Source organism: Streptomyces sp. P9-2B-2, assembly GCF_030406865.1.
Classification (GTDB): domain Bacteria; phylum Actinomycetota; class Actinomycetes; order Streptomycetales; family Streptomycetaceae; genus Streptomyces; species Streptomyces platensis.
Genome location: NZ_CP129126.1, coordinates 8,235,192 through 8,292,100, shown reverse-complemented (window position 1 = coordinate 8,292,100; position 56,909 = coordinate 8,235,192). Strand labels below are relative to the sequence as shown.

The 56,909-nt window shown below is 70.8% G+C and carries 53 protein-coding genes and 4 pseudogenes (1 of these 57 only partly in view); 27 read left to right on the top strand and 30 right to left on the bottom strand.

Going from position 1 to position 56,909, the window contains the following annotated elements; genetic code table 11:
• The first annotated feature begins 86 nt into the window (after positions 1–86).
• From QT196_RS36430 to QT196_RS36395, 8 genes are all read left to right on the top strand, one after another.
• Entirely contained in the window at positions 87–1,016 is a 930-nt protein-coding gene (locus QT196_RS36430; RefSeq protein WP_290356459.1) for an SDR family oxidoreductase, read from the top strand.
• Between the two features lie 4 nt (positions 1,017–1,020).
• Positions 1,021–1,914, top strand: a complete 894-nt coding sequence (locus QT196_RS36425) for an amidohydrolase family protein (RefSeq protein WP_290356458.1) — start codon at positions 1,021–1,023, stop codon at positions 1,912–1,914.
• Between the two features lie 13 nt (positions 1,915–1,927).
• Positions 1,928–3,430, top strand: a complete 1,503-nt coding sequence (locus QT196_RS36420; RefSeq protein WP_290356457.1) for a long-chain fatty acid--CoA ligase — start codon at positions 1,928–1,930, stop codon at positions 3,428–3,430.
• A gap of 53 nt (positions 3,431–3,483) precedes the next feature.
• Positions 3,484–3,939, top strand: a complete 456-nt coding sequence (locus QT196_RS36415; RefSeq protein ID WP_168482955.1) for a MaoC family dehydratase — start codon at positions 3,484–3,486, stop codon at positions 3,937–3,939.
• Positions 3,940–4,019: 80 nt separating this feature from the next.
• On the top strand, positions 4,020–4,445 hold the full coding sequence (locus QT196_RS36410) for a GNAT family N-acetyltransferase (RefSeq protein WP_168482954.1): 426 nt from the start codon (positions 4,020–4,022) through the stop codon (positions 4,443–4,445).
• 206 nt (positions 4,446–4,651) lie between these two features.
• Positions 4,652–5,995, top strand: coding sequence for a hemolysin family protein (locus QT196_RS36405; RefSeq protein WP_168482953.1), 1,344 nt, complete (start codon positions 4,652–4,654; stop codon positions 5,993–5,995).
• Complete coding sequence (locus QT196_RS36400; RefSeq protein WP_168482952.1) at positions 5,992–7,011, top strand: hemolysin family protein; 1,020 nt, start codon at positions 5,992–5,994, stop codon at positions 7,009–7,011. Before QT196_RS36405 ends, QT196_RS36400 begins: the two co-directional genes overlap by 4 nt.
• A gap of 116 nt (positions 7,012–7,127) precedes the next feature.
• Positions 7,128–8,375: an FAD-dependent oxidoreductase gene (locus QT196_RS36395; RefSeq protein WP_290356456.1), complete on the top strand. Its 1,248-nt coding sequence runs from the start codon at positions 7,128–7,130 to the stop codon at positions 8,373–8,375.
• On the opposite strand, the gene QT196_RS36390 is transcribed toward QT196_RS36395, so the two are convergent.
• Positions 8,344–8,967: a TetR/AcrR family transcriptional regulator gene (locus QT196_RS36390; protein WP_168482950.1), complete on the bottom strand. Its 624-nt coding sequence runs from the start codon at positions 8,965–8,967 to the stop codon at positions 8,344–8,346. The genes QT196_RS36395 and QT196_RS36390 overlap by 32 nt on opposite strands.
• 123 nt (positions 8,968–9,090) lie before the next feature.
• Between QT196_RS36390 and QT196_RS36385 the strand changes: the two genes are divergently transcribed.
• Complete coding sequence (locus QT196_RS36385; RefSeq protein WP_266736695.1) at positions 9,091–9,957, top strand: SGNH/GDSL hydrolase family protein; 867 nt, start codon at positions 9,091–9,093, stop codon at positions 9,955–9,957.
• A gap of 82 nt (positions 9,958–10,039) precedes the next feature.
• Here QT196_RS36385 and QT196_RS36380 read toward each other — a convergent pair whose 3' ends face one another.
• Both QT196_RS36380 and QT196_RS36375 read right to left on the bottom strand, forming a co-directional pair.
• Entirely contained in the window at positions 10,040–10,309 is a 270-nt protein-coding gene (locus tag QT196_RS36380; RefSeq protein ID WP_168482948.1) for a hypothetical protein, read from the bottom strand.
• 199 nt (positions 10,310–10,508) lie between these two features.
• Positions 10,509–10,604: pseudogene (locus QT196_RS36375) on the bottom strand (restriction endonuclease); the annotation flags it as partial.
• A gap of 480 nt (positions 10,605–11,084) precedes the next feature.
• Here QT196_RS36375 and QT196_RS36370 point away from each other — a divergent pair.
• The gene (locus tag QT196_RS36370; RefSeq protein ID WP_266736693.1) at positions 11,085–12,728 is read left to right on the top strand and encodes a pyridoxal-dependent decarboxylase; all 1,644 of its coding nucleotides are present in this window, start codon (positions 11,085–11,087) and stop codon (positions 12,726–12,728) included.
• 333 nt (positions 12,729–13,061) lie between these two features.
• On the opposite strand, the gene QT196_RS39500 is transcribed toward QT196_RS36370, so the two are convergent.
• The 3 genes from QT196_RS39500 to QT196_RS36360 form a co-directional block, all read right to left on the bottom strand.
• Positions 13,062–13,247 (bottom strand): transposase, encoded by a 186-nt coding sequence (locus QT196_RS39500; RefSeq protein WP_356948493.1) that lies wholly within the window; start codon positions 13,245–13,247, stop codon positions 13,062–13,064.
• A gap of 66 nt (positions 13,248–13,313) precedes the next feature.
• Positions 13,314–14,756 (bottom strand): FG-GAP-like repeat-containing protein, encoded by a 1,443-nt coding sequence (locus QT196_RS36365; RefSeq protein ID WP_290356454.1) that lies wholly within the window; start codon positions 14,754–14,756, stop codon positions 13,314–13,316.
• Positions 14,757–15,718: 962 nt separating this feature from the next.
• On the bottom strand, positions 15,719–16,090 hold the full coding sequence (locus tag QT196_RS36360) for a VOC family protein (RefSeq protein ID WP_168482944.1): 372 nt from the start codon (positions 16,088–16,090) through the stop codon (positions 15,719–15,721).
• 311 nt (positions 16,091–16,401) lie between these two features.
• On the opposite strand from QT196_RS36360, the gene QT196_RS36355 reads away from it, so the two are divergent.
• A complete protein-coding gene (locus tag QT196_RS36355) occupies positions 16,402–17,133 on the top strand; it encodes a hypothetical protein (RefSeq protein ID WP_168482943.1) in 732 nt (243 codons plus the stop codon).
• 529 nt (positions 17,134–17,662) lie between these two features.
• On the opposite strand, the gene QT196_RS36350 is transcribed toward QT196_RS36355, so the two are convergent.
• From QT196_RS36350 to QT196_RS39495, 4 genes and pseudogenes are all read right to left on the bottom strand, one after another.
• Positions 17,663–19,288 carry an AMP-binding protein gene (locus QT196_RS36350; protein ID WP_248001504.1) on the bottom strand — a complete coding sequence of 542 codons (1,626 nt, stop codon included), beginning with the start codon at positions 19,286–19,288 and terminating at the stop codon, positions 17,663–17,665.
• 370 nt (positions 19,289–19,658) lie between these two features.
• Positions 19,659–19,780 (bottom strand): annotated as a pseudogene (locus tag QT196_RS36345) (HNH endonuclease); the annotation flags it as partial.
• A gap of 343 nt (positions 19,781–20,123) precedes the next feature.
• Positions 20,124–20,417 (bottom strand): hypothetical protein, encoded by a 294-nt coding sequence (locus tag QT196_RS36340; protein WP_248001503.1) that lies wholly within the window; start codon positions 20,415–20,417, stop codon positions 20,124–20,126.
• A 365-nt stretch (positions 20,418–20,782) separates the two neighbouring features.
• Positions 20,783–20,971: pseudogene (locus QT196_RS39495) on the bottom strand (recombinase family protein); the annotation flags it as partial.
• A 289-nt stretch (positions 20,972–21,260) separates the two neighbouring features.
• Between QT196_RS39495 and purB the strand changes: the two are divergent.
• The 5 genes from purB to QT196_RS36315 all read left to right on the top strand — a co-directional run bounded on the left by purB (position 21,261) and on the right by QT196_RS36315 (position 26,682).
• Positions 21,261–22,700, top strand: a complete 1,440-nt coding sequence (purB, locus tag QT196_RS36335; RefSeq protein ID WP_168482856.1) for an adenylosuccinate lyase — start codon at positions 21,261–21,263, stop codon at positions 22,698–22,700.
• Between the two features lie 11 nt (positions 22,701–22,711).
• The gene (gene mug / locus QT196_RS36330) at positions 22,712–23,269 is read left to right on the top strand and encodes a G/U mismatch-specific DNA glycosylase (RefSeq protein WP_168482855.1); all 558 of its coding nucleotides are present in this window, start codon (positions 22,712–22,714) and stop codon (positions 23,267–23,269) included.
• A 141-nt stretch (positions 23,270–23,410) separates the two neighbouring features.
• The gene (locus QT196_RS36325; RefSeq protein WP_168484232.1) at positions 23,411–24,310 is read left to right on the top strand and encodes an alkaline phosphatase family protein; all 900 of its coding nucleotides are present in this window, start codon (positions 23,411–23,413) and stop codon (positions 24,308–24,310) included.
• A 3-nt stretch (positions 24,311–24,313) separates the two neighbouring features.
• Complete coding sequence (locus QT196_RS36320; protein WP_290356452.1) at positions 24,314–25,654, top strand: MFS transporter; 1,341 nt, start codon at positions 24,314–24,316, stop codon at positions 25,652–25,654.
• Between the two features lie 11 nt (positions 25,655–25,665).
• Positions 25,666–26,682 carry a PD40 domain-containing protein gene (locus QT196_RS36315; RefSeq protein ID WP_168484231.1) on the top strand — a complete coding sequence of 339 codons (1,017 nt, stop codon included), beginning with the start codon at positions 25,666–25,668 and terminating at the stop codon, positions 26,680–26,682.
• On the opposite strand, the gene QT196_RS36310 is transcribed toward QT196_RS36315, so the two are convergent.
• Positions 26,679–27,140, bottom strand: a complete 462-nt coding sequence (locus QT196_RS36310) for a hypothetical protein (RefSeq protein ID WP_290356451.1) — start codon at positions 27,138–27,140, stop codon at positions 26,679–26,681. The two genes, QT196_RS36315 and QT196_RS36310, sit on opposite strands and share 4 nt — an antisense overlap.
• A gap of 182 nt (positions 27,141–27,322) precedes the next feature.
• Here QT196_RS36310 and QT196_RS36305 point away from each other — a divergent pair, with 182 nt between their 5' ends.
• Positions 27,323–28,495 carry an ROK family transcriptional regulator gene (locus QT196_RS36305; protein ID WP_290356450.1) on the top strand — a complete coding sequence of 391 codons (1,173 nt, stop codon included), beginning with the start codon at positions 27,323–27,325 and terminating at the stop codon, positions 28,493–28,495.
• A gap of 99 nt (positions 28,496–28,594) precedes the next feature.
• On the opposite strand, the gene QT196_RS36300 is transcribed toward QT196_RS36305, so the two are convergent.
• Entirely contained in the window at positions 28,595–29,341 is a 747-nt protein-coding gene (locus QT196_RS36300) for a GntR family transcriptional regulator (RefSeq protein WP_168482851.1), read from the bottom strand.
• Positions 29,342–29,592: 251 nt separating this feature from the next.
• On the opposite strand from QT196_RS36300, the gene QT196_RS36295 reads away from it, so the two are divergent.
• Entirely contained in the window at positions 29,593–30,258 is a 666-nt protein-coding gene (locus tag QT196_RS36295) for an aspartate/glutamate racemase family protein (RefSeq protein ID WP_290356449.1), read from the top strand.
• Here the strand turns inward: QT196_RS36295 and QT196_RS36290 are convergent.
• On the bottom strand, positions 30,210–31,103 hold the full coding sequence (locus tag QT196_RS36290) for an RNA polymerase sigma-70 factor (RefSeq protein ID WP_168482849.1): 894 nt from the start codon (positions 31,101–31,103) through the stop codon (positions 30,210–30,212). The two genes, QT196_RS36295 and QT196_RS36290, sit on opposite strands and share 49 nt — an antisense overlap.
• A gap of 188 nt (positions 31,104–31,291) precedes the next feature.
• On the opposite strand from QT196_RS36290, the gene QT196_RS36285 reads away from it, so the two are divergent.
• The 4 genes from QT196_RS36285 (at position 31,292) to QT196_RS36270 (ending at position 37,234) form a co-directional block, all read left to right on the top strand.
• Positions 31,292–32,122, top strand: a complete 831-nt coding sequence (locus tag QT196_RS36285; RefSeq protein WP_168482848.1) for an alpha/beta fold hydrolase — start codon at positions 31,292–31,294, stop codon at positions 32,120–32,122.
• Positions 32,123–32,386: 264 nt separating this feature from the next.
• The gene (locus QT196_RS36280) at positions 32,387–33,997 is read left to right on the top strand and encodes an alkaline phosphatase D family protein (RefSeq protein WP_290356448.1); all 1,611 of its coding nucleotides are present in this window, start codon (positions 32,387–32,389) and stop codon (positions 33,995–33,997) included.
• Positions 33,998–34,081: 84 nt separating this feature from the next.
• On the top strand, positions 34,082–35,392 hold the full coding sequence (locus tag QT196_RS36275; RefSeq protein ID WP_290356447.1) for a GNAT family N-acetyltransferase: 1,311 nt from the start codon (positions 34,082–34,084) through the stop codon (positions 35,390–35,392).
• A gap of 147 nt (positions 35,393–35,539) precedes the next feature.
• Complete coding sequence (locus tag QT196_RS36270; RefSeq protein ID WP_168482845.1) at positions 35,540–37,234, top strand: DUF885 domain-containing protein; 1,695 nt, start codon at positions 35,540–35,542, stop codon at positions 37,232–37,234.
• Positions 37,235–37,360: 126 nt separating this feature from the next.
• Here QT196_RS36270 and QT196_RS36265 read toward each other — a convergent pair.
• Positions 37,361–37,639: pseudogene (locus QT196_RS36265) on the bottom strand (SDR family oxidoreductase); the annotation flags it as partial.
• Between the two features lie 306 nt (positions 37,640–37,945).
• Here QT196_RS36265 and QT196_RS36260 point away from each other — a divergent pair.
• Entirely contained in the window at positions 37,946–38,392 is a 447-nt protein-coding gene (locus tag QT196_RS36260; protein WP_085922177.1) for an Lrp/AsnC family transcriptional regulator, read from the top strand.
• Positions 38,393–38,490: 98 nt separating this feature from the next.
• On the opposite strand, the gene QT196_RS36255 is transcribed toward QT196_RS36260, so the two are convergent.
• From QT196_RS36255 to QT196_RS36240, 4 genes are all read right to left on the bottom strand, one after another.
• On the bottom strand, positions 38,491–41,817 hold the full coding sequence (locus tag QT196_RS36255; RefSeq protein WP_290356446.1) for an SMC family ATPase: 3,327 nt from the start codon (positions 41,815–41,817) through the stop codon (positions 38,491–38,493).
• Positions 41,814–42,980, bottom strand: a complete 1,167-nt coding sequence (locus QT196_RS36250; RefSeq protein ID WP_266736674.1) for an exonuclease SbcCD subunit D — start codon at positions 42,978–42,980, stop codon at positions 41,814–41,816. The genes QT196_RS36255 and QT196_RS36250 overlap by 4 nt, the downstream gene beginning before the upstream one ends.
• Before the next feature lie 246 nt (positions 42,981–43,226).
• Positions 43,227–43,412, bottom strand: coding sequence for a LuxR C-terminal-related transcriptional regulator (locus QT196_RS36245; protein ID WP_248001487.1), 186 nt, complete (start codon positions 43,410–43,412; stop codon positions 43,227–43,229).
• Positions 43,413–43,497: 85 nt separating this feature from the next.
• Positions 43,498–44,124 (bottom strand): YigZ family protein, encoded by a 627-nt coding sequence (locus QT196_RS36240; protein WP_168482843.1) that lies wholly within the window; start codon positions 44,122–44,124, stop codon positions 43,498–43,500.
• A 263-nt stretch (positions 44,125–44,387) separates the two neighbouring features.
• Here QT196_RS36240 and QT196_RS36235 point away from each other — a divergent pair, with 263 nt between their 5' ends.
• Together QT196_RS36235 and QT196_RS36230 are read left to right on the top strand one after the other, a co-directional pair.
• The gene (locus tag QT196_RS36235) at positions 44,388–45,170 is read left to right on the top strand and encodes a type VII secretion system-associated protein (protein ID WP_266736672.1); all 783 of its coding nucleotides are present in this window, start codon (positions 44,388–44,390) and stop codon (positions 45,168–45,170) included.
• A gap of 174 nt (positions 45,171–45,344) precedes the next feature.
• A complete protein-coding gene (locus tag QT196_RS36230; RefSeq protein WP_266736670.1) occupies positions 45,345–45,752 on the top strand; it encodes a CoA-binding protein in 408 nt (135 codons plus the stop codon).
• Between the two features lie 108 nt (positions 45,753–45,860).
• Here QT196_RS36230 and QT196_RS36225 read toward each other — a convergent pair whose 3' ends face one another.
• The gene (locus QT196_RS36225; RefSeq protein ID WP_168482840.1) at positions 45,861–46,418 is read right to left on the bottom strand and encodes a YbaK/EbsC family protein; all 558 of its coding nucleotides are present in this window, start codon (positions 46,416–46,418) and stop codon (positions 45,861–45,863) included.
• 43 nt (positions 46,419–46,461) lie between these two features.
• Positions 46,462–47,034: a helix-turn-helix domain-containing protein gene (locus tag QT196_RS36220; RefSeq protein WP_168482839.1), complete on the bottom strand. Its 573-nt coding sequence runs from the start codon at positions 47,032–47,034 to the stop codon at positions 46,462–46,464.
• A gap of 105 nt (positions 47,035–47,139) precedes the next feature.
• Here QT196_RS36220 and QT196_RS36215 point away from each other — a divergent pair, with 105 nt between their 5' ends.
• Positions 47,140–48,009 (top strand): EamA family transporter, encoded by an 870-nt coding sequence (locus QT196_RS36215; protein ID WP_266736666.1) that lies wholly within the window; start codon positions 47,140–47,142, stop codon positions 48,007–48,009.
• A gap of 41 nt (positions 48,010–48,050) precedes the next feature.
• On the opposite strand, the gene QT196_RS36210 is transcribed toward QT196_RS36215, so the two are convergent.
• Positions 48,051–48,815 (bottom strand): acyltransferase, encoded by a 765-nt coding sequence (locus QT196_RS36210; protein ID WP_290356445.1) that lies wholly within the window; start codon positions 48,813–48,815, stop codon positions 48,051–48,053.
• Positions 48,816–48,956: 141 nt separating this feature from the next.
• Here QT196_RS36210 and QT196_RS36205 point away from each other — a divergent pair, with 141 nt between their 5' ends.
• Complete coding sequence (locus QT196_RS36205) at positions 48,957–49,496, top strand: gamma carbonic anhydrase family protein (protein WP_168482837.1); 540 nt, start codon at positions 48,957–48,959, stop codon at positions 49,494–49,496.
• A gap of 78 nt (positions 49,497–49,574) precedes the next feature.
• On the opposite strand, the gene QT196_RS36200 is transcribed toward QT196_RS36205, so the two are convergent.
• From QT196_RS36200 to QT196_RS36160, 9 genes are all read right to left on the bottom strand, one after another.
• Positions 49,575–50,336, bottom strand: a complete 762-nt coding sequence (locus tag QT196_RS36200; protein WP_168482836.1) for an enoyl-CoA hydratase/isomerase family protein — start codon at positions 50,334–50,336, stop codon at positions 49,575–49,577.
• A gap of 52 nt (positions 50,337–50,388) precedes the next feature.
• Positions 50,389–51,522: a cytochrome P450 gene (locus QT196_RS36195; protein WP_290356444.1), complete on the bottom strand. Its 1,134-nt coding sequence runs from the start codon at positions 51,520–51,522 to the stop codon at positions 50,389–50,391.
• A gap of 223 nt (positions 51,523–51,745) precedes the next feature.
• A complete protein-coding gene (locus tag QT196_RS36190) occupies positions 51,746–53,104 on the bottom strand; it encodes a cytochrome P450 (protein ID WP_168482834.1) in 1,359 nt (452 codons plus the stop codon).
• Between the two features lie 10 nt (positions 53,105–53,114).
• Positions 53,115–53,705, bottom strand: a complete 591-nt coding sequence (locus QT196_RS36185; protein WP_168482833.1) for an ATP/GTP-binding protein — start codon at positions 53,703–53,705, stop codon at positions 53,115–53,117.
• The gene (locus tag QT196_RS36180) at positions 53,680–54,060 is read right to left on the bottom strand and encodes a DUF742 domain-containing protein (RefSeq protein ID WP_168482832.1); all 381 of its coding nucleotides are present in this window, start codon (positions 54,058–54,060) and stop codon (positions 53,680–53,682) included. The genes QT196_RS36185 and QT196_RS36180 overlap by 26 nt, the downstream gene beginning before the upstream one ends.
• Entirely contained in the window at positions 54,057–54,470 is a 414-nt protein-coding gene (locus QT196_RS36175) for a roadblock/LC7 domain-containing protein (RefSeq protein WP_168482831.1), read from the bottom strand. Before QT196_RS36175 ends, QT196_RS36180 begins: the two co-directional genes overlap by 4 nt.
• Entirely contained in the window at positions 54,467–55,702 is a 1,236-nt protein-coding gene (locus QT196_RS36170) for an ATP-binding protein (RefSeq protein WP_168482830.1), read from the bottom strand. Before QT196_RS36170 ends, QT196_RS36175 begins: the two co-directional genes overlap by 4 nt.
• A 438-nt stretch (positions 55,703–56,140) precedes the next feature.
• Entirely contained in the window at positions 56,141–56,497 is a 357-nt protein-coding gene (locus QT196_RS36165) for a DUF4333 domain-containing protein (protein WP_168482829.1), read from the bottom strand.
• A gap of 129 nt (positions 56,498–56,626) precedes the next feature.
• A protein-coding gene (locus QT196_RS36160) for an alpha/beta hydrolase-fold protein (RefSeq protein ID WP_168482828.1) crosses the window boundary here: on the bottom strand, positions 56,627–56,909 show its 3' portion. The gene runs 710 nt beyond the window's last position; the window shows 283 of its 993 coding nt (coding positions 711–993); its start codon lies off the right edge, out of view; the stop codon is at positions 56,627–56,629.

The window sequence follows — 56,909 nt, the reverse complement described above, 5'->3', positions numbered from 1 at the left end:
TTAGCTTCCTTCGTGAGAGTCGGACCGCGCCGAGCCGCAGCCCAGGGCTCCCGCACCCTCCCTCCCAAGCGAAGGAGCACATCGCCGTGTCAGACCCCACTCCCCCTCCCTCCACCGACCTCAGCGGCAAGGTGGCCGTGGTGACCGGCTCCGGCCGGGGCCTCGGCCTCGCCTACGCCACCGCGCTGGCCCGGGCCGGTGCCGCCGTCGTCGTCAATGACGTGGACGCCGGGATCGCCGAACAGGCCGTCCGGTCCCTCACCGAAGCGGGCGGCCGGGCGGTGGCCGAGGTGGTGGCCGTCGGCACCACCGAGGCCGCGGACCGTCTGGTCGCCCGCGCCGTCCAGGAGTTCGGGCGGCTCGACATCATGGTCACCAACGCCGGGATCCTGCGGGACCGCGTCCTGTGGAAGATGACGGACGACGACTTCGACAGCGTCGTCACCACGCATCTGCGGGGCACCTTCACCTGCGCCCGCGCCGCCGCGGTCCACCTGCAGGAACAGGGCGAGGGCGGCAGCCTGATCCTGATCGGCTCACCGGCCGGCCAGCGCGGCAACTTCGGCCAGACCAACTACGCCGCGGCCAAGGCCGGTATCGGCGCCATGGTGCGCACCTGGTCGATGGAGCTGGGCCGGGCGGGCATCACCGTCAATGCCGTCGTCCCGGTGGCGGCCACCGCCATGACCGAGACGATCCCGGCCTTCGCCCCGTACGTCGAGGCCCTGCACCGCGGGGAGCCGCTGCCGGAGTTCCTGCGCAAGGGCGAGGGGTTCGGCACCCCCGAGGACTGTGCCGCGCTCCTGCCGTTCCTCGCCTCCGACGCGGCGCGTGACGTCACCGGGCAGTGCATCGGCATCGGGGGTGACAAGCTCGCACTGTGGTCGCATCCGCAGGAGGTCTCGATCGCCTACGCCGACGGTGGCTGGACGCCGGAGAGCATCGCCGCCACCTGGCATCACTCGGTGGGCAGCGCTCCGCAGACGGTCGGCATCCCCGCTCCGAAGGGCCGGTGACCCGATGAACACCGACGAACTCGTCGCGATCGACGTCCACACCCATGCCGAGGTGTCCGCCAAGGGCGCCCATGCCCTGGACGACGGCCTGTACGACGCCTCCAGCGCCTATTTCAAGGTCGAGGGCACGCGCAAGCCCACTCTGGAGGAGATGGCCGCGTACTACCGGGAACGGCGGATGGCCGCCGTCGTCTTCACCATCGACGCCGAATCCGCCACCGGCACGCCGCCGGTGCCCAACGAGGAGGTCACGGAGGCCGCGGCCGCCCACCCCGACGTGCTGATCCCTTTCGCCTCGCTCGACCCCTTCCGGGGCAGGGCCGCCGTCAAACAGGCCCGGAGACTGGTGGAGGAGTACGGCGTCCGGGGTTTCAAGTTCCACCCCAGCATCCAGGGCTTCTTCCCCAACGACCGCGATCTCGCCTACGCGCTGTACGAGGTGATCGAGGAGACCGGGTCCATCGCGCTCTTCCACACCGGCCAGACCGGTATCGGCGCCGGTGTGCCCGGCGGGGGCGGCATCCGGCTGAAGTACTCCAATCCGCTGTATGTCGATGACGTCGCCGCCGACTTCCCGCAGATGAAGATCATCCTGGCGCATCCGTCGTTCCCCTGGCAGGACGAGGCGCTCGCCGTCGCGACCCACAAACCGGGCGTGCATATCGACCTGTCCGGATGGTCGCCCAAGTACTTTCCGAAACAGCTCGTCCACTACGCCAATTCGCTGCTCCAGGACAAGGTGCTCTTCGGCTCCGACTACCCCGTCCTCACGCCCGACCGCTGGCTCGCCGACTTCGCCAAGCTCCCGCTCAAGGACGAGGTCAGGCCGAAGATCCTCAAGGACAACGCCGCCCGGCTCCTCGGGCTCGCCGATCAGGACACCGAGTCCCGCTCCTGACAAGGAGATTGTGATGCGCAACGAGGGACTGGGGTCGTGGCCCGCCCGCCGGGCCCGTAAGACCCCCGGTCGCACCGCCCTTCTCCATGAGGGCGTGCCGACCTCCTATGCCGCACTCCACGAGCGCACCACCCGGCTGGGCCACGCGCTGCGCGCAGCGGGGGTCCGGCGCGGCGACCGGGTCGCCTACCTCGGCCCCAACCACCCGTCCTTCCTGGAAACGTTCTTCGCGGCCGGTCTGCTCGGCGCGGTGTTCGTACCGCTCAACACCCGCCTCGCCGCACCCGAGATCGCCTACCAGCTGACGGACTCCGGGACGAGTGTGCTGGTGCACTCCCCGGCGCAGGCAGCCGTCGTCGACGCACTGCGGGACGCCGTGGACCTGCGGAGAACCGTCACCGTGGGCCCGGAGTACGAGGGACTCCTCGCGGCCTCCTCCAACGACCCGGTCGACGAACCCGTCGGCAGCGACGAGGTGGGCCTCATCATGTACACCTCGGGCACGACGGGCCGCCCCAAGGGCGCGATGCTCACCCACGCCAACCTCACCTGGAACGCGGTCAATGTCCTGGTGGACAGCGACCTGACGGCCGACGAGGTGGCACTGGTGTCGGCGCCGCTGTTCCACACCGCCGCGCTGAACATGCTCACCCTGCCGGTGCTGCTGAAGGGCGGCGCCTGCGTCCTGACCGGGTCCTTCGACCCCGACGCGGCTCTCGATCTGATCGAGGAGCACCGTGTGACGTTCATGTTCGGGGTACCGGCCATGTACAGCCGGCTCGCCGGCCGGCCCCGCTGGCAGCAGGCGGACCTCTCCTCGCTGCGCACCCTCACCTGCGGCGGCGCACCGGTCCCCGGCTCGCTCATCGAGACCTACCAGCACCGCGGTCTGTCGTTCCTCCAGGGGTACGGGATGACGGAGACGGCCCCCGGCGCCCTCTCCCTCGACGCCGAACACGCCGTCAGCAAGGCCGGTTCCGCGGGCGTCCCGCACTTCTTCAGCGAGGTACGCGTCGCCCGGCCCGACCTGACGCCGGTGGACGTGGGAGAGACCGGCGAGGTGGTCGTCCGCGGGCCACATGTCATGCCCGGGTACTGGGGGCTGCCCGAGGAGAGCGCGGCGGCGTTCACCGACGGCTGGTTCCGGACCGGGGACGCCGCGCGGATCGACTCCGACGGCTATGTCACCATCGTCGACCGCCTCAAGGACATGATCATCTCGGGCGGGGAGAACATCTACCCCGCCGAGGTCGAGAACGCCCTCCTCGCCCACCCCGATATCGCCGAATGCGCGGTCATCGGCGTACCCGACGACGTGTGGGGCGAGGTCGGCCGCGCGGTCGTCGTCCCCCGCGAAGGGGCCGTGCTCGATCCGGCCGGGATCCTCACCTCGCTGGCCGGCCGGCTCGCCAAGTACAAGATCCCGAAGACCCTGGTCGTGGCCGGTGAACTCCCGCGCACCGCCTCGGGAAAGCTCGCCAAACAGCAGGTCCGGGCCCGGTACGGCGCACGCTGACCACCGCCCCCTTCCGTTCCGCCCCCCTTTCCGCCCTCCCCGAGGAGAATCACGTGACTGTTTCCGTCCATGGCATCGACGAGCTCAAGAAACTGTCCGGCAGCGTGCTCGGCACCAGCGACTGGATCGACATCACCCAGGACCGCGTCAACGGATTCGCCGACGCCACCGGCGACCACCAGTGGATCCATGTCGACGTCGAACGCGCGCGGCAGGGGCCGTTCGGCGCCCCCATCGCGCACGGCTATCTGACGCTGGCCCTGTTCATCCCGCTGTTCACCGACCTGCTCGACGTCGAAGGCGTCACCACCAAGGTCAACTACGGCCTCAACAAGGTCCGTTTCCCCGCCCCCGTCCCGGTCGGCAGCCGCCTCCGGCTGACCGCCGTCCTCGCCTCCGTCGACGACATCAGCGGCGGCGTGCAGATGACGGTGGACGGCACGATAGAAATCGAGGGCGGCAGCAAACCCGCCGCCGTGCTCCAGAGCGTCACGCGCTTCTACGTCTGAGCCCCGGCGGCCCCGGGACCTGGCCTCTTTCGTACGGAAAGGGGTCGCCGATCGGGTCGGCGCTCTGCTTGGCTCACCCCATGAGCGATCTCCACATCCGCAGCGCCGCCCCGTCGGACATCGACACCGTGCTGACGTTCTGGCGCACGGCCGCGGAAGGCACCAGCATCAGCGACGACCACGACGGAATGGTCCGGCTCGTCACCCGGGACCCGGAGGCTCTGCTCCTCGCCGAGCGCGACGGAGTGCTCACCGGCACCGTGATAGCCGGCTTCGACGGCTGGCGCTGTCATCTCTACCGGCTGGCCGTCCACCCCGGGCACCGCAGGCAGGGCATCGGCGCCGCACTGCTGGCGGCCGCCGAGGAGCGGTTCCGCGCGCTGGGCGGCCGGCGCGGCGATGCGATGGTGCTGGACCGCAATGAGCCGGCGCAGCATGCGTGGCGCGCCGCGGGTTACGCACCCGAGCCCCAGTGGAGCCGCTGGGTCAAACACCTCGACAGCTGAGCCCGGCAACCCCGGAGCCCGTCCCGACCCCGGGGCGGGCTCTTTGCTCACCAGCGACTTTTGCTGACCCTTTACCATGGGGTTCCCCTACTTCAGTGAAAGGTGTGTGAGCGTCCAGCCATGGGCGAGCCTCCCAGTTGCCGGGCACCCTCCCGACAGAGCGCGAACCTCCCGATCCTGTTCGATCATGGGACGGAGGTGACTCGATGACCGACCTGCTCTTTCTGGGCGTGGCGCTCCTCCTGACCCTGGCCTGTGGTGTCTTCGTCGCGGCCGAGTTCTCGCTGACGACCGTCGAGCGAAGCGACCTCGAGCGCGCCGCCGAGCGCGGCGAGCGGGGCGCGGACAGCGCCCTGAAAGCGGTCCGCGGTCTCACCTTCCAGCTCTCCGGAGCCCAGCTCGGCATCACCGTCACCGGCCTGGTCATCGGCATGCTCTCCAAACCGGCCATCGCCACACTGCTGGCGGGCCCGCTGGACGCGATGGGCCTGCCGCGCCCGGTGGCGGATTCGCTGGCCGTGGTCCTCGGTACGGCGATCTCCACGGTCGTCCTGATGGTCGTCGGCGAGTTGGTCCCGAAGAACTGGGCGATCTCCCACCCGCTGGTCATCTCGAAGAAGGTCGCCACCGCCCAGCGCGGTTTCAGTGCCGCCTTCCGGCCGCTGATCCGGCATCTCAACAACACCGCCAACCGCACGGTCCGCCGGATGGGGCTGGAGCCGGCCGAGGAGCTGGCCTCGGCCCGTGGCCCGCAGGAGCTGGTGGCGCTGGCCCGGCACTCCGCCAAGGAGGGCGCGCTGGCGCCCGACACCGCCGAGCTCTTCGTCCGCACCCTCACTCTCGCCGATCTGACCGCGGAGAACGTCATGACACCGCGGGTGCAGGTGATCGCGCTGGAGGTGCAGTCCACCGCGGAGGACGTGGCCAACGCGACCCGGGCGACCGGACTGTCCCGCTTCCCCGTCTACCGCGGCAGCCTGGACAGCGTCGTCGGCGTGGCGCACATCAAGGACGTGCTGGCCATACCGGCCGAGCGCCGCCCCCGCCACCCGGTCTCCGAGCTGGTCCGTGAGCCGCTGCTGGTCCCCACGACGCTGACCGTGGACCGGCTGCTCGACCGGCTCTCCGGCAAGCGCACGATGGCGGTGGTCATCGACGAATACGGCGGTACTGCCGGAGTGGTGACCCTGGAGGACATCGTCGAGGAAGTCGTCGGCGAGGTCCGCGACGAACACGACCCGCTGGAGACCCCCGACCTGGCGCCCGCCGGAACCGACGCGGCGGGCCGCACGGCTTACCAGGCCGACGGCGCCGCACGCACCGACCAGCTGGAGCGGATCGGCCTGCGGCTCCCGGAGGGCCCGTACGAGACCCTCGCCGGTCTGATCGCCACCGAACTCGGCCGGATACCGCAAGCCGGCGACGCCCTGGAGGTGGCGGGCTGGTCGATGGATGTCCTGGACGCCACCGGCCACCGCGCGGCGCGGGTGCTGCTGCACGCGCCGCTGCCGGGCAGCACCGATGAGCAGGAGAAGGAGGTCCGCCGATGACCGCGGTCCAGCTGTTCGTGGGGCTACTGACGCTGGTCGTCAACGCCTTCTTCGTGGGCGCCGAGTTCGCCCTGATCTCGGTACGCCGCAGCCAGATCGAGCCGTACGCGGAGCGCGGTGACCGCCGGGCGACCAGCGTGCTGTGGGGGCTCCAGCATGTGTCGGCCCTGCTGGCGGCGGCTCAGTTGGGCATCACCCTGTGCACCCTGGTGCTGGGCGCGGTCGCCGAGCCCGCCATCGCCCATCTCCTGGAACCGGCGTTCCACGCGATGGGTGTCCCGACCGCGCTGATCCATCTGATCTCGTTCGTGATCGCGCTGTCGCTGGCGACGTATCTGCACATGCTCTTCGGCGAGATGGTGCCGAAGAACGTCGCCCTGGCCGAGCCGGTGCGCAGCGCCCTGATGCTCGGGCCGCCCCTGGTCGCCCTGACCCGGGCGCTGCGCCCGGCGATCTTCGCGATCAACGCGCTCGCCAACGGGCTGCTCAAGCTCATGCGGGTGGAGACCAAGGACGAGGTGGCCGCGACGTTCTCGGACGACCAGCTCGCGAAGATGGTGGAGGATTCGCGGGCGGCCGGGCTGCTCGACGAGCGGGCGCAGGAGCGGCTGCGGGACGCACTGGAGCTGGGCCGCCGGCCGGTCCGGGATGTGGTGCTGCCGGTCGAGAAGGTGGTCTCCGCGGAGATGGGGATCACCCCCGAGGGGCTGGAGCGGCTGGCCGCCGAGTCCGGCTTCTCCCGCTTCCCCGTGGTCGACGACACCGGGCGCATCCTCGGCTATCTGCACGTCAAGGACGCCCTGGACGCCAGCCCCCGCACGCAGCCCTTCCCGGTCTCCGCGCTGCGCCCGATCGCCCGGGTGAAGGCCTCGACGCTGCTGGACGACGTGCTGACGGCGATGCGCGGATCCAGTACGCATCTGGCCGCGGTGATCGGCGAGGAAGGGCGGCTGGCCGGGCTGGTGTCGATGGAGGACGTGCTCCGGGAGCTGGTGCTGCAACGTCCCGCGGCCTGATGAGGGGGCGGTGAACCCGCACGCCTGACCGATCGGTTAGATTGCTGACCGATCGGTCAGGGCAGGCTGTCCTCGCCGGTCGCCATCGCAGGCGTACGCGAGGAGGGGGCAAGCGCATGAACCGCACCACGTGCTGCATCGCGGGCGGCGGACCCGCGGGAATGATGCTCGGACTGCTGCTGGCCCGGGCCGGTATCGACGTCACCGTCCTGGAGAAGCACGGCGACTTCCTGCGGGACTTCCGCGGCGACACGGTCCATCCGTCGACCCTGCGGCTGCTGGACGAACTCGGCCTCGGCGAGGCCTTCGCGCGGCTGCCGTTCGCCAAGCTGGAGGAGATGCGGGCGCGGATCGGGGACACCACGGTCGTGCTGACCGATATGCGGCGCATCCCCGGCCGGCACAAGTACTTCGCCATGGTCCCGCAGTGGGATTTCCTCGATCTGCTCGCGGGCGCGGCCGCGGCGGAGCCGAACTTCACCCTGCGGATGAACACCAGGGTCACGGGGCTGCGGACGAACGGCGACCAGGTCACGGGGGTGCGGTTCCTCGACGAAAACGGCACCCCGGGCGAACTCTCCGCCGCCCTGACGGTCGCCTGCGACGGCCGGGACTCCGTGGTGCGGCAGGCAGCCGGGCTCCGGCAGCGGCAGTTCGAGGTGCCGATGGACGTCTGGCAGGTACGGGTGGACGCCCCGGCCGACAGCCTCAAGGGCGGGCGGGTCTTCGCACACTTCGGCGGCGGCCAGGTCGCGGTCACCATGGACCGCGGCACGTACTTCCAGACCTCGTATCTGATCGAGAAGGGCCGGGACGCGGAGCTGCGCGCCCACGGCATCCAGTGGCTGCGGGACCGGCTCGGGGCGCTGTTCGACTGGGACGACGAGGTGACCGGCGCGATCACCTCGTGGGACGACGTCAAGCTGCTGGAGGTCACCTTCGGCCGGCTGCGGCGCTGGTACCGGGACGGACTGCTGTGCATCGGGGACGCGGCGCACACCATGTCGCCGGTCGGCGGGGTGGGCGTCAACCTCGCGCTCCAGGACGCGGTCGCCGCGGCCCGCATCCTGGCGGAGCCGCTGCGCCGCGGCACGCCCGCGGTGGCCGATCTGGCGCGGGTGCAGAAGCGCCGGCAGCTGCCGATGACCGTGATCCAGCGGTCCCAGCGGGCCGAGCACACGATGATCAGCTCCGCGCTGGCCGGCACCCTCGACGGCGACCGGCTGCCGGTGCCGGTGCGGCTGCTGCGGCGGGTGCCGCCGCTGCGGACGGTGACCGGCTATCTGGGCGGGATCGGCATCCGCCCCGAGCGCGCCCCGGCCTTCGCCCGGGTCAGCTCCGGCGCTCGATCGCGTGGAGGGTGAACTCCTCCAGCTCCGCGGCCGCCGCGTCCAGATCGAGCTCCGGGTGGGCCAGCCAGTGCGCGATCACTCCGTCGATGGCGCCACCGATGGCCAGGGCGACGGTCTGCGGGTTGAACTCCCGCAGGACGCCCGCCTTCTGACCTTCCGTCAGTAGCTCGGCCAGGCGTTGCCAACGGCGGTGGGTGTCATGGGAGCCCGGGGTCTTGAGCCGGGTGCCCCCACCGTCGTCGAGCAGCATCTCGGTGATCACGCGGACCTGGCGGCGGTTGGCCTGCTGGTAGCCGATCATCGCCCGTACATAGACGACGATCGCCTCCCGCGGGCCGGCCGCCCGCGCCAGCCGCTCGGTGACATAGGCGCTGAACTGCTCGATCACCTGCTCCAGTGCCGCCCGGGTCAGATTGTCCTTGGACGAGAAGTGGTAGAGCACCGCGGCCTTGGACAGTCCGGCCCGCTCGGCGATCGCCGAGAGCGAGGTCGACGGGTAACCCCGGGTGGAGATCAGGTCGATGGTGGCGTCGATGAGCTGCTGGCGGCGGGCCCGTTCGGTGAACGTCGGCTCGTCGGGGCCGTCGCCCCGGCGGGGAGTCATCGCGCGGCCACCTGTCTCTTTCCTCGCCGTCCGGACGCACCAGACCGTACACCGCGGGGCTCCGCCCCGCCCCGGGGTACCGGGCATACCGCGCGGTACGGCGGGCGGTAGGATCACCGCGCCATGGAGATGAATGCCCGTTACACCAGTTTCGTCGCGGTCGGCGACAGCTTCACCGAGGGAATGTCGGACGCCCTGCCCGACGGCTCGTACCGCGGCTGGGCCGATCTGCTCGCCGCCCGGCTGGCGGCCGCGGCCCGGGGCCCGGCCGGGGAACCCGCCGCCGCACCGGCCTTCCGCTACGCCAATCTCGCGGTGCGCGGCAAGCTCATCGGGCAGATCGCCGACGAGCAGTGCGGGCCGGCGGCCGCGATGGGCGCCGATCTGGTGACGCTGGTCGGCGGGCTCAATGACGTCCTGCGGCCCCGGTGCGACGTGGACCAGGTGTGCGCCCGGTTCGAGGACGCCGCCGGGCGGCTGGCCGGGGGCGGTGGGCAGTTGGTGCTGATGCGCAGCCCGGGGCGGCAGGGTCCCGTGCTGGAGCGCTTCCGGCCGCGCATGGAGCAGCTGTTCGCGTGGATCGACGAGGTGGCCGCGCGGCACGGCGCCGTGGTGGTGGATCTCTATGCGTCCAAGGCGCTGTCCGACCCGCGGCTGTGGGCCGACGACCGGCTGCATCTGAACGCCGAGGGGCACCGCCGGGTGGCGGAGGCGGTCTGGCAGGCGCTCGGGCTGACCGCCGAGTCGGACTGGGACGCGCCGCTGCCGGCCGCCGCCCCGCCGGGCTGGGGTGCGCGGCGCGCCGCGGATCTGCGGTTCGCGCGCGAACATCTGGGGCCGTGGATAGGCCGGCGGCTCACCGGCCGGTCCTCCGGGGACGGCCGGACAGGCGCCCAGTTCAGCGCTGAGCTGGGCAAAGCCTTCTGGGTCACCCCTGCGGACCACACAAACCCTGACCCTGTGACGGACTGGCGACGGGTGCGGCCTTGACTCGATGCCCTGCCCGGCTGCCATGCACCGCCGATTAAACGCGGGCCTCACCCGCAGGACACCTGCAGCCGACGGACCGGCGTCACGCCGCGAGTCGTACGGCATCCTGGGCGAGGACCTGCGTCCTGCCGACCTCAACGACCGGCCGCCTGTAGCTCACGGCGAGCCCGGAGCGTGTGATGAACTCCACCAGTTCACATCGCAGCACGCCCAGGGCCGGAACAGCCGCCAGATCCAGGGCAGCAGCCAAAGCGGGTAGCTCGGCAGCGAGTTCCCACGAGGTCGACACGAAAGAGAACACACCCAGCTCGGGAAGATCCGCCAGTCGGAAGCCGATTCGGGCCTCCGGCATCGGCCCACGACCTGCCTGGGCTGCCGCCTTGCGGTCTGCCAGGCTCGTCGGACAACCACACAGCGCTCCATCCAGCAGGACAGGAGCGCGATCAGGTCTTCCATGTGAGAGGCCGCCCCGGCCTGGGTGACCGTTACGCGGGCCATCACTCCGAGCCGGTGACGGGCGCTGGGCCGCTTGGACGTCCGCGCATCTGGTCGGCGCGGCGTCGTACGTCGGCGGCGACCGCGCGGGTGTGACCGGTCAGGTGGAGGGCGATCTGCTCGCCGTCGCGTTCGGCGAGCGTGTCCGGGCCGGCCCCAGGCGAGGACGGCAGGAGCGCGGGCCGGGTTGTAGGCCGTAGCTGACGACGCCCGGGACTGGTCCCGGCCGGAAAAGAACACGACTGCAGCACACTCCTGCGGCACAAAGCTGCCTTTCCGAGAGTTGCCGAAACGTCACTCCTGAAGGCCCCCCTGGATAACTGACCTCAAACGCTTTCCACTTGAAATAACTAGATGGAGATAAATATAGAAGGATGAGCAATCGGGGCGGCGCGTCACGCATATCTTGTGTACCGCGAGTTCCTGGACAGGACACCCGCGCTCCGCGGCAACCGCCGCTTCGACAGTTCAACGACAGGCGACCGACCAATTCAGCAACCGCCCGTTGACGGTCGTATAGGCGGCTGACTCGCGCAACCACCTGGCCCCCTTAGATCCGAGCGATTCCCGAGACCCTTGGCGCCTATCGGCGATCCCCACTTGCAGCAGTTTCGCTCAGAATCGGACATCGAATGATTACCGAACACTTCGATACACATCTCACGGCACGGCCGGCCAACGACGACTACCGGCTGGGTACCGAGGCCTACACCGATGAGCAGCGGACCGCGGTCCTTGCCAAGTTGGAGGGGTACTTGGGCGGGCAGCGGGAGCGTCTTCTGGGTTACCAGGTGAACCTGTCGCTCGACGGCCACGCCGCGCTGGGTCGTTTCCTGGGCTACCACATCAACAACATCGGGGACCCGTTCGTCGACAGCAACTACAGCCTGCACTCGCGGTGGCTGGAGCGGGCGGTCCTGGAGCACTACGCCGCCCTGTGGCACGCCCCGCTGCCCGAGGACCCGGCCAGTCCTGGGGCTGAGGACGGGTGGGGATACGTGCTGTCCATGGGCAGCACCGAGGGCAACCTGTACGCCATGTGGAACGCCCGTGACTACCTGGACGGCAACGCCCTGGTGCGTGACGAGGTCTCCGGCGATGCCAGCTGCCGCACCAGCTACCTGCGGGCCAAACACCCCGACGACAACCCCAACGCCTACATGCCGGTAGCGTTCTTCTCGCAGGAGACCCACTACTCGCACATCAAGGCGATGCGGGTGCTGGACATCCCGACCTTCTACGACCTGGGCGGCAGCCTCTACCCGGGCGAGTGCCCCATCGACGTGGCCGGCACCGGCATGCAGACGTACAACGGGTGGCCGCTCGGCGGAGTCCCGACCACCGGCGGCGACGAGGGTCCGGGCACGGTCGATGTCGACGCCTTGGTGGCCCTCGTGGACTTCTTCGCCGCCAAGGGCCACCCCGTTCTGGTCAACTTCAACATCGGCAGCGTCTTCAAGGGCGCCTACGACGACGTTCAGGGCGCCTGCGAGCGCCTGCGACCCGTCTTCGAGCGGCACGGCCTCGTCGACCGCACCGTGCGCTTCGACCCCGACGACCCCACCCGGGTCAGCATCCGCAACGGGTACTGGATCCACGTCGACGGAGCCCTCGGCGGCGCCTACGCCCCCTACCTGGAGAAGGCCCGCGACAGCGGACTCCTCGAGACCGCGCCGCCGGTCTTCGACTTCCGGATCCCCGAGGTGTCCTCGATCGTCACCAGCGGACACAAGTACCCCGGCGCGCCCGTCCCCACCGGGATCTACATGTCCCGCGCGGGATCCAAGCTGCGCCCGCCGTCCGACCCGGCGGTCGTCTCCTCTCCCGACAGCACCTTCGCCGGCTCCCGCAGCGGCTTCGCCTCCCTGGCCATGTGGAACCACCTCGCCCAATTCAGCGAGGAGCAGCAGGTGCGACAGGCCGCCGAGGTCCTGCGGATCGCCGAGTACACGGCCGAACGCCTGCGCCGGCTGAGCGAGCAGTTGCGGGAACGCGGTGAGCCCTGGGCCGAGGACGGTATCGAGGTCGGTCACGGCGATCACGCGCTCAGCGTCTGGTTCCAGCAGCCGCGGGCTGAGATCACGCAGAAGTACTCGCTGGCCTGCGTGCCACTCAATCTCGGTGGACTCCGCCACGACTACAGCCACGTCTACGTCATGCCGCACGTCACCCAGGAGTTGATTGACGAACTCCTCGAGGACCTCGCCCGGCCCGGAGCATTCGACCGTTCCGCGGACAAGGACGCGCAGCGGCCCCCACTTCCCCACCAGCGCTGACCCGCAGGCGGGCAGCCGGACCGCAATCGCCCGCCCGCCTCCTGGCGATGTTGCCCCGTATATCCCCGCGTGCGGGGCAACTGGCCGAGGGCGCAACCCTGGGCCCGTCACCGCCCCTGGCCAGCAGCAAGGCATACACGCCATTTTCGGCGAAGAAGTCGAGCGTGCGCTGAAGAGGCCATTCGTCGGGAAACACGCCAGCCGGCATGTCACCCCAAATACCGTCGTAGGCTGGAGTGGTGGCGGCCGGGTCTTGCAGCAGGGTCCGCGTGAGACCCTCAGCGAGCCCGTCAAGGGCACGGGCTGAGCCGATGCCAGGACTTGTCCGGGCAATCAAGTCATGGACTTTCTTCCACGGGCCGAACTGTTCTGGCACGTCCTGCAACCGGTTCGCACCCGGTGGAGAACCCCGTCGATCACCTGCCGGTGTTCCCGCCACCATCCACAACGCCGGTTACTGACCGGCAGGAACGGCCGCAGCCGTTCCCACTCGGCATCTGTCAGATCACCCCGCCCCATGTCGGCGACGACGAGCCCACCGGCCGACAGGCACGTGATCTACCGAACAGGCCCCGGCGTGCGGGCCTACTTCGCCGGGTTCGTCAGCTCCGTGCCGAAGCGGCCCTTCGTCACCGGGGATCCCAGGTCACTCGGGTCGATGAGTGACGAGTCCTTGGCGCTCAGTCCGTCGGTGCCCGCGTACAGCAGGGCCGCCGCGCCGACGCCCTCGGTGCGGTTCGGGATGCCGACGGCCAGGTCCGCCTTGCCGTCGCCGTTGTAGTCGGCCGGCGAGACGGACGTACCGAACTTGTCGTTGCCCTCCATGGAGCCAGGGACGCCCTCGGTGTCGAGCGAGAAGGTCTGTGCCCCCTCGTCGGTCAGCCAGTTCTCGGTGCCCTTGAGCACGTTGATGGCACCGGCGTTGTTATAGCCCCCGGGCGCCTCGGCGCCGGTGTTGCTGACCACCAGGTCGTCGTGGCCGTCGCCGTCGAAGTCGGCGAGCCGGATGGCCTCACCCTCCTGCGCCTTGCCCTTCCAGTCCACCGGCTTGTCGGAGTCGAGCCCGCCGGCGGTACCGGGGTAGGTGCGCAGCTTCTGCTCCTGCGGACCGTCCGAGAAGCCGGTGTCCGTGACGACGTCCGCCTTCCCGTCGCCGTTGATGTCGCCGACCACGGGGCGGTACTGCGCGAACGGCAGCGGGATGTCCTTGCCCAGCGGCGTCTTCTTCAGGCCCCCGGATGAGCCGGGCAGCACGCCGAGCGTGCCCTCATCGGAGGGCGAGTCCTCGGAAGCGACGGTGACGAGATCGGTGTAGCCGTCCCCGTTGATGTCGCCGGAAGCCAGGTGTTCGACGCTGACGCCGCCGCCGGGCGGGGTGACACTGGTCATCTTCGGGGTCGCGGTCTTCCGCAGGTTCTTCGCGCCCTTGACGAGCTGCACCTTCGTGCCGTCGGAGATGGCGAGGTCGCTGAGGCCGTCCTTGTTGTGGTCGCCCACGGCTATCTGGTCGCCGAAGTGCGCGTTGGCAGCGACCCTCGGCGCGTGGAAGGCGATGGCGTCGCCGGACAGGCCGCTCTTGGAGCCGAAGACGATCGTGACGGAACCGGCCTGCGTGGTGCTGCCGATGGCCTCGTTGTTCGCGGCGACGATCAGGTCGGCGTAACCGTCCCCGTCCACGTCGCCGCGCACCACGGTCGAGCCGAAGCCGTCCTTGGCCTCCGGGGTGCCGGGCACGCCCGGGCTGGCCTGCGTCAGCGTGCTGTGCCGCTTGGTGTCGATGCCACCCTTGGCGCCGTAGGTCACGCCCACGTAGCCCGCCTTGGACTTCCCGGAGACGGTGCCCTCGGGCGCTCCCACGCCGAGGTCGGCGTGGCCGTCGCCGTCGAGGTCGCCCTGGGTGATCTTGCCCCGCTTGGCAGCACTCGTGGAAGGCTGGTCCTGGCCCCGCCCGTTGCCGTCCGTCGGTGCTGCCATGGCGCCGCCGGCCGCGGCCGCGACCACGGCGGCGCCCAGAGCGCCTGCCACCATGCTCCTGGTTCGGTTTCGCACAAATCCTCCAATGGGTAACACATCGATCGCCCCTCGGACCGTCCCCCTGAGCTGTGGGGCCGGTGGGACGGAAGAGGTGCTACAGAGACAGACAGAAACAAAAGCGAGACGGTTGCAGAATGAACGGAAAATAACTCGGTCCAACACCTTCGCGCAGCGCACGCCAACTCTGTTCCGGGGCGCCGCACTTGGCGCCTGGCACCCGCCCCTCGATTCACTCCTTCATGCCGCACAGCGAGTGGCCGACCAGCGTTCCGGTGACGCTCAATCGCCTGCCGCGGCGACCGGTCTTCGGTAGGTGCGGTACGAGGGCTGCCATTTCCAGGCGTCGAGCTCCCCGACGACACGCAGTTCAGCGTCGCCGGCCTCCGTGCCACCATTCCCACAACACCCGATGACGGGCCCCCGCTCGCTGGCACGGCGGGGGTGCGCGCGAACTCCCGTCATTTCAGTCAGCTGCCCGACGTACGACGAGCGGACCGCCCCAAATGTGGCTCCTATCCGGTGACTTCCGGTCCGCTCCCCGTACCCGCGGGGGTGAGCGTGCCGGAGCCACCGATCGGGAGGACGGTGTGGGGGTTCGGGTTCAGAACAGGCCGGTGGTGTGCTGCTGGTAGGTGAGGATGTCCGTGGAGGAAGGTGTCGAACCGCTACCAGTTCCAGGCCAGTTCCCGGTGCGTAGTGGAAGAGGCCGGGAACCACGGTCTCGTCGGGACCGCTGTCGACGAAGAGTGCGTACGAGAAGCGGTCGCTTTGGTCCGGACTGGCCCTACGCTGTTCGACCACGCGGTTGGCCAGGGCTGCAGCCGGGGTGGCCGTTAAGTGACTCGCCGCGACGGTCGGTTAGTCTTCACACACCGATGATCAACGGTGGCCGCACCTGCCTTTCCCGCCGGAAGACGGACATCGCTGGGCGAAAGCGAAGGTCCGGCCTCTCTCTGTCAGCCTCTGAGGAGACAGAAGGGGTGGCCCGCCGGATCTGCGAAGATCCTCCAACCGCGGGTGTCGACGTGCAGCAGCGTGGCGCCGAAGCCGAGGACCTGTTCCTGGGCCTGGTCAAGGTCCGGGACATCGAGGTCCAGATGAAACTGCTGCGGGTACGTGCTGTCCGGCCACCGCGGCGCCCGGTGATCCTTCACGCGCTGGAACGCCAAAACCAGGCCAGAGCCCGTGTGAAGGGTCGAAAAGTCGTCACTGACCGCCCACCTGGAATCGGGCTGGTTGACCACGCCGCCGAGGAGCGATTGGTAGAACTGGGCGAGTTCAAGGACATCCGGACAGTCCAGAACCACGCACTGCAGCTTGCCGATCACGGGTGTTCCCCCAACATCACGGGCCCCTGGCTCCGGTGAGCCACGGCCCGACGCGTGGCGCAACGTAGGACCGCCGAGCGCGTAGACCTTAGCCGCATCTTCCGCCACTCGTCCGTCACATCACGATCTACGGCTGGAGTAGCACGGCCGATCATGTAACTGTAGGCCAGGGCCCCGCTGCCCACGGCGCCGCAGCTGTCCGAACGGACGGGCGGGGCGGCGTCGGCATACAGCAGGAGGGTCGGCAAGTGAGCTCAGGGAGCCAGGCGAGCCGTGCGAGCGCCCAGCCTCCAATGAGACGAGGAGGGCGTGTGACCAACGAACCACAGCGTCAGGTCCGGCTACGCCTCGTGCGACGGCGGCCGGCCCCGGGCCGCGTCCGTGCGCGAATGCGCGACGAGACGCCCGGGCCGGAACCTGATTCGCAACCGGAGCCGGAGGCACCGCGGGCTTCGAGGGTCTGGCAGCGCCTGAGAAGCGCCCGGTGGTCGCACATCATCACGGTGGTTGGTACGGCGATCGCAGCAATCGCGGCGATCGGAGGTCTCTGGGCCCAGGCCGTAACCACGTACTGGAGTCAGCAGACTGCGAAGGGCCAGCTCGAACAGTCCAAGGAAGAGGCCGCTCAGGCAAGGAGCAGCCAGGCCAGCCGGGTTACGTTTTGGCTCGCGCCGACCAAGGACGGCCTCCGACCACACATCGCTAACAGGTCTCCGGACGTCGTGACTTCGGTGTACCTCGTGCGCACCTACAACACGGGCAGGGTCGCCATCTATCTGGGGAGCCTGGCGCCGTGCAATGAAACCGTCTTCATGCCCAAGAAGGGTGGCTTCGTCCGGGCCACCAGCGATACCACAGTGTGGACCCGCGGCGGCAAGCCTGCCGCGCTGTTCTTCGTTGATCGTGTCGGAATCAGTTGGCGGAGAGACCCGACCGACCTCAACCAGCTGCCGACGCCAGGACCCCCGCCACCCTACGAGCTCGTTGTTGGGCCAGACTCCTGGACCGCGACGAAGACTGCAACCTTGTGCAGCGACGCGTAGCCCTGGCTCACCGTCTGATCCGAAGGTCAATCAGGCGCCATCGTTCTCACCCCGCTCCCACAGGCTCGCAGCTGGGCCGGCAGCCTGGCGGTCGTCGGAGTGGCGCAGCGTGGGTGCACGGGCGCCCCGCATCGGCCGAGACGAGCTGCGTTGTTCCAGCGGGCAAAGCTGCCACCGGCCGCAGCGAGTACCTCCACGCCACCGCCGTCGGCCCGCTCCCCATGTATGTGGGGTCCATGTCCTCGACACCCGGGCCTCTCAGGAGAGGCAACCAGCGTGAGGACTCAGCTGCCCGACTGAAGCGGTGGGCTGCCTTGAGCGGTACCCCCGTGCCCTCCCTCACGCAGGAACTGCAGGCTCCAGCACGAACACAGCCTCTGCGACCTCCCGGCAGGACACCCAGAGGACAGCGGCGCCGCACTTCCGCTCATTCACAGGGGGTCACAACCGGTTGATGCGCGCCACAACAACCCTGCGTTCGCAGCGCACTTGACCCCGAACCGGCTGGGTGCCTTCCTAACAACAGAGCCTATGGCGTGGCCCAGGCGCCGCTCGTCCACGCGGCGCGCAGCGCCTTCTTGTCCACCTTGCCGACCTTGGTCGTCGGCAGCTGGTCAAGCAGCACCGTCTTCCGGGGCGTGTACAACTCCCCCAACTCGGCGGTCACTGCCGCGCCGACCGCATCCGGGTCGACCTCGACACCCTCGGCCGTGGCAAGGAAGATCTGTACGGCCTCCCCGTACTCCTCGTCCGGCACACCCAGCGCCGCCGCATTGCGCACACCGGGCAGCGTGAGCAGGAAGTCCTCCAGGACTCTGGAGTAGACGTTGTCGCTGGTGCTGCCGGTGACGATGATGTCCTTGGCCCGGTCGACGAGATAGAGGTAGCCCTCGGCGTCGAGATACCCCATGTCGCCAGTCCGCAGCCAGCCGTCCTGCAGCGCCGCCGCGGTGCGCTCCGGGTCCTCGTAGTAGCCGAGCATCACCGCGTTGCCCCGGACACACACCTCGCCGATCTGCCGGACGGGCAGCGCCGCCGCGCTGTCCTCACCGCGGATCTCGATCTCGGTGTCGGATATCGCGCGACCGCAGCTGCGCCAGAGCTCGGGGCGCAGGGCACCCTCCGAGGCGAGCTCCTCCGCGCCGAACGCGGCGATGCCGAGCGCCTCCGACTGCCCGTAGCCCTGGCCGAGCACCGGCCCGAAGACCTCGACCGCCTGCTGCAGCCGGCTGGGCGAGGTGGCCGCGCCGCCCACGACGATCCGCCGCAGCGCGGGCAGGACGCCCGGCTTGCAGTCCGGGTGGTCGAGCACCGCGTACATCATGGGCGGCACGAACATGGTGGCGGTGATCCGCTCCTCGCGCAGTACCGTCAGCGTCGCGCCCGCTTCGAACTCGGGCAGCACGACCAGGACGGACCCCGTCACCAGGGCCTGGATCGAGGTGAGATGACCGCTGCCGTGCGTGAGCAGCGTGGCGGCGAGCACCCTGTCCGTGCTCGGGTCCATGGTCGGGAAGAACGCGGGGCCGGAGTCCTCCGCGGCGTCCGTCACCAGGTCGACCAGCGTGTCGTAGAGCCGGTGGGTGTGCGCGGCAAGCTTGGGACGGCCCAGGGTTCCGCCGGTGTAGAGGACGGTGACGGCCTCGTCCGCTCCCGGGGCGGGCACACCGTCGGGGCGCGCGTCCGGGCACTCGGCCGCCAGGGCCAGCAGGTCCGCGCACCGCTGCTCACAAGGGCCGAGGCTGAGCAGTGCGGGGGCGTGGACGCTGCGGCCGGCCGCATCGGCGGCCCGTTGCGCGAAGAGCGGGTCGGTGACCACGGCGCGCGCCCGGGACTGCTCGACGAGCGCGGCGAGCTCGCCGGGCCCCGGCTCGGGCGGCAAGAAGACGACGCGGCAGCCGATGAGATGGACGGCCAGCTGAACGAGGACCGAGTCGACACGGTTGGCCAGAAAAAGCCCCACCCCGTCGCCGGGCGCGAGCCCCTGCCCCCGCAGCGCATGCCCCAGCCTGAACAGCTGCCGCCGGGCTTCCCCTCTGGTCAGCCGCTGCGTCCCCTGGACGAGCGCCTCGGCGTCCTCGTCCTTGTTCCAGTGCTCCAGAATGCGGTCCACGTACGTCCGCGGCTCGGATATTTCCTGTGCGTTAATGATCACCAAGACATGCAAACATGCCGCTCAGCGGCCTTGACCTCACGGGGGCCACCTTCGGCCATTGCCCGGCGGAGTATCATCCCCGCGATGCAAATTCGGTATTCGCAGGTCAGTTGAGCGTCTGAGAGAGCGCACCGGACGCCCGTCATCATGGCGGGGTATCGCTCCCCGTAGTGTGGTCCCAGCACGCCCTTGCACGGAAAGCCCCGGACCGACAGCAAGGTTGGCCCGACGCACCGCGTGAACCACAGGCCGCTGCCCTGCGGGGGTGTGAAGCTCGCCCATGAATAGCATCTCCACACAGCCGGGATGAATCCCAGCCGGACCGGACGCGTGGGCTACACCCGCTCGAACTCCACGTCGGTGCTCTCGCAGCCGGCGGCATCCACTGGGCCGGGTCCTGGTCGGCCTTGGACCGGTTGCTCTTGGCGGTGACGGCAACCAGGAGCGGTCGATGCCGAGGTCGTTGGCGTAAGCCTGCCGTCGGGTGGCGGTCCGCTGGGAGGTGCCAGCTGGCGGGGAGCGTCATTCGAATCCTGCGGAATTGCTTTGGCTCCGATGCGCCTGACCAACCCTGGGGAACGGAGTCAGCGGCCGTCTCGTCGCCACTCGTAACGCCATACCGCACCGAGGTATTGCTCCTCATCCGGGTAGGCGGGCTGCGGCGGGCCAAGTCGGCGTGCCCCTTCCACACACCGTTCGTCGTGGTGGAGGGCGAGCCCATACACCGCGAGGACCCAAGCGCGGTAAGCCGCAGACCCGGCACCCACTGCCCGAAGGTTGAGCACCAACACCGCCATGGAGAGCATGGGCGGGCCTCGACCGTTCACGCCGCCGCCTAGCTCACACGGAAGGGCTCATGGGCGCGCTCCAGAGGGATAGGCATCCCGACCGGATCTTGGGGTCGCTCCTCCACCCACCAGAGGCTGCGCCGCATGTCTAGCTCTGCCGCCTCCCACGTTTCCCGCAACAGTTGGCCGTCGTCCACGATGCTCGTGTCGATGACAGCACGCGGGGCAACGGCGTCCAAGTGCTTCTGCGCGGCCTCCACGGCGTCGATCGCGTCACGATGCAGCGGAGCAAAGTAACGGGCAGCTTGACCGCCGTACAGCCCTGCCTGCCTGTCCGCCATGAGGCGCCCCAAGGACGATTCCGCAGCGACGAGGGCTTCCCTCGCTCCCCTCGCCTCTTCGGTCTCAGTGCGCCGGCGTACGCGGACGCTGGAGCCGGGCAGATGCCGCACGCCCGCTCCTTCTCGCATTTGTACGAGAGCCCACGGAAAGTCATCGCGCGCTTACACCCGTCACAGCGCAGCAGGTCAGTGAGGAGGTGAGACGCCTTGCCAGCGCCCGGAAATCCGTCGCCGGCCAGCGGACGGACTTTGCCCGCCGCCACGCCCTGTGCATGCCGCTGACCAGCCTCATCCACCAGCTCCGTGCGCAGGCCGACGCGCTCCCCTGCCTCGTTCCGGTAGGCGACGAGCCGCCGCCCCTCTTTGATCACCTGCCATCCCGCGTAGGCAGGGTGCGAGATGGTCCGGCTAATCGCTGCGTGCCGCCACGCGCCCCCAGATGGCCCCGGAATGCCTCGCGCGTTCAGGTCACCGGAGATCGTCCGCGCAGATTCGCCAGCGCTCACTCGCCGGAAGATCTCCTGCACGACTTTGGCTGGGTCAGGGTCAGGCACGAGCTGACGGCGCTTGCCGGTGATCTCTACGCGGTAGCCGTACGGGGGCTGAGCCGTAACCCACTGCCCGTCTTCCCGCTGCTGCTGCTTGGTGTCCCTCGTACGCAGGGAACCTGGGCGGGTGTCACACCGTCCGGTGACGGCCGTCCGGCCAAGCGCCCCGAGCTGCTGCCGTACGAGGACTGACACCGGGCGGCGCAGGGCTCCCGGCCCCCGCGTCCGGCTTGGAGGAAGCTACAGCCGGGACCGGGGCGCTGGCCTGCGCAAACCGCCAGTAGACTCTGACCACGTGACTGCCTCTGCGAAGCCTCGCATCCCCAACGTTCTCGCCGGCCGCTACGCCTCCGCGGAGCTGGCCGTGCTGTGGTCCCCCGAGTACAAGGTCAAGCTGGAGCGGAAGCTCTGGCTCGCCGTGCTGCGCGCACAGAAGGACCTGGGGGTGGAGGTCCCCGAGCAGGCGCTGGCCGACTACGAGCGGGTCCTGGACGACGTCGACCTGGCCTCCATCGCCGAGCGCGAGAAGGTCACCCGGCACGACGTCAAGGCCCGGATCGAGGAGTTCAACGCCCTCGCCGGCCATGAGCAGGTCCACAAGGGCATGACCTCCCGCGACCTGACCGAGAACGTCGAGCAGCTGCAGGTGCGGCTGTCGCTGGAGCTGATGCGGGACCGTACGGTCGCCGTGCTGGCGCGCCTGGGTTCGCTGGCCGCCCAGCACGCCGAGCTGGTCATGGCGGGCCGCTCGCACAACGTCGCCGCCCAGACCACGACCCTCGGCAAGCGTTTCGCGACCGCCGCGGACGAGCTGCTGGTGGCGTTCGCCCGGCTGGAGGAGCTGCTCTCGCGCTACCCGCTGCGCGGCATCAAGGGCCCGGTCGGCACCGCCCAGGACATGCTCGACCTGCTGGGCGGCGACGCCACCAAGCTCGCCGACCTGGAGCAGCGGATCGCCGGGCACCTCGGTTTCGGCCAGGCCTTCACCTCCGTCGGCCAGGTCTACCCGCGGTCGCTGGACTACGACGTGGTGACCTCGCTGGTGCAGCTGGCCGCCGCCCCCTCCTCGCTGGCCAAGACCATCCGGCTGATGGCCGGCCATGAGCTGGTCACCGAGGGCTTCAAGCCCGGCCAGGTCGGCTCCTCGGCGATGCCGCACAAGATGAACACCCGCTCCTGCGAGCGCGTCAACGGCCTGATGGTGATCCTGCGCGGCTATGCCTCGATGGCCGGTGAGCTCTCCGGCGACCAGTGGAACGAGGGCGATGTGTCCTGCTCCGTGGTGCGCCGGGTGGCCCTGCCGGACTCGTTCTTCGCGCTGGACGGCCTGCTGGAGACGTTCCTGACGGTGCTCGACGAGTTCGGCGCGTTCCCCGCCGTCGTCGCCCGGGAGCTGGACCGCTACCTGCCCTTCCTCGCCACGACGAAGGTGCTGATGGCGTCCGTGCGGGCCGGTGTGGGCCGCGAGGAGGCGCATGAGGCGATCAAGGAGAACGCGGTCGCCTCGGCGCTGGCCATGCGGGAGCAGGGCGTGGAGCGCAACGAGCTGCTGGACAAGCTCGCCGCCGATGCGCGGATCCCGCTGGAAAAGGCGCAGTTGGACGCCCTGATGGCGGACAAGCTCTCCTTCACGGGCGCGGCGGCCGACCAGGTGACGGCCGTCGTCACCCGGATCGGGGAGATCGCCAAGCAGTACCCGGAGGCCGCGGCGTACACCCCCGGCTCGATCCTCTGACGCGAGGGCTCATGGGCTTCACCCCCGAAGAGCTGGCTGCCGCTCGCGACCGCGTCGTCCCGGACGTGGCCGCGAGCGGCCTCCGCGTGCTCTTCTGCGGTATCAACCCCGGGCTGATGACGGCGGCCACCGGCCACCACTTCGCCCGGCCCGGGAACCGCTTCTGGCCGGTGCTGCACGCCGCCGGCTTCACCCCGCGCCAGTTCCGGCCCGCCGAGCAGGAGGAGTTGCTCGCGCATGGCCTCGGCATCACCAATGTCGTGGCACGGGCGACCGCCAAGGCCGACGAGCTGACCGCGCAGGAGTACCGCGAGGGCGGCCGGCTGCTGGCCGAGAAGGTGGCGCGGCTGCGCCCCCGCTGGCTGGCCGTCGCCGGTGTCACCGCGTACCGCGTCGCCTTCGACGACAAGAAGGCCGCGATCGGGCCCCAGCAGCGGACGCTGGGCGACACCCGTATCTGGGCCCTGCCCAACCCCAGCGGGCTGAACGCCCATTGGACGGTGGCGGCCATGGCGGAGGAGTACGGACGGCTGCGCGCCGCGGCGTTCGCGGAGGGGGACGGCGCATAAAGCCGTCCACCGTTCGGCCTGGCGTCATCTTGAAGGCATGTACATGCCTACCGGACAGTTCTACTCTGACGCCGCCCGCGCAGCCCCCACTCCCGTACGGAGACTCCCGTGCCTGCCACGTCCGCGTCCCCCTCCGCCGCCGTGTCCCCCTCCTCCCACCGCGTCCGCCGCTCACGCCGCCGTAAAGTCACCGCGCTCGCCGGGGCGTTCGCCCTCGCCACCGCCGGCCTCGGCGTCTGGGCCGGCAACGGCTTCGGCGCCGAGGCCGCCGCGGCCGCCGTGCCCACCCCCGACCATGTGGTCGTCGTGGTCTTCGAGAACCACGCCTACGACCAGGTGATGGGCAGCTCCAGCGCCCCCTACCTCAACTCCCTGACCTCCGGCGGCGCCAGCCTGACCGCCTCCTACGCCGAGACCCACCCCAGCCAGCCCAACTACTACGCCCTCTTCTCCGGCGACACCCAGGGCGTCACCGACGACAGCTGCGTCGACCCGGGGTTCAGCGACGCCCCCAACCTCGCCTCCGAGCTGACGTCGGCCGGGAAGTCCTGGGCGAGCTACAACGAATCGCTGCCGTCCGAAGGGTCGACCACCTGCAAGAGCGGCAAGTACGCGCAGAAGCACAACCCGTGGTTCGGCTTCAGCAACGTCTCCACCGGCTCGGCCCACACCTTCGACGCCTTCCCGACCGACTTCTCGAAGCTGCCCACCGTCTCGTTCGTGGTGCCGAACCTGTGCAGCGATATGCACGACTGCTCGGTGTCCACGGGTGACACCTGGGTGAAGGACCACCTCAAGAGCTACGCCGACTGGGCCAAGACCCACAACAGTCTGCTGCTGGTCACCTTCGACGAGGACAACCGGCTCAGCGGCAACCGCATCCCGACCGTGCTGTACGGCCAGCCCGTACAGGCCGGTGCCACCTCGGACACCACCTACAACCACTACGACGTGCTGCGCACCCTGGAGGACATGTACGGCACCTCGCACGCGGGCCGGGCCGCCGACGCCAAGGACATCAGCGGTATCTGGGCCGGCTGACCCGTGTATCTCGCAGACGGCCGCCCGGCTCCCGCCACCTCGGTACCGCCGGGCGGCCGGCGCACCCGCCGCGTCCGCGCCGCCGTCCCCTCCACGGTGCTGGTCCTGGGCACCGTCAGCCTCATCACCGACATCTCCTCGGAGATGGTCACGGCCGTGCTCCCGCTGTACCTCGTCGCCGAACTCGGGCTGTCACCGCTGGGGTTCGGGGTGCTGGACGGGGTCTACAACGGGGTGAGCGCACTGGTCCGGCTGGTGGGCGGCCGGCTGTCGGACCGCGGCGGGGGCGCCGGACACAAGGCGGTGGCCGCGGTGGGGTACGGGCTCTCCGCCCTCTGCAAGCCGCTGTTGCTGCTGGTGCACTCGTTGCCGCTGATCGGGGCGGTGCTGGCGGTGGACCGGACCGGCAAGGGGCTGCGGACCGCACCGCGGGACGCGATGATCTCCCTGGCCGCCGAACCGGCCGCCCGTGGCCGGGCGTTCGGGGTGCACCGGGCGATGGACACCGCGGGCGCCCTGTGCGGCCCGCTGGTGGCGTTCGTGCTGCTGCGTGCGGCGGCCGAAGGCTATGACGCGGTGTTCACGGTCAGCTTCTGTGTCGCCGTACTGGGCGTGGTCGTGCTGCTGTTGTTCGTCCCGGGCCGCGCCCTGCCCGCCGGGGAGGGCACCGCCGGGGCGACGTCGGCCGGACCGACATCGGCCGGGCCACGGACGCCGAGCGCGCCCCGGACGCCGGTGCGCGCGCTGCTGCGCCGGCCGGAGATACGCCGGCTGACCGCATGTGCCGTGCTGCTCGGGCTGACCACCGTCAGCGACTCCTTTCTGTATCTGACCCTCCAGCGTCGGCTGGACCTCCCGGCAGGGTGGTTCCCGCTGCTCCCGCTGGGCACCGCCGCGGCGTTTCTGTCGCTGGCGGTGCCGATGGGGGCGATCGCCGACCGGGTCGGCCGGCGGCGGCTGTTCCTGGCCGGGCATCTGGTGCTGCTGTGCGCCTACGGGCTGCTGCTGGCTCCCCTCGACGGCGGCACGACGCTGGTCTGTGCCGTGCTCGTGCTGCACGGCGCGTTCTACGCGGCGACCGACGGAGTGCTGGCCGCCGCGACCGCCGATGCGGTGCCCGCGGACGCCCGTGGCAGCGGCCTGGCCGTGGTGCAGACCGGCCAGACGGCCGCGCGCTTCGTCTGCTCGCTCGCCTTCGGCGCCGCCTGGACCGCCTGGGACGACCACACCGCCGTCCTCGCCGCGGCCGTCGGACTGGCCCTGGCCGCGGCCCTCAGCGCCCGGCTGCTGCGCCCGGCCGGACCGGCGGCGGGCCCGAACTCCCCCTCGGAGCGCACCTCGTGAACCGTATGCCGCTGAGCCGCACCGCGCGCCTGCTCATCCTGCTCGCCACCGTCGTCGTCCTCGGCGCGGTCGCCGTCGGCGCGACCCTGGCCGCCGCCGGGCGTGCCGACCGCAAGGACCGCACCCAGTCCGGGGGCCCGGAGGTGACCCCCGGGACCGTACGACTGGACGGCCCGCACCAGGGGCTCTTCCGCAACATGGCCTGGGGGCCGCACCGCGACGAGATCACCGCCGTGCCGGAAGGGCGGCTCACCGGGCCGCGCACCGCGTCCGGCGTGCACTGTCTGCGCTTCCACGCGGCCGCCGGTACCGGCATCTGCCTCCAGGCCGTGCACGGCAAACTCCGGGACAGCTACCGGGCCGTCCTCCTGGACAGCCGGCTGCGCGAGGTGCGCCACTACGACGTGGCCGGCACCCCCACCCGCGCCCGGGTCTCCCCCAGCGGCCGCACCGTCGCCTGGACCGTCTTCGTCAGCGGTGACTCCTACGCGGGCACCGCCTTCTCCACCCGCACCTCCGTCGTCGACACCGACGGCCGGCGCCTGGACGCCAACCTGGAGACCTATGCGCTGACCGTCGGCGGACACCGGGTCCGCGCCGCCGACATCAACGTCTGGGGCGTCACCTTCGCCGATGACACCCGCTTCTACGCCACCGCCGCCACCGGCGGAAAGACCTATCTCGTCCGCGGCGACCGCAACACCAGAACCCTCCGGGCCCTGCACCCCAACGTCGAATGCCCCTCACTGTCCCCCGACGGCACCCGGATCGCCTACAAGAAGCGCGTCGCCAGTGCCGACCCCGACGCTCCCTGGCGGCTCTACGTCCTCGATCTGCGCACCCTGCGCGAGACCGCGACCGGTGAACACCGCAACATCGACGACCAGGCCGTCTGGCGCGACGGCCACACCCTGGTCTACTCGCTGCCGGGCGACTACGGCTCGGATCTCTGGACCGTTCCCGCCGACGGCACCGGCACCCCGCACCGCCTCCTCTCCGCGGCCCTCGCCCCCGCTTTCACCCGCTAGAGGGTGGCAGGGGGCGAACCCTGAACCGCCGCCCTCTCCCCCACGGCCACCAGCAGCTGGAACGGCAGTTCGCGCGCGCCCTGCCCCACTCCCACGCCGATCCAGCGGTCCCGCACCCGCCAGCCGTGCATCCGCGGGACATAACCGCACAGCGTGTCCAGCGGCGGCCGGACCGGCAGGCCCTGCGCGGTCCGTTCCAAGTGGGCCCCGAGATCGACGGTTTCGGGGGCGCCCCACCGTAACGACAGCGCCTGCACCAGCACCGTCAGCTCGGCGGTGAAGTCCTCCTCGGCCTCCGCCACCTCGGCGGCGTCCGCGTCCCAGAACTCCCCGCTGACCCGCAGCCCGGCTATGTGGTAGCCGGGCCCGCTCTCGACCATGGCGGACCGGTCCGGCACCGGCGGGAACTCCCGCAGCCGCAGTCGGTCGATGACCGTCAGATGCTTGTCAATGGTCATGTCGTCAGTAAACCGCGCGGGTCTGACAATTGACCCTCCCGCGGCCGGGTGCGGGTCGGCCTCGCGCGCACGGCGACCGCCGGGGGGCGTCGCAGCGGCCGGCCACCCCCTCCTGCGGGGCTCGCCGCGCACCCCCTGACCGGCTACGATCCGCCCCACACGCAATGTGAGGGAGACGGACGTTGGGGCGGCTCACCGGCGGGGACCCGTCCCTGCTGCGACGGATCAACTCCGCGGTGGTGCTGCAAGCGCTGCGCGCCGCGGACTCCCCCACGCTCACCGATCTCGTCCAGGTGACGGGGCTGTCCCGGCCGACGGTCGAGGGTGTGGTCGAGGGGCTCATCGAGACCGGTCTGGTGGTCGAGGCGGCCGCCGGGGAGGGTGCGACGCGTCGTCAGGGGCGGCCCGCCCGCCGGTTCCGTTTCCGTACGGAGGCCGGTCATCTGCTGGGCATCGAGATCGGCCCGCACCGCGTCGCCGCCCTGCTGTCCGATCTGGGCGGCCGGGTGCTGGACACCGCACAGCGCCCCGTGGAGGAGCGCGCTCCGGCCGACGAGCGGCTGGAGCGGGTCCGTGCCGTGGTGGCCGATCTGCTGCGCCGTACGGGCGTGCCCCGCGATTCGCTGCGGGCCGTCGGGGTGGCCGGCCCCGGCATCGTGGAGGCCGACGGCACCGTCCGGCTGAGCACCGCGCTGCCCGGCTGGACGGGTTTCCCGCTGGGCGAGCGGCTGCGGCGCTCGTTCCGCTGCCCGGTGCTGGTCGAGAACGACGCGAACGCCGCCGCGGTGGCCGAACACTGGCAGGGCGCGGCGACCGGCTCCGATGACATCGTTTTCGTGCTGGCCGGACTCAGCCCGGGGGCCGGTTCGCTGATCGGCGGACGGCTGCACCGCGGCTTCGGCGGGGCCGCCGGGGAGATCGGCGCGCTGCATCTGCTCGGCCGGGAGGCCACCCCGGAGAAGCTGCTGTCGACGACCGGGGAGCCGCTGCATCCCCTGGACGAGGCGCAGGTGGCGGCGGTCTTCGCGGCGGCGCGGGACGGTGACGCACAGGCGCGGGAGGCGGTGGACCGCTTCATCCGGCGGCTGGTGCACGATGTCGCGGCGCTGGTGCTGGCGCTGGACCCGGAGCTGGTGGTGATCGGCGGCTGGGCGGCGGGCCTGGCGGGCGTACTGGAGCCGCTGCGCCGGGAGTTGGCGCGTTACTGCCTGCGCCCACCGCAGGTCGCCCTGTCACTGCTCGGCGAGGCGGCGGTGGCCACCGGGGCGCTGCGGCTCGCGCTCGACCACGTGGAGGGCGAACTCTTCGCGGTGGAGAGCACGGTGACGGGCCGCCGCCACACCGCGGCACGCTGACGGCCACTACGGAGCGGCGGCACGGCGACGGCCCGCCACAACGGAGCGGGCCCCCTCCGAGATCCGGAGTGGGCCCGTCCCCTCAGCCGCCGGTCAGTCTCACCCCGCGAGCAAGGCGACCGCGTCGCTCTCGCCGAAGGTCAGACGGCAGGTGTCCGCCCGGTAGGTGGAGACCGCGACGGCGGCCGTACGGCCGCCGGAGACATAGCGGGTGGTGACGACCAGGACGGGCGCGCCGGGCAGCCGGTCCAGCTGCTTGGCGTCCTCCGCACGGGCCGAGCCCAGCTCGACGGTGCGGTCCTGGCCCTCCAGCTCCAGTGACTGAAGCTGAGCCAGGACCGCGTAGGCCTGCGCCGGGCCGTTCAGCAGCGCGATCTCCGCGCTATGGGGGATCACGGCCGCCGGGACGTACAGCAACTCGGCGGCGAGGGGCTGGCCCTCGGTGTCCCGGCTGCGGCGGACGATGTGCACCGGGTCGCCCTTGGCGGTCTCCAGCAGGCGGGCCACCACGGCGGGCACGGTGCCGCGCTCGTCGCAGCCGAGCACCTGCCAGTCGTCACCTGCGGCGCCGGGCCAGCTGTGGCGGGCGGGTGCGACGGCGACACCGACCCGGGGCGGGGCGACCGTGGTGCCCACACCGCGGCGGCGGTGGAGTCTGCCTTCCAGCTCCAGCTGTTCGAGCGCCTGCCGCAGCGTGGCCCGTGCGACGCCGAACCGCGCCGCCAGATCACGCTCGTTGGGCAGAATCTCGCCGACCGCGAACTCCGAGTCCAGCGCCTCGCTGAGCACGGTCTTGAGGTGCCAGTACTTCGGCTCCGGCACCGTTTCGAGCTGCGTGGTCCCCACCCTGTCCTCCGCACTGGCCGCTACCGGGGCTGCTCCCCCATGGGACTCGGGCCGCGCGGCCGGCAGATGTGGGCCCGCCGCGCGCCCGATTATGAGCGCTTCTTTATTAAAGGTTGTTGCAGTATCCCGACGATATGGCCGCCCCCACCCTTGGTCAAGACCAATCCGGGATCACTTTCGGCCCGCTCCGGACGCCCGAACGGGCCGTCCCGCCCGCGCCCTCAGCGGGGCCGCTGGGTACCGTCTCCGTCATGCTCGCGCTGCTGCACACCTCGCCCGTCCATGTCCCGGTCTTCGACGCACTACGGGACGCGGAGACCCCCGGCCTGGCGCTGCGTCACCTCGTACACCCTCAACTCCTCGACCGGGCAAGGGCACAGGGGCCGGAGGCCGTTTCGGCCGAGGTCTCCGCCGTACTCGCGGACGCGGCCGGCCACGGGGCGCGGGCCGTACTCTGCACCTGCTCGACGATCGGTGCGGTGGCGGAGACGGCCGGCGCCGCGCTCGGCCTCCCCGCCCTCCGGGTGGACCGTCCGATGGCCGCGGCCGCGGTCGCCACCGGCCCGCGGATCGCCGTACTCGCCGCTCTGGAGAGCACCCTCGCCCCCACGGAAGCCCTGATCAAAGAAGAGGCCGTACGGGCGGGCCGCGAGGTCGGGGTGCGTTCCGTCCTGGTGCCCGGCGCCTGGGAACGCTTCGAGAGCGGCGACACCGACGGTTATCTGTCGGCGGTCGCCGCCACGGCACGGGAGGTCCGGGACGCGGATGTGATCGTCCTGGCGCAGGCCTCGATGGCACCGGCCGCCGAGGGCCTCGACGGCGGCATCCCGGTGCTGTCGAGCCCGCGGCTCGGTCTGCTGGCCGCCGCTCAGCGGGCCGCGAGCGACGCCAGCTTCTCGGGGTTGCGGACGATGTAGACGGTCTTGATCTCGCCGTCCGCGATCCCGAACTGGAGGACGGTGTCCGGCACACCGTCGAGGAGCACCAACAGCGCGATCCCGCCGTTGAGTTCGAGGACGGAGAACTCCATACCGGGCGGCAGGGTCCTGGTGACGCCGAACAGGAAGCGGGCGACCTTGTCCGGGGACTCGATGATCCGCAGCGGGGCCTTGGCCTTCCCTCCGCTGTCCCCGACCAGCCGGGCGTCGGCCGCCAGCAGGCTCAGCAGCCCGTTCAGATCGTCGCCGGCCGCCGCGGCCAGGAACCGCTCGGTCAGGTCCCGCTGCCGTTCCGGATCGACGTCGTAGCGCGGTTTGCCCTCCTCCACATGCCGCCGGGCCCGGCCCGCCAGTTGGCGGACCGCGGCCTCACTGCGGTCAAGAGTGGTGGCGATCTCCGCGTACGGATAGCCGAAGGCCTCGCGCAGCACGAACACCGCGCGCTCCAGAGGGGAGAGCGACTCCAGGACGACGAGTACGGCGAGGGTGACCGATTCGGTGAACACCGCGCGTTCGGCGGTGTCCGGGGCGATGCCGCCGACATCCGTCCGCAGCGGCTCCGGCAGCCAGGGCCCCACATAGGACTCGCGCCGTGACTGGACCTGGCGCAGCCGGTCGATGGCCAGCCGGGTGGTGATCCGTACGAGAAAGGCGCGCGGTTCCCGTACCGCCGCATGGTCCGCGCCAGACCAGCGCAGCCAGGCGTCCTGCACCACGTCCTCGGCATCGGCCACCCGGCCGAGCATCCGGTAGGCCACTCCGAAGAGTACGGAGCGGTGTTCCTCGAAAACGTCGGTGACCTCGGTCGCGGAATCCTTCAGCACCTCTCCATCCCACTCCGCCGCACCGGCGTTGTCCAGCGGAAACGGTGACGGGCGGGCCCGCGGGCGCGTGGTGTGCGGCACACCCGCCCTCGCCCCGGCCGCCCCATACCGCTCAGTAGCCCCAGCTGGCATCGTGTCAGCGCACGCTCGCACCACCGGAAGTCCCGCACCCCCAGAGGAGTTCACCCATGGCCGCCCCGGTCTCCTTCGCCCGTATCACCCCCGCGGACCGGCCGCCGTTCACGGTCGCCTACGACCGCAAGGGCGCGGGCGAACCCATCGTCCTGCTGCACGGCATCGGCCATCACCTCCAGGCCTGGCGCCCGGTGTGCGACATCCTCGCCGCCTCCCATGAGGTCATCGCGCTCGATCTGCCGGGGTTCGGCGCCTCCCCCGCGCTGCCCGGCGGCTCCTCGTACGACCTGGCGTCGGTCGTCCCGCTGCTCACCGCGGCGTTCACCGAACTCGGCGTCGAGCGGCCGCATGTGGTGGGCAACTCGCTGGGCGGGCTGCTCGCGCTGGAGCTGGGCCGCACAGCCGCCGTGCGGTCGGTCACCGCGCTCTCGCCCGCGGGCTTCTGGACCCCGGCCGAGCGGCGGTACGCCTTCGGTGTGCTGCGCGGGATGTACGCCGGTGCCCAGGCGCTGCCCCAGCCGGTGGTGGAGTCGCTGGCCCGGAACGCCCTCGGCCGCGCGTCGCTCACCGGCACCATCTACGCCCACCCCGGCCGCCGCTCCGCCGAGGCCGTCGTGGCGGAGACCCGGGCGCTGCGCGAGGCGCCCGGCTTCGCGCCGACGCTGGCGGCCGGCCGGGAGGTGCGGTTCACCTCCGATGTGCCCGGCGTCCCGGTGACGATCGCCTGGGGCAGCCGCGACCGGCTGCTCCTGCCCCGCCAGGGCGTACGCGCCAAGCACACCATCCCCGGCGCCCGGCTCGTACGGCTGCCGGGCTGCGGGCATGTGCCGATGAACGACGATCCGGCGCTGGTGGCGCGGGTCATCCTCGACACGGTGAGCTGAGCGCGCGGTGCCGTCGTCCCCGGGGGCCACCCGTTCCGGCGGCGCGTATCGGGACCGTATGCACCACGTCAGCGTCCTGGCGATCGGACGGTGGTCTTGCGACCATGGCCCGGGTCCACCGGTCGCGGGGCCCGGAGCCGGCCGGGCGAACGGTGCACCGTGACCGGCGAACGGGCCGGTGTTCACCGTCCGTTCGACTGTGGGGCACCGGACAGCGATACGAAAGGGTGGGCAGTGAGGTCCGTCGAGGCATGGAGGTTGGAGATGGCGCAGGGATCCGGCAGCGGCTTCGGACGGCGGTCGCTGCTGCGGGGCGCGGCGGCGGGTTCGGCGGCGCTGGCACTGCCCGCGCTCTCCTGTGCCGCGCCGGCCCAGGCCCGCAGCGGGCGGCCGAGCGCCGACTGGGGTGTCCAGGTCGGGGATGTCACCACCTCCTCGGGCCTGGTGTGGGTGCGGTCCGACCGGCCGGCCCGAATGGTGGTGCAGACCGCGGCGACCGACTCGTTCCGGCACGCCCGGTCCTGGCACGGCCCGGTGCTCGGGCCGGACACCGACTTCACCGGCGTGACCTCGCTGCACGGCCTGCCGTCCGGTGAGCAGGTCCACTACCGGGTGCTGCTCGCCGACCCCGACGACCCGCGGCGAACCGGCGAACCGGTCGCCGGCACCTTCCGCACCGCGCCCACGGGGCGTCGCGCGGACCTCCGCTTCCACTGGTCGGGCGATCTGGCCGGGCAGGGCTGGGGCATCAATCCGGACCGCGGTGGCTACCGCATCTACGAGGACATGCGGCGCCGGAACCCGGACTTCTTCCTGTGCAGCGGCGACAACATCTACGCCGACAACCCGATCCCCGAGCGGGTGACGCTGCCGGACGGCCGGATCTGGCGGAATGTGACGACCGAGGAGAAGTCCAAGGTCGCCGAGACGCTCGCGGAGTTCCGGGGCGCGTTCCGCTACAACCTGCTCGACGACAACTTGCGCCGCTTCAACGCGCAGGTGCCGACGATCACGCAGTGGGACGACCACGAGGTGCACAACAACTGGTACCCGGGGCAGCTGCTCGACGACGACCGGTACACGGAGAAGCGCACCGATGTGCTGTCCGCGCGGTCGCTGCGCGCCTTCGGCGAGTATTTCCCGATCCGTACGCTGCGGCCCGACCGTGGGGGTACCTCCCGCTCGAGCGAAGCCGAGAGTGGGGGAGGCCGGGTCTATCGCGTGGTGTCGCACGGCCCGTTGCTCGATGTGTTCGTGCTGGACATGCGCCGTTACCGGAACGCCAATTCGCCGGGCCGGCAGACCGACGACCCGCAGGGCATCCTCGGCGCTGAGCAGCTGCGCTGGCTCAAGCGGGAGCTTTCCCGGTCCCGCGCGGTGTGGAAGGTGATCGCCTCCGATATGCCGCTGGGGCTGGTCGTCCCAGACGGCAAGACGAACTTCGAGGCGGTGGCCCAGGGCGATCCGGGCGCGCCCCTGGGACGTGAACTCCAGCTGGCCGAACTGCTGCGGCACATCAAGCACGACCGGGTGACCGGCACCGTCTGGCTCACGACGGACGTCCACTACACCGCGGCGCAGCACTACGCGCCGGAGCGGGCCGCGTTCAAGGACTTCGAGCCGTTCTGGGAGTTCGTGTCGGGGCCGCTCAACGCGGGCGGCTTCCAGGCACTGAAGCTGGACGGAACCTTTGGGCCCGAGCAACCGTTCATCAAGGCGCCGGACCGTGCCAACACCTCCCCCGCGGAGAGTCCGCAGTACTTCGGCGAGGTCGATATCGACGGGGGCAGCGGGGAGCTGACGGTGCGGTTGCGTCAGGAGGGTGGCCAGGTGTTGTTCAGCAAGGTGCTGCAGCCAGGACGGGTAGGGCAGTAGGGGCCAATGCGTCGATTGCGTCTTTTACCCGTCGGACACAAGGTGTTGGCGATCAGGCAACACCTGTCCGTCAGGCTTGTGTGCATGACTGAAGCATCCTTTGCCCCTTCCGCCCGCCGCCCGCACCGGCGCCGGGCCGCCCTCCAGCCCGCCGCCCTCGTCGCGGCCGCCACGGCAGGCTTCCGCTTCTGGTGGTCACGACGCCACGAAAACGCGCCGCCGCCGACCGATACCGGCGCCGCGGCGCCGTCGTCCACCGACCGGGCCCCGGGGGCCGGCCGCCAGGAGACGGTGCTGTGGCGGATGCGGACCACGGTCCGGGACGAGCCGGGCAGCCTGGCCGCGCTGTGCACGGCGCTGAGTGCCCGCCGGGTGGACATCCTCAGCCTCCAGACCCATCCGCTCTCCGACGGGACGGTCGACGAGTTCCTGCTGCGCGCGCCCGATGCGCTGACCCCCGCCGAGCTCACCCGTACGGTCGCCGGCGCGGGCGGCACGCACAGCTGGCTGGAGCGGGCCGACGCACACGACCTCGTCGACGCGCCGACCCGGATGCTGGGCCTGGCGACCCGCACGGCCCTGGACTCCGCCGAACTCCCCCTGGCCCTGCGGCAGTTGCTGGGCCGCTGCACCATCCATTCGGTGCCCGCGCGCTCCCTCAACGGGCACCCGCTCGCCGAGCAGGTCCCCACGGAGGGCGTGCTGGAGGAGCACCGCATGAAGTTCCGCGACCCCTCCGGGGGCTCGCTCACCATCGAAAGGCCGCAATTGCCCTTCACCCCCACCGAGTTCGCCCGGGTCCGGGCACTGGTCGATCTGGACGCCCGGCTCGGCCAGCGGGTGCCGCCACGGCGTGATGTGCTGACGCTGCCGGAGGGCAACGAGATCACGGTCCGCCGCGCCGACACCTCCGACCTGGCCGCGGCCCGGGAGATGCACGATCGCTGCTCCTCGAAGACCCTGGGGCTGCGCTACCACGGCCCGGTCGGCGACGCGGACCGCTACCTCGGCCATCTGCTCAGCCCGCGGTTCGGCCGCACCCTGGCCGTGGAGACCGCCTCCGGCCGGCTGGTGGCGCTCGGCCATCTGCTGTGGGACGGCGACGAGACCGAGGTCGCGCTGCTGGTCGAGGACGCCTGGCAGCAGCGCGGTATCGGCGCCGAGCTGCTGCGCCGGCTGGTGGCGATGGCGGCCGAGACCAGCTGCGAGAGCGTGTACGCGATCACTCAGGCCTCGAACACCGGGATGGTGGCCGCGATGCGCGGCCTCGGGCTGCCGCTCGACTACCAGATCGAGGAAGGCACCCTGGTGATCACTGCCCGCCCGATGGGCCTGCCCGCCAAACGGGAGCCGCGGGAGACCGTACGCATCCATGACGGCAGCGGGCGCCGCTGAGCCCCCGGGAGCGGACCCGGAACCCTGGCCGGCCGGGCGTACGGACGCCCGACCGGCCGCGGCACCCGGCAAGGGCACCGAAAAGCGACAGCAACGTACAGCTTTTTGATGGTGACGCGGCGGGGCGATCCGTACGAGGATGTCCGTATGCCCAACACCACTACTTCCGGGGGCGGCCCGCTGCCCCGCGAGGTCGCCGACGCCTATGTCGACGCCCTTGTCGACCTGGACCCGATCACCGGCACCTTCCTCGGCGTCGCCGAGAGTTCCGGCAAGCTCCCCGACTTCTCTCCGACGGGCCAGGAAGCGGTGGCCCAGCTCGCCCGGACGACGCTGGAGAAGCTGGCCGAGGCCGAGGCCCGGCCGGGCGCGGACAGCGCCGCCGAGCAGGTCTGCGCCCGGCTGCTGCGCGAGCGGCTGACCGCCGAGCTGGCGGTTCACGAGGCGGGCGAGGGCCTGCGCACGGTCAGCAACCTCAGCTCGCCGCTGCACCACGTCCGTGAGGTCCTCACGGTCACCCCCGCCGAGACCGACGAGGACTGGGCGGCGATCGCCCAGCGGCTGCGGGCCGTCCCCGCGGCGCTGGAGGGCTACCGCTCCGCGCTGGACGCCGGCCGCAAGCAGAACCTGCCCGCGGGACCGCTCCAAGTCCGCACGGTCATCGGCCAGTTGGACGAGTGGATCGGCACGGACCGCAGCTGGTTCGCCGAGTTCACCGACCCGGGCCCGGACGCGCTGCGCGCCGAGCTGACCGAGGCCGCCGAGGTGGCGACCGGCGCGCTGGTGGAGCTGCGCGACTGGCTCCGCGACACCTACGCCCCGGCCATCGAGGGCGCTCCGGACGTGGTGGGCCGGGAGCGCTACGCCCGCCTCGCGCGCTACTTCAACGGCGCCGACCTCGACGCGGACGAGGCGTATGCGTACGGCTGGTCCGAGTTCCACCGGCTGCTGGCCGAGATGGAGACCGAGGCCGAGAAGGTGCTGCCCGGCGCGAAGACGCCGTGGGAGGCGCTTGCCTGGTGCGATGAGCACGGCGAGGCCGTCGAGGGCGTCGAGGAGACCCGCCAGTGGCTCCAGTCGCTCATGGACGAGGCCATCGACGCGCTCGACGGCACGCACTTCGAGCTGGCGGAGCGGGTGCGCCGGGTCGAGTCCCGGATCGCCCCGCCCGGCGGCGCCGCCGCCCCGTATTACACCCAGCCGTCGCTGGACTTCTCCCGCCCCGGCCGGACCTGGCTGCCGACGATGGGCGAGACCCGCTTCCCGGCGTACGACCTGGTCTCCACCTGGTACCACGAGGGGGTCCCCGGCCATCACCTCCAGCTGGCGCAGTGGGCCCATGTCGCCGACTCGCTCTCGCGGTACCAGACGACGGTGGGCATCGTCAGCGCCAACGCCGAGGGCTGGGCGCTGTACGCCGAGCGGCTCATGGACGAACTGGGCTTCCTGACCAACGCCGAACGCCGCCTGGGCTACCTGGACGCGCAGATGATGCGGGCCGTGCGGGTCATCATCGACATCGGCATGCACCTGGAGCTGGAAATCCCCGCGGACTCGCCCTTCCACCCGGGTGAGCGCTGGACGCCGCAGCTGGCGCACGCGTTCTTCGCCCAGCACAGCAGCCGCCCGGCCGACTTCGTCGAGAGCGAGATCATCCGCTACCAGGGCATGGCCGGCCAGGCGATCGGCTACAAGCTCGGCGAGCGGGTGTGGCTGCGGGGCCGGGAGGCGGCCCGCGCCCGGCACGGCGCGGACTTCGACCTCAAGGCCTGGCACATGGCGGCACTGTCGCAGGGTTCGCTGGGCCTGGACGATCTGCTGAGCGAGCTGTCGGCGCTCTGACCAGGTCTTTCCGGGCGAGGGGCGGCGGCCGGCCATGGCCTGTGGTGGCCGGCCGCCGCCCCCGTCCATAGGACCGTGGGCATCACAGCGGGACGGAACCGGTCCGATGGCGGCGCCATCCAGCGGTCAGCGCCGGAAGCCGCCCTCGGAGTTGATGACCTGACCGGTGATCCCCGCCGCTTCGTCGGTCGCCAGCCAGGCGATCAAACGGGCCGGGTCGTCGGGCGTGCCCCACTGCCCGCCGGGGAAGCATCCAGCGACCCGCTCACGCAGCTCGCCGACCGCGTAACCGGTGTCCACGGGGCCCGGGTTGACGGTGTTCACGGTGACTCCGAGATCGGCGAACGTGGTGGCCAGGCTGCGGGTCGCCGAGGCCAGCGCCCCCTTGGCCAGACCGTGGGCGATATGCCACGGTGTCGGCTCGCTCCGGTGACCAGGGCGGTACGGCCGAGGAGCGGCAACGGGTCGCGGTAGGGTGCTTCGTACCGTCGCGGGCCGGAGGCCTTCGGCGGAGCTGCTCTTGTCGTAGGTCATGACGCCCCACCCTCGCCCCCGCCGACCGGGGCGTCATCCGCTTTTCGGGGCCGGTGCTCGCGGGCCGCGGCGACTGCGTGATCATGGCCGGTCAGGCGCGTCCGGCACCGGCCCGCAAAAGGGAGATCACCGGCAGCACCCTTGCTCTGCCGGTGATTCCACTGCTAGACAGCGCGGATGACCGGTTATTCCCCTGACGCCACCGACTGGCGCATTCTCGATGTCCTCCAGCACAACGGCCGTGCGGGCTACGCCGAGCTGGCGCGCGCCGTGAACATGTCCGCCAGCGCGGTCACCGAACGGGTCCGCCGGCTGGAGGAGGCCGGGGTGATCTCGGGCTATGCGGCGGTGATCGACCCGGAGCGCATCGGGCTGCCGGTACTGGCCTTCGTACGGCTGCGGTACACCGACGGCAACGACCAGCCGTTCCACGAGCTGCTGGAGTCGACGCCGGAGATCCTGGAGGCCCACCACGTCACCGGCGACGACTGCTATGTCATCAAGGTCGCCGCCCGGACCATGAAGCACCTGGAGGAGGTGTCCGGCCGGATCGGCGCGCTCGGCGCGGTGACCACCAGCGTCGTCTACTCCTCGCCGCTCCCCCGCCGCCCGGTCAGCCGGTGACCGGCGGTGCGTGACGGGCTCGCCCGTGACCGGCGGCCCTTGACCGGCAGCCTTTGACGGCCCCACCGGTGACGGCCCCCGGGCTCAGCTCCCAGCTCTCAGCTCCGTACGCGGTGCCGGACCGTCGAGCCCGACCGGTCCTTGACGACCTCCAGCTGGGCGGGGATCCGTGCCTTGAGGTCGGCGACATGGCTGACGATGCCGACGCTGCGGTCCCGTTCGCGCAGTGAGTCCAGCACGTCCAGCACCTCGTCCAGGGTCTGTTCGTCCAGGCTGCCGAAGCCCTCGTCGATGAAGAGGGTGTCCAGTCGCGTGCCGCCCGCCTCGTCGGTGACGACATCGGCGAGGCCCAGCGCCAGCGCGAGCGAGGCGAAGAAGGTCTCGCCGCCGGAGAGGCTGGAGGTGTCCCGCTCATGGCCGGTCCAGGCATCGATGACATGCAGCCCCAGGCCGGAACGCCGGGCGCCACCGGCCCGTTCGTCGGAGTGGACGAGGGTGTAGCGGCCGGCGGACATCCGGTGCAGCCGGGCGCTGGCGGCCGCCGCGACCTGTTCGAGCCGGGCGGCGAGCACATACGACTCCAGACGCATCCGCCGCTCGTTCTCGCTGGACGTGCCCGAGGCGAGTGCGGCGAGGCGGGCGATGCGGTCGTAGGCGGCGCGCAGCGGGGCCAGCGTGCGGGCGTCGGCCTCGGCGCGGGCGGAGAGCCGGTCGAGTTCGGTGCAGCGTTCCCGGGCCGCGGCATGAGTGGCCGAGGCGGTGCGCAGCCGGGCCGCCGCGGCCTGGTGCGCGGACTGTGCGGCGGCCGGGTCGGCGGGCGGCAGCGCCGCCGCGGCCGCGGTTTCCGGATCGGCCAACTCGGCTTCCACGGCGGCGGATTCGGCCTGCCACTCATCGAGCTGTCGCTGGAGTGCCCGCCAGGCGTCGTCCTGGAGCAGGGCCTCCGCGGCGGCCTGCGGGGTGTCGAATCCGGCGCGGTAGGCGGCGTCGGACAGCCCGGCGTCGGCCTCCTTGAGCCGCTGGGCACAGGAGTGGGCCGTACGGGACGCCTCCGCCGCTGCGCCGAGCAGGGCCACCTGCCGCTCCAGCCGGGCGGCCCGGTCGGCGACGCTCGGGCTGTCGCCGCGCGCCCGGGTCAACTCCTCTTCCAGGGCGGCCCGTTCGCGGTCCAGCGCCTCCCGGTGGGAGGTACGGGCCGCGGCCCGGCGCTCGGCCTGCTGTTGTTCGGCGCGGCGCCGTTCGTATTCGCGCTCGGCGCGCCCGAGCGCCTCGCGGGCGGCATGGAGGTCGGCGCCCTGCGCATGGGCGTCGGCGTATGCGGCGCGCAACTCCGCCACCTCTGCCGCGAGTTCGTCCGCCGGAGCATCCCCGGCCGTGGCGGCCGCGGCGGCCAGCGCCTCCTTGGCCGACTGGCAGCGGGCCTCCGTCTGCCCCCGGGCCTCCTCGGTCTGACGGTGCGCGGCCAGCGCGGCTTCCTCGGCCGCCCGGTCGACATGGCCCGCCCCGGCCCGCGCCGGCTCGGGATGCTCGGTCGCGCCGCACACCGCGCAGGCCTCGCCGTCACGGAGTCCGTCCGCGAGCTCGGCGGCGATCCCGCGCAGCCTCCGGTCCTTGAGGTCGAGCCAGTGCTCGTGGGCCGCCACGGACCGCTCCCTGGCGGCGAGCAACTCCGCTTCCGCCGACCGCACCTCACCGCTGAGCCGATCGCGGCGACGGGCGGCTTCCCAGCGTGCGGCGGCCGGTTCGATCCGGGCGCCGAGCTGTTCGGCCCGGGTGGCGGCCTCCTGCGCCGTCTCGATGCGCTGCTGGTGGGCGCGCTGGGCCTCGTCCCATGCGGCGAGCCACTCGGCGGCGTCCAGCAGCGTCTGCTCGTCGGCGCGCGCCTCGCGGTCCAGGACGGCGCGCTCCCGGCCGATGTCGGCGGCCCGCCGCTCGGCCCGCCGGGCGGCGCCGAGCGACCCCAGATCCTCCCGCAACTCCCTTTCCAGCGCGGCGAGTTGATCGCTCTCCGCGTTGGCGAGATCCGGCGGCAGCGGGCTTCGGCGCTGTCGTTCGGCGCGCTGTGCGGTGTCCAGCTCACGCCAGGCGGCGTCGCGCAGCGCGAGCGCGGGGGCGACCTCCGCGGCCGCCCGGGCCCGCTCCAGCCGCTCGCGGGTCTGCGTACGTTCCTCGGCGTAGGCCTCCAGCCGGGCGGCCCGGCGCCGGGCGTCCGCGTACCGCTGCTGGAGCCGGTCGCGTTCACGGGCCTCTTCCCAGCGCCCGGCCGCCGTCCGCTCGGCCGTCTCGGCAGCGTGCAGCGCGGAGTCCGCGACCGTCAGCCGTTCCCGTGCACTCACCCGGGCGACCGCCGCCCTGACCAGCACCGCCTCCGCGAAGCCCGGCTCGCCGGGGCCCGGTGCGGCAGGGTTCGATGGTGCGGCAGGGTCTTCCGTGGCGCCACTACGGGCCGATGCGGACGGTGCGCCGGACTCCACGGCCCCGGCCTGCCCCGGTACGGTCGCCCACCTCGTGGCTGTCGCGCTCGCCGTCGCGGTGGCCGTCGCCCGCCCGCGCCCGCCGGCCACCGTCGCGCCACGTCCGCGCGCCGCTGCGCCCTGCGGCGCCGTCCCTCCGGCCCGCTCCGGCGCCGGGACCGACGGATCGGTGAGGTCGGCGCTCTCCCCGGCCGCCTGCGCCATCCGGTGCGCAAGCGCGAGCAGCCGTTCGTCGCCGGCCGTCACGGTGTCCGCGGCGGCCTTGCGGCGCGCGGTCAACTGCTCTTCGAGCGCGGCGAACCGCCGGGTGTCGAAGAGCCGCCCCAGCAGCCGGGCGCGCGCCTCGGCATCGGCCCGCAGAAAGCGCGCGAAATCGCCCTGCGGCAGCAGCACCACCTGGCAGAACTGCTCCTTGCTCATCCCGAGCAGCTGGCCGATCTCCTCACCGATCTCCTGATGCGAGCGGCTCAGCGCCTTCCAGTGACCGCCACCCTCGGGCCCGTCGCCTCCCCCGGGCCCACCGTCGCCCTCCGGCCCGGCTCCGACCCCGGGCCCGTCACCGTCCGCCGGCCCCCCGGCCCCGGCCGGCACGAACTCCCGCAGCCTGCTCTGCGCCTTCTCCTTCGTCGTGCCGCTGCCCCGCTTCTTGGGGCGTGGCTGCTCGGGCAGTCGGGTGATCTCCAACCGCCGTTCGCCCACGGTCAGTTCGAGGACGACCTCGGTGAGCGTCAGCGGGTCCGCCAGATCGCTGCGCAGCGCCTGGCCGCTCTGCCGCGCCCCCGGGACCGACCCGTACAGCGCGAAGCACACCGCATCCAGGACCGAGGTCTTGCCCGCGCCCGTCGGACCGTGCAGCAGAAAGAGACCGTCCCTCGTCAGCCGGTCGAAGTCGATGGTCTGGGTGCCGCCGAACGGCCCGAAGGCGGTGAGGGAGAGCCGGTGCAGCCTCAACGCGCCACCTCGGCCGCCATATCGTCGACGCGTACCTCGTCGATCGCCGAACGCAGCTCGGCCCGCTCCTGCTCATCGGCCGCGCGGCCGGACCGTACGTGTTCCACGAAGTCCTCGGCGATCTCCTGGTCGCTGCGCCCGCGCAGCCGCTGCGCGTACGACGCCAGCGAGCGGGTGGGCCCGTCCTCGGGGTCGAAGACCAGGCTGACGAGGTGCGGGAAGCGCTTGACCAGCCGGGCCATGGGCTCATGCGGGCGGGCGGTGTCGGTGAGCGTCGCCTCGACCCAGGCGTCCTCGTGCCGGGCCAATCCGGGGTCTTCCAGCAGCTGCTCCAGCCGCCCGCGGATACGGGCCAGCGGCCGCGGCACCGGGCAGTCCACCCGCTCCGCCTGCACGGCGCCGCCCGCGTCGAGATCGACGATCCATGACGACTTACGGTGCTCGGCCTCGGAGAAGGAGTAGGCGAGCGGAGAGCCGGAGTAGCGGACCCGCTCGGTGAGCGTCTGACACCCGTGCAGATGCCCCAGGGCGACATAGTCCACCCCGTCAAAGACACCCATGGGGACCGAGGCGACCCCGCCGACGGTGATATCCCGCTCACTGTCGCTGACCGCGCCGCCGGTGACGAAGGCATGCGCCAGCACCACGGAACGCGTCCCCGCGGGCCGCCCGGCGAGATCGGCCCGTACCCGCTCCATGGCCGCACCGAGCACCTCCGCATGGTCGGCACGCCGCGCCCCGAGGGTGTCGCGGACCATGGCGGGTTCGAGATACGGCAGCCCGTAGAGCGCCACCGGACCATGGGCATCAGCGAGCACGACGGGAGTACCGCAGTCGGCCGGGTCGGTCCGCAGGTGCATTCCGGCCCGCTCCATCAGCCCGGAGCCGACCCCCAGCCGACGGGCCGAGTCATGGTTGCCGGAGATCATCACCGTCGGGACACCGAGCCCCGCGAGCCGGTGCAGCGCCTCGTCGAACAGCTCGACAGCGGCGAGCGGCGGCACGGCACGGTCATAGACATCGCCCGCCACCAGCACCGCGTCGATCTCCCGGGCCCGCACCGTCTCCACAAGATGATCAAGAAACGCACGCTGCGCGGAGAGCAGATTCACCCGGTGAAAGGACCGCCCGAGATGCCAGTCAGAGGTGTGCAGAAATCTCACTCAGCCACTCCGACCTGCATTTTTCCCCTCCGAGAGGCCACGAACCAGCACCCGACCACCACGGGTCCGGCAACCGGCTCCCACCACGGCGACCACTGTCCGCACCCCGTTCCTTGCGGGCCTCATTCTTGCATCCGTGGCCGGTGCAGATGTCCGCAGTTGTTCAGCCCGACCCGTGTCGCGGACCGCACGCCCGCTGTCTTCCCCAGAGCTTCTGCCGCCCCGCCCCGACGGCTACATGCGGGCCTACGTCAAGCCCGCATCACGGACCAGCAGCGCCATCTGCACCCGGTTGGCCAGATTCAGTTTCGCCAGCGCACGGCTGACATGGGCCTTCACCGTGCCTTCGCTCATGGCCAGTTCCCGTCCGATCTCGGCGTTGGACAGCCGCCCGTACGAAGATGCTGGCGGCGATTGCCGGCGGGTAGCCACGGCCGGGAGTGGTGCGCCGCCCCGACACAGCGGGGGTCAGCCCTGGGCGGCAATCCCGACCCCCGCGCGCACCAAGCCCGCCGAATCAGGCCTCCCCATAAGCCTCGCCCCCCAGTTCCAGCCGTGCCGTGCCCGCCGTGGTGTCCGCGAGCCAGGCGCGGAAGGTGTCCAGGTCGGTCTCCGGCAGGCCGATTTCGATGCGGACCTCCGCGCCGTAGGTCACCTCTCGCACCGTGCGGCCGGTGGTGCGCAGGTCGTTCTCCAGGCGGCCGGCCCGCTGGTGGTCGACGGTGACCGTGACCAGCCGGAAGCGCCGGCGGGTGACCGTGCCCAGGGTGTCGAGCGCCTCGCCGACGACGCCCCCGTACGCGCGGATGAGGCCGCCGGCGCCGAGCTTGACGCCGCCGAAGTAGCGGGTGACGACGGCGACGACGAAGCGGACCTCGCGGCGGAGCAGCATCTGAAGCATCGGCACGCCCGCGGTGCCGCCGGGCTCGCCGTCGTCGCTCGCCTTCTGGATGCCGCCGTCGGCGCCCAGGACGTAGGCGAAGCAGTGGTGGCGGGCGGTGGGGTGCTCCTTGCGGATGCGCGCGATGAAGTCCTGGGCCTCGGTCTCGGTCGCGACGGGCGCGAGCGCGCAGAGGAAGCGGGACTTGTTGATCTCGATCTCGTGGACACCCTCGCGCGCGAGCGTGCGGTACTGCTCCTGCATCGGACCAGCCTATGCGGCCCCGGTGACAGCCGGACAGCGGCCGGTACCGGTGGCCCGCGCCGCGCGGGGGTGTCCGCCGTAAGGGCGCGGGGGTCCGCCGTACGGGCGCAGTCCGCACGGCCACGCGGCGTACCCGCCCCGTCCGCACGGTGCGTCGGGGAGACGTCCGCGCTGCCCGTGGGCACTGTGAGGGCGGTGCGAGAGCCTCGTGTTTCCGGGGCCCCGCTCGTACAGGTAGGAACGGCGGGTTTGCGGAGGGCTGCATGGAAGAGAGCACACAGTCGGCGATGACGGCGGGCGTACCGGTGACGGGCGAGGAGATGCCCGAGCCCCCGCCGGAGGTCATCGAGGCGGCACGCACGGCGCCCGACCACTGGCTGGCCATGGTGGATCTGACCTGGCGGGGAGAGGGTCCGCCCCCGCTCTGGGCGCTGATCGGCCAGTGGCGGTCGGGTCCCACGGGCGAGATCGAGGAGTGGCGGGACAATCCGGAGTACCGGCCGTCGCCCCAGATGCTGGACTGGTCCGAGCCGACGGACGCGGTCGACGGCGCGCTTCAGCTCGCCGCGACCGGCTACGGGCCGGGGCAGGACGTCTCGGAGGCGCTGGCGCGCGCGGAGGTCTCCGTCCTGGTGACCGCGACCGGTTCACCACTGGCCGCCGCCTCACCCGAGGGCACCCCGGTGATCCCGGTCTACACCTCGCAGAGCTACCTCGAATCGGTGGGCCGGCTGCTGTACGACCGCCGGCCGGTGGCCGACCTCGTCGAGCAGCTGCCGCCGGGGCATGCCCTGTACCTCAACCCGACCGGGCCGGTGAGCATGCTGGTGGACACCGAGGAGCTGCGCGCGGCGCTGGCCGGGGTGTCCGGGACGGAGGCGCGGGAATCGGCCGCTCCCGTGGCGCCTCGGCCGGGGACCGGGGCCGGCGGGGCCGAGCCCGTCGGCAGCGGCCGGGGGATCGGCAAACCGGCCCGTGCCGCGAAGGGCAGCACCGTGGTGGGGGCCGGTATGGCCGGCAGCGGAATGGCCCGCGGCGCGAACTGAACCACCGCGCAGAAGACCCGCCCCGCCCGTCTTCCCCTTCGGGCGGGGCGTCTGCCATTACAGCGCGCACCGGCCGCCGCACACCGGCGGCGTTGTCGTCTCCCGCGACGGGAATCTCCGGGTCACGCCGTCCGTTGAGCGGCACAGGACCCTTCCATCCGCAGGAGGCAGTGCGTGTACGGCGACCCCAGCACGATCCGCAGGATCCTGACCGAGCTCGGCGACACCTGGGCGGTCGTGGGCCTGTCCAACAACGAGCAGCGCCCGGCGCACGGTGTCGCGGAGGTGCTCCAGCGCTACGGCAAGCGGATCGTGCCGGTGCATCCCAAGGCCGAGCGCGTCCATGGCGAGCAGGGGTATCCCTCGCTCTCCGCGATCCCCTTTCCCGTCGATGTGGTCGATGTCTTCGTCAACAGCGAGCTGGCGGGCCCGGTCGCCGATGAGGCCGTGACGGTCGGGGCGAAGGCCGTGTGGTTCCAGCTCGGGGTGGTCGACGAGGCGGCCTGGGGCCGGGTGCGCGACTCGGGTCTGGAGATGGTGATGGACCGCTGTCCGGCGATCGAACTGCCGCGTCTGGGCTGAGCAGGGGGGCGCGGCGGGTGTCCGTGCGGGAGCGTGACGCGAGCCGCGGTCCCGTCGGGGACGTGACGCGAGCTGCCGTCCCGTACGGACCGGCCGGGCGCCCGGTGTTCAGGCGATCCCCAGTCCGTCCAGGACCGTAGCGCCGGGCAGTTCGGCCAGCGCCTTGCCGGGCACGATGAGCTTGCCGCGGCGGCTGCCGCTGCCGATCAGGGCGTAGGGGGTGTCGACGACGGCGGCGTCCACCAACAGCGGCCAGTCGGCGGGCAGGCCGATCGGGGTGATCCCGCCGTACTCCATCCCGCTGTCGCCGACCGCCTTGTCCATGGGCGCGAACGACGCCTTGCGAGCGCCCAGTTGACGACGCACCACCCCGTTGACGTCGACGCGGGTGTGCGAGAGGACGACACAGGCGGCCAGGGTGGTCTCGCCGCCGCGCTTGCCGGCCACCACCACACAGTTCGCCGACTGCTCCAGGAGCCAGGGGCCGTGGCGCTCGACGAGCAGCGCGGTGTCCGCGATCGCCGGATCCGTGTCGACGTGGCGCAGCTCCTCGACGGGTACGGAGCCGCCCCAGGAACGGATCGCGGCGGCCACCGGATCGGGCAGCAGGTCCAGGCACTCGACAGCGGGCCGGACCTCGTCAAAGGCATCCATCGGGACGGGCATGCCCGCCAAGCTAACAGCCTGGGCGGGCCGGTGGCGGGCCGTCTCAGCGGACGGGCGGGATGATCACCGACATGGTCATCTCGACCGGTTCGGAGCCGTCGTTGCGGTAGCCGTGCGCGACCTTGGCCTCGAAGGTCGCCGAGGCGCCGGCGGTCACCTCGTGCTCCACGCCGTCCACGACCAGCGTCAGCGTGCCGGCCCGGACATGCAGCAGTTCGACGGTGCCCGGCGGATGCGGATCGGAGGTGCTGCTGTCGCCGGGCATCAGCCGCCAGTCCCACAGTTCGTACGGTCCGGGTGCCTCGGCGCCTACCAGGAGCGAGGTGAAGCTGCCGGCGTCGGTGGACCAGAGCCGGACCGCCTCCTGCGGGGCCACGATGCGTACCTGCGGGCCCTGTTCGTAGTCGAGGAGCGTGGTGATGCTGACGCCGAGCGCGTCGGCGATCTTGACAGTGGTCCCCACGCTGGGGTTCGTACGGGCCTGCTCAATCTGGATGATCATGCCGCGGCTGACACCGGCGCGGGCCGCCAGCGCATCGAGCGTGAAGCCGCGCTCGGCGCGCCAGTGCTTGAGATTGCGGGCGAGCGACTGGGTGAGCTGGTCGAGATCCGTCACGGTCCGTCCAAGTCGAGGCCAATATATTCGATACCCCAGTACAGCCTGCTGCACTACGGTGTGGTGTACTTCAGCGTCCGGTTCACTGTACTGCGAGGTTTCACCATGACAGCGGTCTTCGCCCTGGCCACCAGTCTTCTCTGGGGGCTCGCCGACTTCGGCGGCGGACTGCTCACCCGACGGCTCCAGGCGCTGACCGTAGTGGTGGTCTCCCAGGCCCTGGCCGCCGTCGCACTGGGCGCCATCGTGCTGGCCACCGGCGGCTGGCGGGAGGCCGGACCGCAGCTGTGGTTCGCGGTCGCCGCGGGCGTCGTGGGGCCCGTCGCCCTGCTCTGCTTCTACCGCGCGCTGGCGCTCGGCCCGATGGGCGTGGTCTCCCCGCTCGCGTCCTTCGGCACCGTGCTGGTCCCGCTCGGCGTCGGGATCGTGGCGGGTGAGCGGCCGGGCCTGCTCCAGGTCACCGGCATGCTGGTGGCCGTGGTCGGCGTCGTGCTGGCCGGCGGCCCGCGGATCAGCGGCGCCTCCGTGGCCCGCCGGACGATCGTGCTGACGGTGATCTCGGCGTTCGGCTTCGGCGCGGTGATGGCGCTGATCTCGGAGGCGTCGACGACCGTGACCGGGCTGTTTCTCGCCCTGTTCGTGCAGCGGCTGTGCAATGTCGCCGTCGGCGGTGTCGCGCTGTACGTGTCGATGCGGCGCGGCACTCCGGCCCTGCCCGAGGGCGGACTCCCGGCCTTCCGGGACGCGCTGCCCGCACTCGGCTTCGTCGGTATCGCCGATGTCGCCGCGAACGGCACCTACGCCCTCGCCGCCCAGAGCGGACCGGTCACCATGGCGGCGGTGCTCGCCTCCCTCTACCCGGTCGTCACCACGCTCGCCGCACTCGGCATCCTCAAGGAGCGGCTGCGGGCCATCCAGACGGCCGGCGCCTCCCTCGCCCTGGTCGGCTCGGCCCTGCTCGCCTCCGGCGGCTGACCGCGGCGGGCCGGCAGCGGCCCGCCACACCTGACGCCGGGTCAGGACGTCTCGTACGCCTCGCCGCTCTCCGCCGCCTGCCACTCCTCCAGCGCGACCAGCTGCTCCGGGGTGACGCCCTCGGGGATCGGCACCGGCGCCGGGGTGCGCAGCGGCGGCTGCCAGCCCTGCCGGGCGTCCCAGCGGCGGACGATCCGGGCGGGCGCACCGGCGACCACCGCGTGATCGGGGACCTCACCCCGCACCACCGCACCGGCCGCGACCACCACATTCCGGCCCAGCCGCGCCCCGGGCAGGATCACCGCACCGGTCCCGATCCAGCTGCCGGGGCCGATGACGACCGGTTCGCTGCGCGGCCACTGCTTTCCGACCGGCACCTCGGGGTCGTCATAACTGTGGTTGGTGGTGGTGACATAGACACCCGGGCCGAAGAAGCAGTCATCGCCGATCGTCAGCCGGACATCGGCGATCACATGGCTGCCGCGGCCCAGCACCACACCGTTTCCCAGCGTGAGGATCGGCTCCGCACCGAGATCGAGGTCCGGCATCATGCCCGCCGTCAGCGTCACGTCCTGGGCGATGATGCAGTGGTCGCCGAGCTCGATCCACGGGTCGCCGAAGACCGTGCCCTGCGGGTAGGCGAGCCGGGTGCCGGTGCCGATCCGGCGGAAGCGGTACGGGCCCGGACGCTCGGCCGTCACGGCCGCGGTCTCGCGCACCCAGCGCGCGCCACGGTGGACGGCGCGCGACACGGCCCGGCGCCGCCAGGCCGCGACAGACGAGAACACGTTCTGGTATATCGGCACCCGCACACCGTACTCAGCCCGCGCCCGGACAGCCCCGCCACGGGCTGTGATCTTCGCCCCACCGGCGCCCGGCACCGCCCGGCACCGCGCCCGTCGTCTACGGTGCTGTCGGCGCGGCCCACTACGACGAGGAGGTCCAGGATGACGGCACGGGCGTTGATTTCACCGGTGGGCGGCAAGGAACCGAACATCGATCAGAAGGCGTTCACCGCCCCGACATCCGTCGTGCTCGGCGAGGTCACGATGGCTCCGGGCAGCAGCGTCTGGTATCACACGGTGCTGCGGGCGGACTGCGGCCCGATCGTGCTCGGCGCCGACAGCAACATCCAGGACAACTGCACGGTCCATGTGGATCCCGGCTTCCCGGTGACCGTCGGCGCGCGGGTCTCGGTCGGGCACAACGCGGTGCTGCACGGCTGCACCGTCGAGGACGATGTGCTGATCGGCATGGGTGCCACGGTGCTGAACGGCGCACACATCGGCGCCGGTTCGCTGGTCGCCGCGCAGGCGCTGGTCCCCCAGGGCATGCAGGTCCCGCCCGGTTCGCTGGTCGCCGGGGTGCCGGCGAAGGTCAAGCGGCAGCTGACCGACGAGGAGCGCGAGACCATCAAGCTCAATGCGGTCATGTATCTGGAGTTGGCGGCACAGCACCGGGAAGCGGTCGCGGGCGCCGAGGACTGAGCCGGACCGCGCGGACGGCGCGGGGCCGGGCCGCCGCGGCGCGGGCCGTGGGACGGACCCGCGCCGCGGCCGAGCGGCTCAGCGCCGGGTGGAGGCGGCGACGGTCAGCGCGGAGGACAGCAGCTCGGCGTCGAACAGGGTGGCGTCCGCGAGGCGGTTGACGTTGGTGTAGGCGTTCAGCATCAGCTTCGCGGTCCGCAGAGCCGACGGGGAACGGCGGACCAGCGGCTTGATCCACTGCGTGACGGCACGGTCGAGCTGCTCCTCCGGGACGACCTTGTGCAGGATGGACAGCTCCTGCGCGGTCGTGGCGTCGAAGGTGTCGGCGGTCAATATCAGCTCACGGATCCGCGCCGTGCCCACCTCGTGCAGCAGCCGCGGCATGATGCCGCCCCAGGCGGGCGGCACCCCCAGCCCCAGCTCCGGCAGCCGGAAGCGGCAGGTGTCCGCGCCGACCCGCAGATCGCAGAAGACCGCCAGCCCCACCCCGGCCCCAACCACCCCGCCGTGCAGCCGCGCGATGGTCACCGCGTCGGTGCTCGCCAGGGCATCGCACACCCGGCGCGCCTTGTTGCCCAGAGCGCGCAGCCCCACACCACTGGGGTCCTCGGCGAGCAGAGCGGGGAATTCCGCGCGGTCACCGCCCAGACAGAAGTCCTCGCCCGCGCCGGAGAAGACCAGGACCCTGATACCGGAGTCGTCGTCCAGGGCGCCCAGTACGGCGAGAAGCTCGTCGAGCATCTCACCGCAGAGGGCGTTTCCGGTCTCGGCGCTGTTCAACTGCACCGAGAGAACAGGCCCTTCCTGCGTCACGAGGAGGGACTTGAAGTCGTGGATCATGGGGTTCCTTGTTTCGTTGTTCCGCTGTGCGGGAGACCGGTGCCTGCCGATGTCAGCCACGGACAACCGGAAGTGTGATCATGCGGCGGAAGGCCACCCGCGGCTCCCAGACGGGCGGAGCGCTGATCCGCAGCCCCGGCAGCCGCTCCAGCAGCCCGGTGAGCAGGCAGTCCGCCTCCATACGGGCCAGCGCGTTGCCCAGGCAGTAGTGAATTCCCCCGCCGAAGGCGAGATGGGACGCCCGACGGTGGATGTCGAAGTCCTCCGGGGCGGCGAAGTGGTTCGGGTCGTGATGGGCGGCGCCGACCATGAGCTGCACCATCTCGTTCTTGCGGACGGTCACCCCGGCGAGTTCGGTGTCCTCGGGAGCCACCCGGCTGATCATGTGGATCGGGGCGTCGTAGCGGAGCGCCTCATCGACCGCGTCCGGTATCTGCTCGGGGTGGGCCCGCAGCCAGTTCAGCTGGCGGGGGTGCTCCAGGAGCAGCCGGACCGCGCTCGACAGGACATGTGCGGTCGTCTCCAGCGCCGCCAGGACCATGAACAGCGTGAGGGAGTAGACGGCCTCGTCGGCGGCTTCCCGGTCGGGCTCCTGTGCGTCCCAGACGCGCAGCCACGAAGAAACCGGATCATCTCCCGGTTTTCGCCTTCGTTCACTCACCAGGGCAGTGAAATACTCCCGCAATTGGCGGGTCGATTCATCGGAGAGGGCGAGCTGGCTCGGCGTCGGAAACAATTCCTGGGTGTACACCTGGTCATGGGTGAGCGAACGCAGCAGCCCAAAGTCGGCGGGCGGAACCTTCAGCCATTCGCCGATGGTGATCACCGGAAGTTCTTCACTGACCAGGGCGCAGAAATCAGCCTGGCCGTACACGAGTTCTTCTTCGAAACGGTCGAGCAGCCGACTTGTCGTCTGCTCGACCGAACTCTTCATGTCGGCCAGGGATTTACGGTCGAAAACGTTGCCCAGCGAGCGCCGCACCCGCGTGTGGTGCGGTGGGTTGAGCATCGGCAGCGTGTCGCCCATCTGGCGTGACGCGGAGGCGTTCCAGCGGGCCACATCGTCCTGGCGGGCCCGCCAGGCACTGTCCGGGACCCGCCAGGATCTACTTCGCAAAAGCTGATGGCACAGCCCGTACGAGGTCGCCAAATACCCTCCCCAGGGCGCCTGAACGATATCCCCCATCGCCCTGAGTTTCGCGTACAACGGCAAGGAATTCGACTGGCCATCGGCCGTGCGCAGACGGGAGAAAAGCGAAACCACACTGCGTCGGTCAATGGGGGCAGCGGCCAGAGCGGGCTGCAAGGCGACACCTTCTTTCGGAAGATCACTGAATAAGTCGCCTGCCCTGCATACCCCTACCGCCGAACGTTCATGCGATGCACGGACATTCAAGCTGTCGTGAACATCACACCCGCCACCAGCTGAGGAATCCGCTCCACCAGCTTCCCTTTTGCGGCTTGTTCTGCTGCCCCTGGTTACGGGCATCCCCACCCGGGCCGGCCGCCGCGCCGGACTGCGGGCCCCGCCGCTCGCTGCGTACGGGAGTGAAGCGCGCAGGCAGCGCGTTGAGCGCCCGGTGGAACGGGCCGGGCCGCCAGGTCAGCGTCTCGGCCGGCGCGCCCAGCTCGATGTCGGGCAGCGTGTTCAGCAGCTTCTCGATCGCCCGTATGGAGATCAGCATCGCGGGGTCCTTCGCCGGGCAGGCATGCGGCCCGGCTCCCCAGGCCAGATGGGCCCGCTTGCTGAACGTCTGCCGGGTCGCGGACAGGCTGGGGTCACCATTGGCCGCCGCGAAGCTGACCAGCACCGGGGTTCCGGCTGCCAGCTTGTTCCCGGAGAGTTCCACCTCGTGCACCGGGTAGTGGGTGGCGTAGTTGGCTATCGGCGGGCTGTTCCACAGCACCTCGTTGATGGCGTCCTCGACGAGGAGATCGCCACCGCCGCCCGCGAACTGCTCGTCGGACAGCAGCAGCCGCAGGGCGTTGGCGATGAGGTTCTGTACCGGCTCGGTGCCGGCCCCGATGAGCAGGGCGAGCTGATGGACCATCTCCTCGTCCGACAGCCGCGACGAGTGCTGCATCAGCCAGGAGGTGATGTCCTCGCCCGGCGTGACGCGCTTCAGCGCGACCAGCTCGAACAGGGCGCCCGCCATGACCTCGTTGGCCCGCTCCGCATCGATCCCGTCGAAGAGGTTGGAGATGGCACTGATCAACCGGTCACCGATCTCCGCCGGGCAGCCGAAGAGATCATTGAAGACCAGCAGCGGCAGCAGCTGCGCATAGTCGCTGATCAGGTCGGCCTTGCCGCGGGCACTGAACTGGTCGGTGAGGTACGCCGCGACGCGGTCGACATGCCTGCTCACCCGGTGCATGTCCAGGCGCCCGAAGCTCTCGGTCACGGCCTGACGCAGCCTCAGGTGGTCCGCGCCGTCCGAGAACATGCAATTCGGCCGGTACATCATCATCGGCAGCACGGGGCTGTCCATCGGAACACGCCCCTCGTTCAGCGCGCGCCAGCGGCGGGAATCGCGCGCGAACGTGTCCGGGTTCTGCAGGACATGGAGCGCCGTGGCGTACTCCGTGACGAGTTCGGCCTCCACTCCGGGAGCCAGCTCGACAGGCGCGGTGGGGCCGTACTGCCGCAGCATGTCGTAGAAAGCGTCCGGCGCGGCGGCGAACTCCGGCCCGTGCAGGGACGCCCTTTGGCCGCCGGCGTGCGCGGGGCAGCCGGGCGGTGGGCTCTGGAATTCCGAGTGAGATTGCATGCCTGAACTCCTAGTTGAGGCGGGACTGGAGATATCGGACGAGTGCGATCAGTGAATCCGCCGAGGAACGTTGGTCCCGTGCGTCACAACTGACCACAGGCGTCTCGGGAAGCAGGTCCAGAGCTTCCCGGATCTCGTCGAGCGAGTGCGAGGGCGTCCCGTCGAAGCGGTTCACGGCGATGGCGTAGGGGATTCCGTAGTGTTCCACCAGGTCCATGACAGGGAACGACTCGTCGAGCCGCTCGGGGTCGACCAGGACCAGCGCCCCGAGCGCACCACGTGTCATGTCCTCCCACACCTGAACGAAGCGCTGCTGGCCGGGCGTTCCGAACAGATAGAGGACCAGCTCCTCGCTGAGCGTGAGCCGGCCGAAGTCCATGGCGACCGTGGTCGTGGTCTTGTTGGGCGCGCCTTTCGGGTCGTCAATTCCGGCGCCCGCCTGGGTCATTATCTCTTCGGTCCGCAGCGGCGGAATCTCGGACATGGTCCCGATGAATGTCGTCTTCCCCACGGCGAAGTGTCCGACCACGAGGATCTTTGCCGCGGTCTGCACTGAATTGCGCAGGTACACACCGTCATCCAAAGCGAGCCTGGAGCCCATTCAGCACCTCCTCTAGGATTTGCCGGTCGACAAGCTGAGCGGTAGGTATGGGCGCGCGAGAGAAGAGATATCCCTCGCGCGCGAGATCGGACACCAGAATCTTGACGACGCCCACCGGGAGCCGGGTGTGCCCAGCTATCTCGGCGATCGAGAGGAAACCCCCCGAACACAGCTCCAGCAGGCTGAGCTTCTCCGGATCGAGCGGTTTCGTGCGGGGCGGTTCCGCCTGCACGGTGACCAGGGTGATCAGCGAGAAGTCATTGCCGTCAAGAAGATCGCGGCCGTTGGTGATGACGTACGGCCGTACTAATTCCGCTGCTTCGTGTTCCAGCTCCGGCTCGTCGTCAGTGGTCATGGCTGAATATCAGCCCTCTCACGAGGCGGACTGGTCAGTGCCTTACCGAGCTGGCCCACCAGTTGTTGCATACGGAACGTGATCTCCGCCATGTCGACATCGGGCGACGCCGAAACCGCGAGATAGGCGCCTTCGCCGGCCGAGATCAGAAAGACCCAGCCGTGGTCGAACTCAACGAGTGTCTGCCGCCATTGCGGCCGATTGGCGGTTGCGCCACCGTGGCAGAAGTCGGCGACCGTACGGCTCAGCGACTGCATTCCGCTCATGGCCGCGGCAACGGTATCGGCGTGGTCCCGGCCGACATCCTTCGAACGGGCCATGAGCAGACCGTCCGCGGAGACGAGGATGGCATGCTGTGCTTCCGGCAATTCCAGAGCACTGTCAAGCATCCACGACAGATCGTAGTTCACTGAACCTCAGGCCCTTCACTGCTTGCATTGGTGGAACGTCGGCCGGACTGCGTGCCGCGCTGGAATGCGCCCATGACGGACGCTGCCCTTGCGCTGTCACGCACCGGGGTTTCCGTGCTCTCGGATTCGGTCGGCACAATGGAAATCGCCCCGCGGCGGCGGCGCTTCGGCAGACCGCCGGCCGTGGTCTCGGGAGCCGGCCGGGCACCGGTCGGCTGTCCCAGAGGCGGCGGCGGTCCCGGAGCCGGGGGGCGGGCCGGCGGGTATCCGGGTACGGCCGACGCCGGGGCGCCATGGGCCGGTTGACCAGGGGCGTTCTCAGGCGGCAACGGAGCGGACGCGGCCACGACAGGGCTCTCCTCGGGCTCGTGCAGAGACGTCAGTAGATCGTCGGGGAGCAGGACGACCGCGCGCACGCCACCGTAGGGAGAGGTCGAATCCACCGATACGGTGAAGCCGTAGCGGGCGGCGAGCACACCCATGACCGTGAATCCGAACTGCGGTGGATTACCGAGGCTGGAGACACTGGCCGAGTTCTCGCTCGACAGCAGCTGAGCGGCTCGGGACTTCTCCTCCTCGTTCATACCGACACCGGCGTCGTCGACGATGATGCAGACGCCCTTGGGCACCGGCCGGATATTGATCTCGATCATCGTTTCCGGCGCCGAATAGCTGGTCGCGTTGTCCAGCAGTTCGGCAAGCACCAGCGCAACCGGTTCCACCGCGCGGCTCACGATGGCGACATTGCTCTGCGACCGGATCTCGACGCGGGTGAAATGGCGAATACGGCCCTTGGCGCTGCGGACCACATCGTAGAGCGAGGCGTTGTTCCGGCGCCGGCCGAGCCAGCCGTCACAGAGCACGGCGATGGACTGGGCCCGTCGCGCGAACTGCGAGTTCATGTGGTCGATGTCGAGCAGATCCTGAAGGATCTTGTGCTCGCCATAGGTATCCTGAAGCTTGGAAATCGCCAGCTGCTGTTCGCTCGCCAGCCCCTGGAGGGTCCGCATGGCGGACTTCAGGGTCGTCTTCGTGGCCTCTTCGGCCCGGTCCTTGGCCTCTTCGACGGCCTCCGTGTAGTGATCTTCAAGATTAGCGTAGTGCTGCTTGAGCTCAGCCTTTTCTTTTCGAAGATCCGCGATCTTCATTCTGCCGCGAATCACCGCGGTTGCAGCAACAGGGGTACCAGCGATCAATCCCCAGAAAGCTGGATCCTGGAAATATTGCGTCATAGGACTCTCTTCGGATGACGGATCCACCAGGTGTCGTATGCCTGGCTGCGACGTAGAGAATCACCCACGGCCCCAGACATACGTGTACGGCCGCGCACAGTTGCCTGCCAGAAAGCCATCGAAGGGCCGGCTAATGGCATAGTTCTCCCCGGGGTGGCGGTTTTCTTAGGCCAATGCGCGGAATTTCTTTCTTGCCTTAGCAGGTGACTACCCGGTTGGCAAGTGCGATGATCTTAGCATCACAGCAACACCCGCCGTCCAACGGCGATCTGAGCACTTGCGGCATCTGAAGCGGATTCAACAAAGGCCCAGTTTGGGTTCATTGGGCAACGATGCCGGTCCTGGCGGCGCAACCGGTCCGCCCGCTTCCTGACGGACCGTTGATGCGCTGACCCTGCTGCCATCGCGAACGCAACGTGCAACTGCGATCAGCAAAGGTCAGCGATGGGGCGCGTCATGGACGTAGGTGATCTCGCCGCCGCGGACCCGTACGACCCGTACGGTCATGTCCCGGTCGGTGCCCCGCAGATAGTGGGCCGTGCAGTGGGTCCGGGCCCCCTTGACTGCCCGCAGGTCCTTCGCGCAGTCGACCGAGCGCGGTCCCCTGGGGATCACCGGAAGCGACAGATGGCCCGAGATCGAGCGGGCGATCTCGTCACGCGGGACGGCATCGGACGTCCCGTCCACCTCACTGGTCGCGTCCCGGTCCATCAGCCACCGGCTGCCCGCCGTGAAACTGCCTGCCAGCAGAGCCGTACCGGCCAGCAGCAGGCCGACAGCTCGCAGATTCCGCACAGTTCTCCTTCCCGTGGGCACCACACGGACACCGGCCGTGCCCACGGGCCGGGTCACGGACAATTCTTGCCGGTGGCCCGGTTCCGGCAACAGGAGCCCCCGTCGTGCGCCCGGCCGGCCGACGGTGCGTCACGCGGACGGTACGGGGCCCCGCATCCGCCGGCTGATCCAGTGCAGCGACTCGGCCATCCGCCGGATGTAGGTGTGCCCGCTGTGCACGCCGTCCGGTATCTCGAAGAGCGTGGAGTGGACCGGCCCGCCGGTGTAGTCCCTGATGAAGCGCTTCACATCGGGCACCGCCGCCTCCTTGCTCCCGAGCTCGAAGGCGAGATAGACCGGCAAGCCCTTGCGCGCGGCCAGCCGCCGGGCCAGGTGGCGTGGGTCGTTGGCGCGCATCTCGGCCGGGTGCCCC

Coding starts and splice junctions, on each gene's coding strand:
- QT196_RS36340 (WP_248001503.1), bottom strand. CDS start 20,417: ATGGCGGACAGGCAGGCAGGGCTGTACGGCGGTCAAGCTGCCCGTTAC.
- QT196_RS36185 (WP_168482833.1), bottom strand. CDS start 53,705: ATGGGCTCCAGGCTCGCTTTGGATGACGGTGTGTACCTGCGCAATTCA.
- QT196_RS36170 (WP_168482830.1), bottom strand. CDS start 55,702: ATGACGCAATATTTCCAGGATCCAGCTTTCTGGGGATTGATCGCTGGT.
- QT196_RS36370 (WP_266736693.1), top strand. CDS start 11,085: ATGATTACCGAACACTTCGATACACATCTCACGGCACGGCCGGCCAAC.
- QT196_RS36260 (WP_085922177.1), top strand. CDS start 37,946: ATGACCGGTTATTCCCCTGACGCCACCGACTGGCGCATTCTCGATGTC.
- QT196_RS36180 (WP_168482832.1), bottom strand. CDS start 54,060: ATGACCACTGACGACGAGCCGGAGCTGGAACACGAAGCAGCGGAATTA.
- QT196_RS36425 (WP_290356458.1), top strand. CDS start 1,021: ATGAACACCGACGAACTCGTCGCGATCGACGTCCACACCCATGCCGAG.
- QT196_RS36235 (WP_266736672.1), top strand. CDS start 44,388: ATGGAAGAGAGCACACAGTCGGCGATGACGGCGGGCGTACCGGTGACG.
- QT196_RS36190 (WP_168482834.1), bottom strand. CDS start 53,104: ATGCAATCTCACTCGGAATTCCAGAGCCCACCGCCCGGCTGCCCCGCG.
- QT196_RS36225 (WP_168482840.1), bottom strand. CDS start 46,418: ATGCCCGTCCCGATGGATGCCTTTGACGAGGTCCGGCCCGCTGTCGAG.
- QT196_RS36295 (WP_290356449.1), top strand. CDS start 29,593: ATGCTCGCGCTGCTGCACACCTCGCCCGTCCATGTCCCGGTCTTCGAC.
- QT196_RS36380 (WP_168482948.1), bottom strand. CDS start 10,309: ATGCCGGAGGCCCGAATCGGCTTCCGACTGGCGGATCTTCCCGAGCTG.
- QT196_RS36310 (WP_290356451.1), bottom strand. CDS start 27,140: ATGACCATTGACAAGCATCTGACGGTCATCGACCGACTGCGGCTGCGG.
- QT196_RS36280 (WP_290356448.1), top strand. CDS start 32,387: ATGGCGCAGGGATCCGGCAGCGGCTTCGGACGGCGGTCGCTGCTGCGG.
- QT196_RS36420 (WP_290356457.1), top strand. CDS start 1,928: ATGCGCAACGAGGGACTGGGGTCGTGGCCCGCCCGCCGGGCCCGTAAG.
- QT196_RS36285 (WP_168482848.1), top strand. CDS start 31,292: ATGGCCGCCCCGGTCTCCTTCGCCCGTATCACCCCCGCGGACCGGCCG.
- QT196_RS36270 (WP_168482845.1), top strand. CDS start 35,540: ATGCCCAACACCACTACTTCCGGGGGCGGCCCGCTGCCCCGCGAGGTC.
- mug (WP_168482855.1), top strand. CDS start 22,712: ATGGGCTTCACCCCCGAAGAGCTGGCTGCCGCTCGCGACCGCGTCGTC.
- QT196_RS36195 (WP_290356444.1), bottom strand. CDS start 51,522: ATGGGGGATATCGTTCAGGCGCCCTGGGGAGGGTATTTGGCGACCTCG.
- QT196_RS36395 (WP_290356456.1), top strand. CDS start 7,128: ATGAACCGCACCACGTGCTGCATCGCGGGCGGCGGACCCGCGGGAATG.
- QT196_RS36405 (WP_168482953.1), top strand. CDS start 4,652: ATGACCGACCTGCTCTTTCTGGGCGTGGCGCTCCTCCTGACCCTGGCC.
- QT196_RS36200 (WP_168482836.1), bottom strand. CDS start 50,336: ATGATCCACGACTTCAAGTCCCTCCTCGTGACGCAGGAAGGGCCTGTT.
- QT196_RS36410 (WP_168482954.1), top strand. CDS start 4,020: ATGAGCGATCTCCACATCCGCAGCGCCGCCCCGTCGGACATCGACACC.
- QT196_RS36365 (WP_290356454.1), bottom strand. CDS start 14,756: ATGGTGGCAGGCGCTCTGGGCGCCGCCGTGGTCGCGGCCGCGGCCGGC.
- QT196_RS36385 (WP_266736695.1), top strand. CDS start 9,091: ATGGAGATGAATGCCCGTTACACCAGTTTCGTCGCGGTCGGCGACAGC.
- QT196_RS36390 (WP_168482950.1), bottom strand. CDS start 8,967: ATGACTCCCCGCCGGGGCGACGGCCCCGACGAGCCGACGTTCACCGAA.
- QT196_RS36215 (WP_266736666.1), top strand. CDS start 47,140: ATGACAGCGGTCTTCGCCCTGGCCACCAGTCTTCTCTGGGGGCTCGCC.
- QT196_RS36400 (WP_168482952.1), top strand. CDS start 5,992: ATGACCGCGGTCCAGCTGTTCGTGGGGCTACTGACGCTGGTCGTCAAC.
- QT196_RS36240 (WP_168482843.1), bottom strand. CDS start 44,124: ATGCAGGAGCAGTACCGCACGCTCGCGCGCGAGGGTGTCCACGAGATC.
- QT196_RS36275 (WP_290356447.1), top strand. CDS start 34,082: ATGACTGAAGCATCCTTTGCCCCTTCCGCCCGCCGCCCGCACCGGCGC.
- QT196_RS36205 (WP_168482837.1), top strand. CDS start 48,957: ATGACGGCACGGGCGTTGATTTCACCGGTGGGCGGCAAGGAACCGAAC.
- QT196_RS39500 (WP_356948493.1), bottom strand. CDS start 13,247: ATGGGGCGGGGTGATCTGACAGATGCCGAGTGGGAACGGCTGCGGCCG.